This window comes from Uliginosibacterium flavum, from assembly GCF_040566545.1.
Lineage (GTDB): Bacteria > Pseudomonadota > Gammaproteobacteria > Burkholderiales > Rhodocyclaceae > Uliginosibacterium > Uliginosibacterium flavum.
The window spans coordinates 1-57356 of the sequence record NZ_JBEWZI010000004.1; the positions used below are offsets into that span (position 1 = coordinate 1).

General features: G+C 60.7%; 54 protein-coding genes (1 of these 54 running past the window's edge). 34 read left to right on the plus strand and 20 right to left on the minus strand.

Going from position 1 to position 57356, the window contains the following annotated elements; genetic code table 11:
* Positions 1–54: 54 nt before the first annotated feature.
* Positions 55–375 carry a tyrosine-type recombinase/integrase gene (locus ABXR19_RS04940; RefSeq protein ID WP_435594299.1) on the minus strand — a complete coding sequence of 107 codons (321 nt, stop codon included), beginning with the start codon at positions 373–375 and terminating at the stop codon, positions 55–57.
* An 81-nt stretch (positions 376–456) separates the two neighbouring features.
* Here ABXR19_RS04940 and ABXR19_RS04945 point away from each other — a divergent pair, with 81 nt between their 5' ends.
* The 6 genes from ABXR19_RS04945 to holA all read left to right on the plus strand — a co-directional run bounded on the left by ABXR19_RS04945 (position 457) and on the right by holA (position 10217).
* On the plus strand, positions 457–639 hold the full coding sequence (locus tag ABXR19_RS04945; RefSeq protein ID WP_354599990.1) for a hypothetical protein: 183 nt from the start codon (positions 457–459) through the stop codon (positions 637–639).
* 303 nt (positions 640–942) lie between these two features.
* Positions 943–3657, plus strand: coding sequence for a PAS domain-containing protein (locus ABXR19_RS04950; protein WP_354599991.1), 2715 nt, complete (start codon positions 943–945; stop codon positions 3655–3657).
* A gap of 81 nt (positions 3658–3738) precedes the next feature.
* Positions 3739–5637: a PAS domain-containing protein gene (locus tag ABXR19_RS04955; protein ID WP_354599992.1), complete on the plus strand. Its 1899-nt coding sequence runs from the start codon at positions 3739–3741 to the stop codon at positions 5635–5637.
* Between the two features lie 182 nt (positions 5638–5819).
* The gene (leuS, locus tag ABXR19_RS04960) at positions 5820–8534 is read left to right on the plus strand and encodes a leucine--tRNA ligase (RefSeq protein WP_354599993.1); all 2715 of its coding nucleotides are present in this window, start codon (positions 5820–5822) and stop codon (positions 8532–8534) included.
* Between the two features lie 117 nt (positions 8535–8651).
* Positions 8652–9194, plus strand: coding sequence for an LPS-assembly lipoprotein LptE (locus tag ABXR19_RS04965; RefSeq protein WP_354599994.1), 543 nt, complete (start codon positions 8652–8654; stop codon positions 9192–9194).
* A 12-nt stretch (positions 9195–9206) separates the two neighbouring features.
* Positions 9207–10217, plus strand: a complete 1011-nt coding sequence (holA, locus tag ABXR19_RS04970) for a DNA polymerase III subunit delta (RefSeq protein WP_354599995.1) — start codon at positions 9207–9209, stop codon at positions 10215–10217.
* Between the two features lie 253 nt (positions 10218–10470).
* Here the strand turns inward: holA and ABXR19_RS04975 are convergent, their stop codons facing one another.
* Genes ABXR19_RS04975 through tagH form a run of 3 tightly spaced genes read right to left on the minus strand, consistent with a single transcriptional unit; the run spans position 10471 to position 13702 of the window.
* Entirely contained in the window at positions 10471–11121 is a 651-nt protein-coding gene (locus ABXR19_RS04975; RefSeq protein ID WP_354599996.1) for a YMGG-like glycine zipper-containing protein, read from the minus strand.
* Positions 11118–11936 carry a PP2C family protein-serine/threonine phosphatase gene (locus tag ABXR19_RS04980; protein WP_354599997.1) on the minus strand — a complete coding sequence of 273 codons (819 nt, stop codon included), beginning with the start codon at positions 11934–11936 and terminating at the stop codon, positions 11118–11120. The genes ABXR19_RS04975 and ABXR19_RS04980 overlap by 4 nt, the downstream gene beginning before the upstream one ends.
* Complete coding sequence (gene tagH, locus ABXR19_RS04985; RefSeq protein ID WP_354599998.1) at positions 11933–13702, minus strand: type VI secretion system-associated FHA domain protein TagH; 1770 nt, start codon at positions 13700–13702, stop codon at positions 11933–11935. Before tagH ends, ABXR19_RS04980 begins: the two co-directional genes overlap by 4 nt.
* A 174-nt stretch (positions 13703–13876) precedes the next feature.
* On the opposite strand from tagH, the gene ABXR19_RS04990 reads away from it, so the two are divergent.
* From ABXR19_RS04990 to ABXR19_RS05065, 16 genes are all read left to right on the plus strand, one after another.
* Complete coding sequence (locus tag ABXR19_RS04990) at positions 13877–15217, plus strand: tetratricopeptide repeat protein (protein ID WP_354599999.1); 1341 nt, start codon at positions 13877–13879, stop codon at positions 15215–15217.
* A gap of 310 nt (positions 15218–15527) precedes the next feature.
* Entirely contained in the window at positions 15528–17678 is a 2151-nt protein-coding gene (locus tag ABXR19_RS04995) for a type VI secretion system Vgr family protein (protein ID WP_354600000.1), read from the plus strand.
* A gap of 19 nt (positions 17679–17697) precedes the next feature.
* Entirely contained in the window at positions 17698–18186 is a 489-nt protein-coding gene (locus ABXR19_RS05000; protein WP_354600001.1) for a DUF6484 domain-containing protein, read from the plus strand.
* A 10-nt stretch (positions 18187–18196) separates the two neighbouring features.
* Entirely contained in the window at positions 18197–19318 is a 1122-nt protein-coding gene (locus ABXR19_RS05005) for a DUF2169 family type VI secretion system accessory protein (protein WP_354600002.1), read from the plus strand.
* Complete coding sequence (locus ABXR19_RS05010) at positions 19315–20337, plus strand: hypothetical protein (protein ID WP_354600003.1); 1023 nt, start codon at positions 19315–19317, stop codon at positions 20335–20337. Before ABXR19_RS05005 ends, ABXR19_RS05010 begins: the two co-directional genes overlap by 4 nt.
* The gene (locus tag ABXR19_RS05015; RefSeq protein WP_354600004.1) at positions 20337–21470 is read left to right on the plus strand and encodes a PAAR-like domain-containing protein; all 1134 of its coding nucleotides are present in this window, start codon (positions 20337–20339) and stop codon (positions 21468–21470) included. The genes ABXR19_RS05010 and ABXR19_RS05015 overlap by 1 nt, the downstream gene beginning before the upstream one ends.
* 13 nt (positions 21471–21483) lie before the next feature.
* On the plus strand, positions 21484–22371 hold the full coding sequence (locus ABXR19_RS05020) for a hypothetical protein (protein ID WP_354600005.1): 888 nt from the start codon (positions 21484–21486) through the stop codon (positions 22369–22371).
* Entirely contained in the window at positions 22368–23624 is a 1257-nt protein-coding gene (locus tag ABXR19_RS05025; protein WP_354600006.1) for a TIGR02270 family protein, read from the plus strand. Before ABXR19_RS05020 ends, ABXR19_RS05025 begins: the two co-directional genes overlap by 4 nt.
* 170 nt (positions 23625–23794) lie before the next feature.
* Positions 23795–24235, plus strand: coding sequence for a BPSL0067 family protein (locus tag ABXR19_RS05030; RefSeq protein ID WP_354600007.1), 441 nt, complete (start codon positions 23795–23797; stop codon positions 24233–24235).
* Positions 24236–24248: 13 nt separating this feature from the next.
* Complete coding sequence (locus ABXR19_RS05035; RefSeq protein WP_354600008.1) at positions 24249–25019, plus strand: hypothetical protein; 771 nt, start codon at positions 24249–24251, stop codon at positions 25017–25019.
* Between the two features lie 313 nt (positions 25020–25332).
* On the plus strand, positions 25333–27567 hold the full coding sequence (locus tag ABXR19_RS05040; RefSeq protein WP_354600009.1) for a type VI secretion system Vgr family protein: 2235 nt from the start codon (positions 25333–25335) through the stop codon (positions 27565–27567).
* 21 nt (positions 27568–27588) lie between these two features.
* Positions 27589–30246 (plus strand): DUF2169 family type VI secretion system accessory protein, encoded by a 2658-nt coding sequence (locus tag ABXR19_RS05045; protein ID WP_354600010.1) that lies wholly within the window; start codon positions 27589–27591, stop codon positions 30244–30246.
* Positions 30243–31304, plus strand: coding sequence for a pentapeptide repeat-containing protein (locus ABXR19_RS05050; protein ID WP_354600011.1), 1062 nt, complete (start codon positions 30243–30245; stop codon positions 31302–31304). The genes ABXR19_RS05045 and ABXR19_RS05050 overlap by 4 nt, the downstream gene beginning before the upstream one ends.
* 12 nt (positions 31305–31316) lie before the next feature.
* Complete coding sequence (locus tag ABXR19_RS05055; RefSeq protein WP_354600012.1) at positions 31317–31925, plus strand: DUF3540 domain-containing protein; 609 nt, start codon at positions 31317–31319, stop codon at positions 31923–31925.
* 9 nt (positions 31926–31934) lie between these two features.
* Complete coding sequence (locus tag ABXR19_RS05060; protein WP_354600013.1) at positions 31935–32330, plus strand: DUF4150 domain-containing protein; 396 nt, start codon at positions 31935–31937, stop codon at positions 32328–32330.
* Between the two features lie 21 nt (positions 32331–32351).
* Positions 32352–32681 carry a DUF3592 domain-containing protein gene (locus ABXR19_RS05065; protein WP_354600014.1) on the plus strand — a complete coding sequence of 110 codons (330 nt, stop codon included), beginning with the start codon at positions 32352–32354 and terminating at the stop codon, positions 32679–32681.
* Positions 32682–32924: 243 nt separating this feature from the next.
* Here the strand turns inward: ABXR19_RS05065 and ABXR19_RS05070 are convergent, their stop codons facing one another.
* The 3 genes from ABXR19_RS05070 to ABXR19_RS05080 all read right to left on the minus strand — a co-directional run bounded on the left by ABXR19_RS05070 (position 32925) and on the right by ABXR19_RS05080 (position 35700).
* Positions 32925–33872, minus strand: coding sequence for a DMT family transporter (locus ABXR19_RS05070; protein WP_354600015.1), 948 nt, complete (start codon positions 33870–33872; stop codon positions 32925–32927).
* Positions 33873–34024: 152 nt separating this feature from the next.
* On the minus strand, positions 34025–35119 hold the full coding sequence (mnmA, locus tag ABXR19_RS05075; RefSeq protein WP_354600185.1) for a tRNA 2-thiouridine(34) synthase MnmA: 1095 nt from the start codon (positions 35117–35119) through the stop codon (positions 34025–34027).
* Between the two features lie 131 nt (positions 35120–35250).
* A complete protein-coding gene (locus ABXR19_RS05080) occupies positions 35251–35700 on the minus strand; it encodes an NUDIX hydrolase (RefSeq protein WP_354600016.1) in 450 nt (149 codons plus the stop codon).
* A gap of 174 nt (positions 35701–35874) precedes the next feature.
* On the opposite strand from ABXR19_RS05080, the gene ABXR19_RS05085 reads away from it, so the two are divergent.
* The 8 genes from ABXR19_RS05085 (at position 35875) to ABXR19_RS05120 (ending at position 41740) form a co-directional block, all read left to right on the plus strand.
* Positions 35875–36795 carry a branched-chain amino acid transaminase gene (locus ABXR19_RS05085; protein WP_354600017.1) on the plus strand — a complete coding sequence of 307 codons (921 nt, stop codon included), beginning with the start codon at positions 35875–35877 and terminating at the stop codon, positions 36793–36795.
* 178 nt (positions 36796–36973) lie between these two features.
* Positions 36974–37684, plus strand: a complete 711-nt coding sequence (locus ABXR19_RS05090) for an Lcl C-terminal domain-containing protein (protein WP_354600018.1) — start codon at positions 36974–36976, stop codon at positions 37682–37684.
* Positions 37685–37900: 216 nt separating this feature from the next.
* Positions 37901–38098 carry a zinc-finger domain-containing protein gene (locus ABXR19_RS05095; protein WP_354600019.1) on the plus strand — a complete coding sequence of 66 codons (198 nt, stop codon included), beginning with the start codon at positions 37901–37903 and terminating at the stop codon, positions 38096–38098.
* 30 nt (positions 38099–38128) lie between these two features.
* Entirely contained in the window at positions 38129–38647 is a 519-nt protein-coding gene (locus ABXR19_RS05100) for a DUF4410 domain-containing protein (protein WP_354600020.1), read from the plus strand.
* Between the two features lie 202 nt (positions 38648–38849).
* On the plus strand, positions 38850–39848 hold the full coding sequence (gene waaF, locus ABXR19_RS05105; RefSeq protein WP_354600021.1) for a lipopolysaccharide heptosyltransferase II: 999 nt from the start codon (positions 38850–38852) through the stop codon (positions 39846–39848).
* On the plus strand, positions 39845–40285 hold the full coding sequence (locus tag ABXR19_RS05110) for a thioesterase domain-containing protein (RefSeq protein ID WP_354600022.1): 441 nt from the start codon (positions 39845–39847) through the stop codon (positions 40283–40285). The genes waaF and ABXR19_RS05110 overlap by 4 nt, the downstream gene beginning before the upstream one ends.
* A 36-nt stretch (positions 40286–40321) precedes the next feature.
* Positions 40322–40753, plus strand: a complete 432-nt coding sequence (locus tag ABXR19_RS05115; RefSeq protein ID WP_354600023.1) for a YybH family protein — start codon at positions 40322–40324, stop codon at positions 40751–40753.
* Positions 40754–40786: 33 nt separating this feature from the next.
* Complete coding sequence (locus ABXR19_RS05120) at positions 40787–41740, plus strand: hydrolase (RefSeq protein ID WP_354600024.1); 954 nt, start codon at positions 40787–40789, stop codon at positions 41738–41740.
* Here ABXR19_RS05120 and ABXR19_RS05125 read toward each other — a convergent pair.
* The 10 genes from ABXR19_RS05125 to ABXR19_RS05170 form a co-directional block, all read right to left on the minus strand.
* Positions 41731–41940 (minus strand): hypothetical protein, encoded by a 210-nt coding sequence (locus tag ABXR19_RS05125; protein WP_354600025.1) that lies wholly within the window; start codon positions 41938–41940, stop codon positions 41731–41733. The genes ABXR19_RS05120 and ABXR19_RS05125 overlap by 10 nt on opposite strands.
* Before the next feature lie 92 nt (positions 41941–42032).
* On the minus strand, positions 42033–43271 hold the full coding sequence (locus tag ABXR19_RS05130) for a nucleoside recognition domain-containing protein (protein ID WP_354600026.1): 1239 nt from the start codon (positions 43269–43271) through the stop codon (positions 42033–42035).
* A gap of 121 nt (positions 43272–43392) precedes the next feature.
* On the minus strand, positions 43393–43887 hold the full coding sequence (locus ABXR19_RS05135; protein WP_354600027.1) for a YajQ family cyclic di-GMP-binding protein: 495 nt from the start codon (positions 43885–43887) through the stop codon (positions 43393–43395).
* A gap of 120 nt (positions 43888–44007) precedes the next feature.
* Entirely contained in the window at positions 44008–44325 is a 318-nt protein-coding gene (gene ppnP, locus ABXR19_RS05140) for a pyrimidine/purine nucleoside phosphorylase (RefSeq protein WP_354600028.1), read from the minus strand.
* 70 nt (positions 44326–44395) lie between these two features.
* The gene (locus tag ABXR19_RS05145; RefSeq protein WP_354600029.1) at positions 44396–44626 is read right to left on the minus strand and encodes a DUF2788 domain-containing protein; all 231 of its coding nucleotides are present in this window, start codon (positions 44624–44626) and stop codon (positions 44396–44398) included.
* A gap of 130 nt (positions 44627–44756) precedes the next feature.
* A complete protein-coding gene (locus ABXR19_RS05150; protein WP_354600030.1) occupies positions 44757–45878 on the minus strand; it encodes a M14 family metallopeptidase in 1122 nt (373 codons plus the stop codon).
* Between the two features lie 64 nt (positions 45879–45942).
* A complete protein-coding gene (locus ABXR19_RS05155; RefSeq protein ID WP_354600031.1) occupies positions 45943–46389 on the minus strand; it encodes a hypothetical protein in 447 nt (148 codons plus the stop codon).
* Between the two features lie 2 nt (positions 46390–46391).
* Complete coding sequence (yaaA, locus tag ABXR19_RS05160) at positions 46392–47168, minus strand: peroxide stress protein YaaA (RefSeq protein ID WP_354600032.1); 777 nt, start codon at positions 47166–47168, stop codon at positions 46392–46394.
* 31 nt (positions 47169–47199) lie between these two features.
* Positions 47200–47553 carry a hypothetical protein gene (locus ABXR19_RS05165; RefSeq protein ID WP_354600033.1) on the minus strand — a complete coding sequence of 118 codons (354 nt, stop codon included), beginning with the start codon at positions 47551–47553 and terminating at the stop codon, positions 47200–47202.
* Between the two features lie 212 nt (positions 47554–47765).
* Positions 47766–49019 (minus strand): pectate lyase, encoded by a 1254-nt coding sequence (locus ABXR19_RS05170; RefSeq protein WP_354600034.1) that lies wholly within the window; start codon positions 49017–49019, stop codon positions 47766–47768.
* 453 nt (positions 49020–49472) lie between these two features.
* Between ABXR19_RS05170 and bioA the strand changes: the two genes are divergently transcribed.
* Both bioA and ABXR19_RS05180 read left to right on the plus strand, forming a co-directional pair.
* Positions 49473–50783 (plus strand): adenosylmethionine--8-amino-7-oxononanoate transaminase, encoded by a 1311-nt coding sequence (bioA, locus tag ABXR19_RS05175; RefSeq protein WP_354600035.1) that lies wholly within the window; start codon positions 49473–49475, stop codon positions 50781–50783.
* A 5-nt stretch (positions 50784–50788) separates the two neighbouring features.
* Positions 50789–52126: a glycoside hydrolase family 3 N-terminal domain-containing protein gene (locus tag ABXR19_RS05180; RefSeq protein ID WP_354600036.1), complete on the plus strand. Its 1338-nt coding sequence runs from the start codon at positions 50789–50791 to the stop codon at positions 52124–52126.
* 143 nt (positions 52127–52269) lie between these two features.
* Here the strand turns inward: ABXR19_RS05180 and ABXR19_RS05185 are convergent, their stop codons facing one another.
* Positions 52270–53526: an ice-binding family protein gene (locus ABXR19_RS05185; RefSeq protein WP_354600037.1), complete on the minus strand. Its 1257-nt coding sequence runs from the start codon at positions 53524–53526 to the stop codon at positions 52270–52272.
* Positions 53527–54217: 691 nt separating this feature from the next.
* Between ABXR19_RS05185 and ABXR19_RS05190 the strand changes: the two genes are divergently transcribed.
* Complete coding sequence (locus ABXR19_RS05190) at positions 54218–54922, plus strand: DUF2971 domain-containing protein (RefSeq protein ID WP_354600038.1); 705 nt, start codon at positions 54218–54220, stop codon at positions 54920–54922.
* Between the two features lie 259 nt (positions 54923–55181).
* On the opposite strand, the gene ABXR19_RS05195 is transcribed toward ABXR19_RS05190, so the two are convergent.
* Positions 55182–56006 carry an HDOD domain-containing protein gene (locus ABXR19_RS05195; RefSeq protein WP_354600039.1) on the minus strand — a complete coding sequence of 275 codons (825 nt, stop codon included), beginning with the start codon at positions 56004–56006 and terminating at the stop codon, positions 55182–55184.
* Positions 56007–56236: 230 nt separating this feature from the next.
* Positions 56237–56860 carry a DUF2238 domain-containing protein gene (locus tag ABXR19_RS05200; protein WP_354600040.1) on the minus strand — a complete coding sequence of 208 codons (624 nt, stop codon included), beginning with the start codon at positions 56858–56860 and terminating at the stop codon, positions 56237–56239.
* A gap of 128 nt (positions 56861–56988) precedes the next feature.
* Here ABXR19_RS05200 and ABXR19_RS05205 point away from each other — a divergent pair, with 128 nt between their 5' ends.
* Positions 56989–57356, plus strand: partial view of a DNA ligase gene (locus ABXR19_RS05205; RefSeq protein WP_354600041.1) — the start only. The gene runs 481 nt beyond the window's last position; only the first 368 of its 849 coding nucleotides appear in the window; the start codon lies at positions 56989–56991; its stop codon lies beyond the right edge, outside the window.

Below are 57356 nucleotides of genomic sequence, written 5' to 3' on the forward strand. Positions count from 1 at the left end.
CCCTTTTTCGTCGAATTTTCGCCCTCGCGCCGATTTGACCGTGCGCGTGGCTTTTTAACGCCACTTGTTCAGCGTTGTCCTAAATTCAGTTTGCTCCGAGATTTCAAGCGCGTCATCTACCTCTATGCCGAGGTATCGAACGGTACTTTCCAACTTGGAATGCCCAAGCAGCAACTGTATTGCCCGCAGATTTTTCGTACGTTTGTAAATCAGCGTTGCTTTGGTTCGTCGCATGGTGTACGTGCCATAGACCGTCGGATCAAGTCTAACGGCGGCGACCCATTGATGGACAATCCTTGCGTACTGGCGTGTCGAAAGCACTCCTGCTAACACCCTCCATACGAATATGGAGACAACCCGCCGTGAGCTGAACACACTGGCCGCCGCCCTGCCGCATCAGGCAGCCAGACAAGCCACCAAAGACAGCGCGCCAACAGATCCCGAACGTCTGAAAACGTGCTCAAAGAACTCGACAACCTTTTGGGACAGGCAGACACGGCAGCCATTGCGCTGTTCGAAATACACACCGCCACGCTAAAAACTGCGCTCGGGCCGGTCAGCGAAACACTCGGCCAGCAAATCAGCCTGTTTGATTTTGAAGCGGCCAGAAAAACCCTGCACACACGACTATCGCCTTGAATATTAGTCCCAATACCGATCCGCGCCAGATTACGGGTGAAGCAGCACGATTCCACCATCGGGAGGCGAAAATACACACCCACCCAGCACATACCCAGAGAGCCGCGCCTGTATTGCCTCTGCGCCAGTCATGCTCGAAGACCGAATACCGTCGCGGCTTCGCAAGCATGCCCCACTCAGCCCTCAGCACTAAAAACTCCGCTGCCTACCCTCTTGAGCAGCCGCCTACCCCTCAAGCCTTCGCCCCATGCAGACGTTAATTACCGCACGCGCTGCGTTTAGCTGCGCCTTGCACGAGGCCTCATGACCCGACAGAACGGCTTATCACTTCTGCTGGCAACCTTGCTACTCGTCACCCCGGCCTTCGCCCAGACGGAGACCGTCGGCACGACGCTCGGCAACGCTTACGGTTTGCTGCTGCTGGGCTTGCTTGCTCTCAGCGGCATGCTGGCCTGGCGCCTGCGCCAGCAAAGGCAGAGCCATATCGGCCTGTTTGATTCCCTGAACACCGCCGGCCTGGCCCTGCTGAGCCTGGATAGCGAACGCCAGATTACTCATCTTAACGACAATTTTCTTGCCTTGGGCGGTGTGCCACACGGGGCGCAGAGCCTGCACGATCTTCCAGCGGACTGGAGAAACTGGCTCGACAAACACGTACAACAAGCCCTGGAACAAGGCAAATCCCTGGCGGAGGAACGTGTATTCACACCAGACGAAAACCGCCCAGCCATGCTCTTGCGCCTGAGCGCTGCGCGCATGAAGGATGCGCGTGGTCAGGCCGGCGTTTTGTTGTGGTGTGAAAACATATCTGCCAGCAACGAGATCGTAAGCACCGCACTGGAGCGCGAGCACACCTTGCGCACCCGTTCGCAGAGTTTCATCCAGACCCTGATCGACGTGATTCCCCGCCCGGTTTACGTCAAGGATTCCAGCGGCCGCTACATCCTCGCCAATAAATCTTTCTACACCATGTATGGCACCACCCAGACAAACGTAATCGGCCATACCGCAGCAGAACTGTCTATCGACACCACTCAAGCCCAGGCCATCGCGCTGGAGGATGCACGCGTCATGGCTGGTGCCCCCATCTTCAAGGAGGAGTTTTCGGCCAGCTCCAACAAGGCAGGAGAAGACCGATTCACCATCGTCAGCAAGCAAAGCTGCCTGAATCCGGAAGGACAACGGGTACTGGTCGGCACCCACATCGACATCACACCCTGGCGCATTGCCGAGCGTGAATTGCACGCCTCGGTAAAGCGCGAACAGGAACGCAATCACCGCACCCAGCTATTCGTACAGCGCCTGCTCGACGTTTTCCCTAATCCGGTTTACCTGAAAGATGCACAAAGTCGCTACGTGATGATCAACGAAGCCTTTGTGCTGAGCCGTGGCAAAACCCGCGAAGAGTTACTGAATCTGAATGCCTTGCAGGTCGCACAAGCCATCGTCACGGCGCAATCCGGCCTCATACCGGAAGCGGAACAACGTGCCAGCACGTCACAACAGGAAGATCTGGCGGTCCTCGCTGGCACACCCTTGTGCAAGGAGGAAAACAACGTCAAGGATCAGAATGGCGTACTGCATGACCGCATCGTCACCAAAACAGCCTGCGAAGACCCGGACGGCCGAACCCTCATTCTGGTCTCCCTGTTCGACATAACGGACATGCGCAACGCGCAACGCGAGCTAAGCCACGCCCTGCAAGCCGAAACGGCGCATCGTCAGAACACTCAGCATTTCATCCAGCGTCTGATTGACGCACTCCCGCTGCCCGTCTGCGTTCGCGATCAGGACAGCCGCCACCTGCACGTCAATGCAAGCTTCCTGAACGACACCGGCCTCACTCGCGAACAGGTCATCGGCCAGCGCATTACCGATTTCATCAACAACGCCGAGCAGGTCGAAGCCTCCCTGCGCGAAGATCAGGACGTACTGGCAGGTCAAGATATCCTTGAAGAACGCCAGGATCCCGGCCTGAGCGGACAGGAGTTGCGCGATCTGATCATATCCAAACGCAGTTGCCTGGACGTAGACGGTCAGCCGGTCATCGTCGTGGCGCAGATCAATGTCACCGCCCAGCGTGAAGCCGAGCGCCGCGCGCTGAGCCTGATGAACAACGAAAAATCCCTGCGCACCCGTACCCAGGACTTCATCCAGCGCCTGATCGACATCATTCCTCACCCTTTCTTCGTCAAGGATCAGGAAAGCCACTACATCCTTGCCAACGAAGCTCTGGCCAAAGAGTTCCAGCGACCTGCCGCAGAAATTCTGGGCCGTGAAACGCGTGAAATTTATGCCGACCCGGAAAGAGCGCGCGCGATCCTCGAAGAGGACAAATCCGTGCTGGCCGGAGCGGTTATCTATGAAGAACGGCACGAAGCAAGTCCCCCTGGCAGCAATCAATGGACGGACAGAATCGTCTCCAAGCGTTGCTGCCTGGATGTAGATGGGCGCCCGGTCATTGCCGTCTCTCATTTCGACGTAAGCGAATTCCGTAGCGTCCAGCGCAAACTGGAGGCGGCCATGCAACGTGAGTCCATCCAGGTCGAGCGCATGCGCGAATTCCTGCAGCGCGTGATTGACGTGATTCCACAGGAGTTCTACATCAAGGATGCCGACAGCCGCATCCTGATGGTCAACCCGGTTTATTTGCGACGCCGTGGCCTCAACTGCGCGGCCGAAGCCATAAAGCGCACCGCGCCAGAAATTGGCGACGCCTTCCTGACCAACAGCCCGGCGCTACGCGACAATCCCGAAGCGATGGAAGAGGCCAGGCTCGAACTGCGTAAAAGCTGGGAGGTGGCACAAGCCGAGGATCTTGAGGTGCTGGCCGGCAAGACCGTCCTCAAGGAGGTCGCGCGCTGGATGCCTGGCAGCGACACTGCACACACCGTGGTCATTGCCAAAGCCGCGTGCACCGACATCAGCGGGCGTCAGGTGATCGTATGTGCCAGTTATGACATATCGGATCTGCGCGATACCATGCGTCAATTGGAAAAAAATGCCGCGAACAACTGAAGCAAGGCGATCTGGCGCCCTGCCCATCGCCACCCGCCTCTTTGTGCCAGAGTATGAGTCAATGGTCAAACCGGAGCCCCCATGAACAAATGGCAGATGATGGCAAGCGGGCTGATCGCGCTAAGCGCGGCCGCCATCGCATGGCTGCTCGCCCTGTCTGGCGGGCAGGCGGCCCTGCTCACAGCGCTGGCCATCCTGCCCCTGCCCTGGCTGGCCCTGCGGCGCCGGGAACGCGCCCTGCTAGAAAGCCTCGCCTCCGCCCGTCGCGCTCTGAACGGCAGCGCTCAGCCGGCACTTGTGCTGGATGCGCAAGGCCTGGCGCAAGAAGCCAACCCGGCCTTTCTGGCACTTACCCAACTCAGCGCTGAACATCGCCACGAAACCCTGCTCTCGGTCTTGCCCGAGGCCTGGCAAGAGTTCATTCGCGACCTGCATCAAAAAGCCCTCGCAGGCACTTGCAGCAGCGCCGAAGCGCTGCTGCCGCAAGGCACACAATCCGCCCTGCTGCGCGCCTACGCTCTTCCATTGATCAACCCGGACGGCGAGCATCAAGTGTTGCTAATGTGGGACAACCTGAGCGGCAACAATCAGACCCTGGATCAACTCCTCGCCCGCGAACAAGCCTTGCTGACCCGCAGCCAGGCCTTCATCCAGACGCTGATGGACGTGATCCCGCAGCCGGTCTACCTCAAGCGTGTGGACAGCACGCAAAGCATCTACATCCAGGTCAACACCGCCTTCTGCTCGCTGCACAACCGCCCCCGCAGCGAACTGGTCGGCACCAGCACCTATGAACTGTTCGCGGACCAGGCCTTTGCCTCGGCGGTCCATCAGGAAGAACTGCGCGTGCTGGCGGGCATACCGGTGTTCCGCGAAGAACAGACTATTGATCCGCAAACCGGCAAGGATCGCTTCACCGTCATCAGCAAGCAGATCTGCAAAGATGCCAACGGCGACACTGTCATCATCGGCACCAATTTCGACATCACCCCCTGGCGCATGGCCGAGCGCAATCTCAAACAGGCCTTGCAACGCGAGGTGGGCCGCCGCGAGCGCGAGCAATCCTTCATCCAGCGCATCATCGATGTGATCCCCTACCCGGTGCACGTCAAGGATTCGCACAGCCACTATCTGATGATCAACGAAGCGTTCGTGCAAGATCGCGGACGCTCGCGCGAAGAACTGCTCGGCAAGGATCCGGCCCAGGTCGTCAAGTTGATGGTCGGCGACAATCTGGCGGCAGAAGACACCGAGCGCTCGCGGGCCCTGCTCTCGCTGAAGGAAGACCGCGAAATCCTTGCTGGCGGCACCTTGCGAAAGGAAGAACACAACTTCCACAGCGTCACCGGGGCGGAACGATTCCGCACCATTTTCAAGAGCGGCTGTCTGGACACCGAAGGCCAGCCGGCCATCGTCACGGCTTTCTTCGACATCACCCAATGGCGCATTGCAGAACGCAATCTGAACGAAGCACTGGAACGCGAAAAAGCCCTGCTTGAGCGCACCCACGCGTTCATTCAGCGCCTGATTGATCTGATCCCCGATGAGTTCTACGTCAAGGATGCTGACAGCCGATATCTGCTCGTCAACCAGGCCTTCCTGCGGCGTCGTTACCTGCGTTCTGCCGATCAGGTCGTCGGCCGCAGCATGGAAGAAATTGCCGTCGCCATGAGCGAAGCCAACCCGGCTTATAAAGACCAGCCTGATCTGCTGGCCGGCGCCATCAGCGACCATCTGGATCGCATCAAAGAGTCGCACAGGGAAGACCTTGCCGTGCTCGCCGGTCAGAACCTGCTCAAGGAAGATCACCACATCATGCCGCACACCGGCGAAGAGCGTTTCTTCCACGTCGCCAAGACCTCCTGCGAAGACCCGGAAGGACGTACGGTCATCGTCTGTATCAACTTCAACCTCACGGCCCAGCGGCTTGCCGAACGCAAAGTAGAGGAACTCAAAGCCAGAATCGGCAAAGACGTCTGAAAAACAACCTGTCCGAAACCCGCTCCTGCATTAGATCTACAGACAAGCAGCCTGAAGAAGTCCGCCCCGTGGGGCTTTTCAGGCATGTCATGCGACAAGCCTGAATTCACGGCCTGCCAGCCCCGTCAGCCTGCTAAAATGCGCGATTCGAAAAACCCCGAACCGAGCCCGAGATGTCGTCCATGCAGGAAAAGTACGATCACACCGCCACCGAAAAGACCGCCCATCAGTACTGGGAACGCACCGCCGCCTTCAAGGCCGTCGAAGATGCGAGCAAACCCAAGTACTACTGCCTGTCGATGTTCCCGTATCCGTCGGGCAAGCTGCACATGGGCCACGTGCGCAACTACACCATCGGCGACGTACTCACCCGCTTCCACAAGATGCGCGGCTACAACGTGATGCAGCCCATGGGCTGGGACGCCTTCGGCCTGCCCGCCGAGAACGCGGCCATCGCCAACAAAGTGCCGCCGGCCCAATGGACCGACGAAAACATCGCCTACATGAAGCTACAACTCAAGTCGCTGGGCTTTGCCATCGACTGGAGTCGTGAACTGGCCACCTGCAAGCCCGATTACTACAAATGGAACCAGTGGCTGTTCCTGCGCATGCTCGAAAAGGGCATTGCCTACAAGAAGACCCAGACCGTGAACTGGGATCCGGTCGACCAGACCGTGCTGGCCAACGAACAGGTCATCGACGGTCGCGGCTGGCGCACCGGTGCGGTGGTCGAGAAGCGCGAGATCCCCGGTTATTACCTGGCCATCACGCAATACGCCGACGAGCTGCTCAACGATCTGGACACGCTGGACCAATGGCCCGAACGCGTGCGCCTGATGCAGGCCAACTGGATCGGCAAGAGCACCGGCGTGCGCTTCGCCTTCCCGCACCAGATCAAGGATGACGCCGGCGCGCTGATCGACGACGGCAAGCTGTGGGTCTTCACCACCCGCGCCGACACCATCATGGGCGTGACCTTCTGCGCCGTGGCTGCCGAGCACCCGCTGGCCACCCACGCCGCCCAGAACAATCCCGAACTCGCCGCCTTCATCGAGAAGTGCAAGCACGGTTCGGTGATGGAAGCCGACATGGCGACCATGGAGAAGGAAGGCCTGCCGACGGGCCTCTTCGTCACCCATCCGCTCACCGGTGAGCAGATTGAAGTCTGGGTCGGCAACTACGTGCTGATGAGCTACGGCGACGGTGCCGTAATGGCCGTGCCGGCGCATGACGAGCGCGACTTTGGTTTCGCTAAGAAGTACAACTTGCCGATCAAGCCGGTTGTAATGCCCGGCGGCCTGTCGTTGAAAACGGACGCAACTCCAGTTCAACCCGGTGAAGATGCTTCGGCAATTAGACCGCTTGAGCATCTCTGGGCCCATAGCTGGAATGTCGGTTTTGGCATGCATGGCGAGCTAATCAACTCGGGCAAATACAACGGACTGAACTACGAACAAGCTATTGACGCCATTGCCGCCGACCTGGCCGCCAAGGGCCTCGGTGAGAAAAAAGTCCAATGGCGCCTGCGCGACTGGGGCGTGTCGCGCCAGCGCTACTGGGGCTGCCCGATTCCGATCATCCACTGCGACGATTGCGGTTCTGTCCCCGTCCCGGACGATCAGTTGCCGGTGGTGCTGCCCACCGACTGCGTACCCGATGGCTCCGGCAACCCGCTGCACAAGCGCCCGGATTTCCTGAACGTTGCTTGCCCGTGTTGCGGTAAACCCGCGCGCCGCGAGACGGACACCATGGACACCTTCGTGGATTCGTCCTGGTATTACGCCCGCTTCGCCACCCCGGGCAACGACCAGGCTATGGTCGATGAACGCGTCAATTACTGGCTGCCGGTTGATCAATACATCGGCGGCATCGAACACGCCATCCTCCACCTGCTGTATTCGCGCTTCTGGACCAAGGTCATGGGCGATCTGGGCTTGGTGAGCTACCGCGAGCCCTTCAAGCGTCTGCTCACGCAAGGCATGGTGCTCAATCACCTGTTCTCGCGCCGCTCCGACAAGACCGGCATCGAATGGTTTGCGCCCGAAGAAGTCGTGCTGCAAAAGGACGAAGCCGGCCGCGTCACCGGCGCCACCGCACTGCGCGATGGCAATCCGGTCGACTACGGTGGCTTCGGCACCATGTCGAAATCCAAGCGCAACGGCGTCGATCCGCAATCCATGATGGAGCAATACGGTGCCGACACCGCGCGCTTCTTCATGATGTTCGCCGCCCCGCCGGAGCAGACGCTGGAATGGTCGGACGCCGGCATCGAAGGCAGCTACCGCTTCCTCAAGCGCATCTGGGCTTTCGGCCACGTCTTCGCCACCACGATCCAGCCGCAGCTCCCCGGACAGCGCAAGCTGGGCAACGCCAAGCTGCCCGAGAACCTCGCCAGCCTGCGCCGTGAAATCCACCTGCTCCTGAAGCAGGCCAACTACGATCTGGGCAAGCAGCAGTTCAACACCGTCGCTTCGAGCACGATGAAAATGCTCAACGCGCTGGAAAAAGCCCCGCGTCTCATTGACCAAAACGGAGGCATCGCTGCTGAAGTGATCGAAGAAGGCTTGGGCATCCTGCTGCGCGTGCTCTCGCCGCTGACCCCGCACATCACCCACACGCTGTGGGCCGAACTGGGCTACGCCAAAAGCGCAGATGAATCCATCCTTGACGCTGCCTGGCCGGAACCGCTGGACGCCGCACTGGTACAGGACGAAATCGAACTCGTGCTACAGATTCTGGGCAAGACACGCGGCTCGGTGAAGGTGCCGGCCGGCGCCGACAACGCCGCCATCGAAGCCCTGGCAGTGGTCTCGGAAATCGCGCAGAAGTTCATGGAAGGCAAGCCCGCGAAGAAAGTCATCGTGGTGCCGGGCCGGCTTGTTAATATTGTTGTCTAAATTCAGGACTGAGTGCTGAGGACTGAGGACTGAGTAAACATTGCCGCTGGCGACGCCAGCGCTGATTTCACTCAGTACTCAACACTCGTTGCTCAGCACTTTTCCCGAAGGAAAAAAATGCGCCGAATCCTTGTTGCCATCCTGTTGCTCGCTACGCTGTCTGCCTGCGGCTTCCATCTACGCGGGCCGCAAGCCTTGCCATTTGCCACGATCTATCTGGAGATGAACCAGTATTCGGATCTGGCCGCCGCCATCAAACGCCAGATCGCCACCAGCGGCAGCACCAAGGTGGTCAGCAAGATTGAAGACGCTCAGGTACGCATGGTGGTCGTGCGCGACACGAAGGAAAAACACATCCTCTCGCTATCCTCCACCGGCACGGTGCGTGAATACGAACTGCGCCAGCGCTTTGCCTTCCGCGTGCTCGACAAACAAGGCAAGGAAGTCACTCCGCTCAACGAGATTTTCATCTTCCGCACGGTCAGCTTCGCGACCGGTCAGGAACTCGCCAAGGAACAGGAAGAAGCCCTTCTGTATCGCGACATGGAAGGCGATCTGGTGCAACAGCTGCTGCGCCGCCTGGCTAGTACAAAACAGGCTGCGGAGCCCGCTGCAGCAACATCCGCTCCGGCTGCGCCGAAACCTGCCGCACAGCAGTAAGACACCAGCTGCATGAACCTGCGCCCCGAGCAACTCCCCTCACACCTGCAACGCGAGCTGGCTTCGCTCTACGTACTGCACGGTGACGAGCCGCTGCTGGTGATTGAGGCCGCCGACAGCATTCGCGCGGCTGCCAAGGCGCAAGGGGTGACGGAGCGCGAGGTATTGGTCACGCATCAGTATTTCAAGTGGGACGAATTCGGTCTGGCCGCCGGCAATCTGTCGCTCTTTGGTGATCGCCGCCTGATCGATCTGCGCATCCCGAATGGCAAGCCCGGCAAGATCGGGGGTGAATCACTGGTGCGCTGCGCCCGCGAACTCCCTCTACCCGGTGGCGACATCACCCTGATCACCCTGCCCCTGCTCGACTGGGCCATGCGCAAGACGGTATGGTTCGCCGCCCTGTCGGAAGCCGGCACGATGATCGAATGCAACGCGCCGGAACTGGCCCAACTGCCCCAATGGATCAGCGGCCGCCTCGCCCGCCAGCAGCAGAACGCCCCGCGCGAAGCGCTGGACTTCATCGCTGGCCACGTCGAAGGCAATCTGCTCGCAGCCCATCAGGAAATCCAGAAGCTCGGCCTGCTGTATGAGCCCGGCGCACTGAGCCTGGCGCAGGTTGAAGACGCCGTACTGCATGTCGCGCGCTACGACACCGAGAAACTGCGTACCGCGCTGCTAGAAGGCGATGCACCACGCTGCGCGCGCCTGCTCGAAGGTCTCAAGGGCGAAGGCGCCGCCGCGCCCTTCGTGCTGTGGGCCATGGCCAACGAAATCCGCACCCTCGCCAATGTGCGCGCGGTGATCGATGGCGGGCAAAGCGTGGATGGAGCCCTCAAGGCCGAGCGCGTCTTCGGCCCGCGTCAGGCGCTGATCAAACGTGCTGTGCAACGCCTCAAAGGTGGCGGCCTGCGCGCCGCCCTGATGCACGCCGCACGCATCGACCGCCTGGCCAAAGGCCTGGACAAAGGCGATGTGTGGGATGAATTCCTGCAGCTCGCGCTGCGCGTGCGGGCGCGCTGAGCTGCCTGCGGCAGAGGACTGAGCAATGAGTACTGAGTGGGGCAGTCTTGCAGAGCGGCGCCTGCTGGACTTCTTCGGGCAGGGGCTGCAAAGATCAAGGCTGCGCGCGGCTTTACAGAGCATCATCAAAAAGTTCCCACGCAGAACGTGGGAACGATCAAGCCAGGAAACAATCAACGACTTGCGACTTGCGACTTGCGACTTGCGACTTGCGACTTGCGACTTGCAACTTGCAACTTGCAACTTGCGAAGCTCAAACCTCGACCCGGTCGCGGTTCTTTACTTCAATGGTGTAGCGCTGCACCGTCGCCGGCACGCGCGGATCGGCCGTATAGGTACGCTTGACCTGACCTTTACCGGAAACTTCAGAGGTCTGCCGCTGGGCGACTTGCGAGGCGCTGCCGCGACCCGGCGCGGAGGCCACGGTCATATCCACGGTCTCGCCACGTTCAGCCGCCACCTTGCGGGCATAGGCATCAAGCTTGGCGACGGCTGCACGGCCATCGGGCGTATCCACCTGATTGAGCGGAATATCTACCGACACGGACTTGAAAGCCTGAACCTGATCGGTCTTGCGGGTTTCCCGATCCGTAACGTGCACGGTCTGAGTTTCAACCGGTGTGGCACGGGCCCCCGGCACCTGGCTGACGGCCTCGTTGCTGGCTTGTTGCGCCTCCTGCACCTCGGCATTACGCGCGCGCAGGTAGCCAATCGCGCCGCCGACAACCGCGCCGGCCGCACAGGCAGTCGCCATGTCGTTCTTGGTGAGTTTGGCCAGTACGGCACCACCGGCACAGCCAATCGCACCGCCAAACACGGCGCCTTGCGTTTTGGCATCCATGGTTTCGCAACCGGTTACGGTCATTGTGCAGGCCAAGCCCAGCGCAAATAAACGGATTTTCATGATGTGGACTCCTCAGGAGGTTCGGCCTGCTCGCTACGCGGGCCCAGGATCACAGTGGTCGCTGATTCAGCGGAATTCACCACGACTCCCACTGCAGTGTAGTTGTCGTTATCCGTGCCAGCATCCCGTTCGACGATGGCCGCCATGCTTTCCAGCCAGGCGTCAGCGCTGCTCGCTTCGGCCAGGATGCGCTGCATATTGGCCTCATCCACATATTCCCACCAGCCATCGGAACAGAGCATGAACACGTCACCGGCATCGGTCGGCACCGGATCGCCCGACACGCTGATCACCAGTTCGCCGGCATTGCCAATGGCCGAGGTGAGCAGGCTGCGCTGTGGATGGGTCCGGATCAGGTCCGTGCTGCCGTAGCCAGCGTCAATCATGCTTTGCACCAGGCTGTGATCACGCGTCTGATAGGCAAGTTGCCCATTGCGGAAGAGATAGGCACGCGAATCACCGGCATGCCCCCACACAGCCTGGCCCTGCTCACGGTCGATCAGCAGCAGCACACAGGTGGCGTGCATGTCAGTGCCGGCCGGCTGGTGCTCCTTGGCCTTCATCAACTCGGCGTGTGCCGTTTCAAGCAGACTCACCGCAACTTCGCTGCTCACCACCGGATTGGCTGCAAAACGCTCCAGCACGGTCTTGACGACCAGACGCGAGGCCACATCGCCGCCGCCATGGCCGCCAGCGCCATCGGAGACAACCCAGCAGCAGCCCGCATCAGAGGTCCAGTAGCCGCAGGAATCCTCGTTGCGCTTGCGCCCACCCGTGCGTGACAGGTGGGCAGTATGAACGTCAAGTTTACTCATTGGGACGCCCGGTCGTTGGACAAACGGTCGATCTGTTCTTCATAGGCGCGCAGGAATTCGCGGCCAAAAAGGGAATGGAAATCATCTTCGGCCTCGCGCAGGATGCCCGCATAGCGTTGCTCGTAGGAATCCCACAGTTTGGCCTTGCGATTGGCCGGCAGCACACTATCGAGGAAGCTCTTGTCGGACAGGCGCGCCTCCAGTTCAGCAGGCCTGAAACGCCCCAGAATACCCGCCAGCGCCCCCCGCATGCCGGCAATGAAGCCGATCTGGTGCGCCCGCAGATCATCGTACGCGTCGCGCATGGCCTCAACCGGCGGCAAAAAGCCCTTACTGCCCGCAGGCTGCAAGAGCTGATGCAAGGCGAAATTCACATCGGGCGAAAACTTCAGCGGATTGTTGTTCTTGCTGACGATCATCGTCATTTCGGCACGAACTTCGCGCTTGGTTGCAGCACGAGCCACCAGCAAATCCACTGTACCCTGCACCGATTCGCGCAACATCACGCCGATGTGCTCGGCCAGTTCCGGGGTCAAGCCACCGGGCGGATTCAGATTGGGCACCCCAAGGCCGCGCACGAAGGCAGCCAGCAATTCAGCACTACTCCCCGAACCTGCAGACACTGGAGCTGCGGAAACGGGCGCCGCTGGGGCCGGTACAGCCACCCTGGCTGCAGCCTGAGGCTGTGCGGGCCTTGCCACGGGGGCTGGCTGCACAGGCAATACCGGAGCGGCTATCGGCGCGGCGGGCGCTTTCGCAACAGGCGGATTATCCGGCGTCCCCACCACAATCTGGGTAGGCAGGTTGAAGTCGAACTCATCCTCGGCCGCAACCGCCTTCGGTGGCACGAAGGCATCGTTGAGCATGGAAGAATCGTTGCGCCCCGTCGGCATCGCAGCTGCGGTGTCAGTGCCCATCAGCAAAGCCAGCGGGTCCTGACTATCCGCCGCTGTCGGCACCTGATGCTGCGGGTCCGCCAGCATCGAATTGGCAAACGGATCCGCAGCCGTTTTCGCCTCCAGTCCAAACAGGGAATCCACCGAAGTGGCCCCGGCCGGCTGACCGATATTCACACCAAGACCCAAGCCCAGCGGATCATCGCTGCTGGCTTGTGCATTGGCCGGCTGACGCGGCGCAGCGGCCGGCGTACCGAAAGCGGCGAACGGATCAAGGTTTTGCGACGCAGCGACAGGCGCTTTTTCTGCCGGCGTAGCAGCCACGGAAAAAATCGCAAAAGGATCATCACCCGCCTTGCGTTGCACGGGAGCGGGCGGCGACACAGAATTTGACGGAGCAGGCACAACCGCAGCCGGAGCGGGCATCGCAGAGGGCGCTGGCGGAATCCCCAGCAAGGCGGCTAAGGGATCCGGATTACTTGCGGCGGGCGCAGCCCCTCCCAGCAAACCCAGCGGATCGTCTGCAGCAGCAGGCGCCGCCGAAAAAACCGGCGCAGGACGCACGGTTTCAACGTGCAAAATCCACTCCGCCATCTCGATGCGATCACCATCATGCAAAGAGGCAACATTACCCTTACCAAGCGGACGGCCATTCACGCTGGTCGGGTTACCGCCTTGATCAACAAGGAAATACTCACCCGACAGACACTTTACCTGTGCCTGCACACGCGAAATATGCTTATGCGGATCGGGCAAAACCAGAGAATTGACATCCTCCCGGCCAATGCTGCCGATACCTTCGCCAAACACCGCCGACAAGGGCGAGGCGGGTGGCACCCCGTTCTGACTCACTACGAAAACACGCAGCACATGACCCCCTGAAAATCCCGCAGAACAACCCGCTGTGGCGGGCATTCCACCACACAAGGGCCTGCACTTCAATCGCCGATGCGGGCATATCCGACGACCGCGCTCTGCAGGGCTTGGCAGCAGGCCTATGAATGCGGGATGATCCGGCCTTTCCGCCCCCAGGAATGCTGCAGCATGGCCGCCAACACCGACAACTCTGCCGACGCTCCGGAAGTCACCATCACCCAGGCACTCGTCTACGCCATTCAGCTCCAGCAACATAACGAACTGGACTCTGCCGAAGAGATTTACAGGCGGATTCTGGAGGCGGTTCCGGAACAAGGTGACGCACTGCATTTTCTCGGCGTACTGCAATCCCAGCGCGGCAAGCGCGACGCCGCCATCACCCTGATCCGCCGCGCCTGCGAACTGATCCCGAACCACGCAGACTGCTATATCAATCTGGGCAACGTACTGGCCGATAGCGGCCGCCTGCCCGAAGCCGCCACCGCTTATCACCATGCCCTGGCACTTGCCCCTGAACGCGGCGATGTATTCAACAACCTGGGCGTCGTATTCAAACTCCTTGGCCGCTGGGAAGAAGCCGAAACCAGCTATCTGCGCGCAATCGAACTGGAACCGGATGCCACTGGCGCCTATAACAATCTGGGCCTGCTCCACGCCTCACGCGGACACATCAAGGAAGCGGTGCATTACTACTGCCTGTCGATTGACAAAAAGCCAGACAACCCGGACAGCCGTCGCTTGCTGGGCGTTGCCTATTATTCATTGGGCAGAGTCAGCGAAGCCGCCGAGGTTTTCGAAGAATGGATGAAGCTTGAGCCCGACAGCCCGGTCGCACGCCATCTGCACGCAGCCTGCTCCGGTGACAGCGTGCCGGATCGCGCCGCCGATGATTACGTGGAACAAACTTTTGACCGCTTTGCTGACAGCTTCGACTCGCAACTGCAAGGCAACCTGTCCTATCGAGCCCCCGAACTGGTGGTCGACGCGCTGGAGCGTGCCCGGCCCGGCAGCACAGCAAACCTCGACATCCTTGATGCCGGCTGCGGCACCGGACTCTGCGGCCCTCTGCTGCGCCCGTATGCGCGGCAATTGAGCGGCGTAGACTTGTCCGGCGGAATGCTGATCAAAGCCGATGCCCGGCAATGCTACGACGCTCTGACGAAAGGGGAGCTGACAGCCTTCATCGCCGCTCAAAGCCGGAAATTCGATCTCATCATTTCGGCCGATACCCTGGTGTATTTCGGCCCACTCGAAGCAGTGTTCGCCGCCTCGCGCCAAGCCTTGCGCGCCAAGGGACTCTTGATCTTCACGGTGGAGCAACTGCCGCCGGAGCGTGACGAAACAGGCTTTGCCATCAACCCGCACGGACGCTACGCCCACGGCCACCACTACCTCGAAACAACCCTGATCAAAACAGGGTTTGAATTACGCAGCATTGACGCAGCCGACTTGCGCACCGAAGGCGGCAAGCCGGTCAAAGGCTGGGTGGTCACCGCCCAAGTTCAGTAAGCCGGGGCAAGCAGCTCCGTCCGGATTACTAATCCTGGCAATCAAGCCCATCGGAGAGCCACACCAGACCTTGGTTTGCGGCACACATGTCCGAAGAGTGGCGCCCACCAAGGCTTTTCAGCGCCCAACTCGTGAAAAGTCGTTTCAGATATATGAAGCGAAGCTTCGCCCATGTCCGTCGGTCATGCACAGCTAAGGCGACGGTCATTCAAAAGGACTCAACTGACCAACGCAAGCCTCCGGCATATCCCCGCACATTACAATCGCGCCAGCAGTCGTGCCGCTATCCACAGCATCAGGATCTCCACTCATGGCCCAAGCATTCATGCAGTTCGAACTACTTTCCCCTGTCGGTCCGGAAGTCCTGCGTCTGAGTTCTCTGTCTGCGCGTGAAACGCTCGGCCAGATCAGCGAGTTTCACCTTTTCGGTCTCAGCGACACACCCGATATCGACATCGACGCCTTGCTGGGCAAGCAGGGCAGCATACGAATCACCCTGCCCGACGGAGGCGAGCGTTTCTTCACGGGTTACTTCACCCGCTTTGCACACGCTGGCACACACGGACGCTTCCAGAGCTACGAAGCAGTACTTCGACCCTGGCCCTGGTTCCTGACCCGCACGACCGATTGCCGCATCTTTCAGAACAAGACCGTACCGGAGATCATCAAGGAAGTATTCGCAGATCATTCCGTGGCCGAACTCCGCGACGCCCTGAGCAGCAGCTACGCCCAGCGCGAATACTGCGTGCAGTACCGCGAAACCGATTTCGACTTCATCGCCCGCTTGATGGAAGAGGAAGGGATCTACTTCTTCTTCGAGTATGCAAAGGACAAGAATGTACTGGTTCTGGCCGACGCATACAGCGCCCACAACCCGGTGCCCGGCGATGCAAATTTCGAGTTCGTGGATAACGACCGTGCCCGCCGTGAAGCCTCCGACCACATCACCGACTGGCACTTTGCACGTGCGGTACAGCCCGGCAAGACACGCAGCATCGATTACGATTTCAAGCGTCCAAAGGTCAAACTGGATGCCAAGTCCAGTCACCCTCGTAGTCATGCCCAGGCCGAGCATGAAATCTTCGACTACCCCGGTGAGTTCGTCGTGCAATCCGACGGCGATCACCTTGCCCGCACCCGGCTGGACGAGATCCAGTCGCAGCACGAAGTCGCTCATGCCCGCACCAATGCCCGCTCCATCGGCTGCGGCATGCTCTTCAAACTCAGCGGCCACGTCCGCCGTGATCAGAACCGCGAATACCTCGTCACTGCCTGCTACACCCATCTGCAGGCAGAAGGACTTGAAACCAGTGACGGCGCTGAAGGCAGCAGCTACACGAGTGAAATCACCACGCTGGCCAGCGCGCAGGATTTCCGGCCGCCGCGCCTCACCCCGCGCCCCTTCGTACGCGGCATCCAGACCGCCGTTGTCGTCGGCCCCGCCGGTGACGAGATCTACACCGACAAGTACAGCCGCATCAAAGTCCAGTTCCACTGGGATCGCCTCGGCAAGAACGACGAGAACAGCTCCTGCTGGATGCGCGTCGCCCAGCCTTGGGCGGGCAAAAACTGGGGCTTCATCAGCATTCCGCGCATAGGTCAGGAAGTCGTCGTCGAATTCCTCGAAGGCGATCCGGATCGGCCGCTGATTACCGGCAGTGTCTATAACGGCGACCAGATGCCGCCCTACGACTTGCCTGCCAACATGACCCAGTCGGGCATCAAATCTCGCTCATCCAAAGGCGGCACTCCCGAGAACTTCAACGAGATCCGCTTCGAAGACAAGAAGGGCTCGGAACAGGTCTTCATCCACGCCGAGAAAAATCAGGACATCGAGGTCGAAAACGACGAGACCCACTGGGTCGGTCACGACCGCAAAAAGACCGTCGATCACGATGAAAATGTCGAGGTCAAAAACAATCGTACCGAACAGGTCGGCGTCAATGAAGACATCACCATCGGCAACAACCGCACGGAAAAGGTTGGCGTCAATGAAACGATCACTATCGGCGTCAACCGCACTGAACAAGTCGGATCCAACCAGAGCGTGACCATCGGCGCCACTGACACCCTGACTGTCGCCACCCAACGCACCCATACCGTCGGCATCAACGAAACCATCACCGTCGGCGCGGCGCAGGAGGTCACCATCGGCGCAGCCCGCGTGCTAACCGTCGGCGCCAATCAAACCACCAATATTGGCAACAACCTGTCGCTGGATGTGGGCAGCAATCGCAGCAGCAACATCGGCCAGAACGATCAACTGGATGTCGGCAAGAATCTGGTCATCAACGCGGGCGACTCCATCACCATCAAGACCGGTAGCGCCAGCATCACGATGAAGAAAGACGGCACCATCACCATCAAGGGCAAGGACATCACCCTGCAAGGCAGTGGCAAGGTCAATGTCAAAGCCTCCAGCGACGTCATCATCAAAGGCAGCAAAGTGCTGCAAAACTGAAGCGCGAAAGAGAAAATCCATGAGCCGCCGCCACCCACCCGAAATCATCGCCAGCCTTGCCAGCACCGCTGTTCCACAGCAACGCATTGATGGCATTCGCATCGCCACCCTGGTCGCCCTTGCCGCCGACGGCCTCACCCCGCTGATCAGCTATCCCGGCCAGCCCGGCAGCCAGGCACTGCCCGCCCGCAGCACAGTTGACCTGCAGGCTCGCCACATCGGCGCCAGCCTTGTCGTAATGTTCGACGAAGGCCGCCCGGATCGCCCCATCGTCATGGGCGTGATCCGCGAGCCCGTAAATATCCTGGCCGGCGCAGGCAATCAGGTCGAAATCGACGCCGACGGCGAACGCATGCTCGTCTCTGCCAAGGAACAGATCGTCCTGCGCTGCGGCAAAGCCAGTATCACCCTCACTAAAGCGGGCAAGGTACTGATCCAGGGCGCCTACGTCTCCAGTCGCTCCACCGGCGTGAATCGCGTCAAGGGCGGTTCCGTGCAGCTCAACTGATCGACCGCACATGGAACTCATCAACGCCACCCGCCTGCAGGTGGCCTACACCATGGGCATGGAGCCCAGCGGCCGCGAGCTGCTGGTCATCGCCATCAAGGGCACTTTCCCCTTGCCCAGCAAAGCGGGCGAATCCGCGCGCCTGCACGACGAACAACAGCCCTTGTTTATGGCCGACGTGTTTCATGGCGAGCCGGGTCTGTCCGCGCCGCGCTACGAAATCGACTTCGCACCGCGCAAACAGGCCTGCGACATCCTCCTGAATGCCAGCGCCTACGCACCTTACGGCCGCCCCGTCGGCAGCGTGCCGGTGGGCGTTCGCATCGGCAACTGGCAGAAAGCCTTCAACGTAGTCGGCGCCCGTCACTGGCAGGCCGGCGTATCCAGCATCTCGGCCTCCGCACCGCAGGCCTTCACCCAACAAGCCATTCACTACGGCACCGCCTTCGGTGGCGGCGATCTGCGCCACGAAGACCCGGCCAGACACGCCGCCTTCATGCTCAATCCGGTCGGCTGTGGCTTCCATCAGCACCTGCAGCGCGAATGGATAGATGGCGCCCCGCTGCCCAACACCGAAGAGATTGGCCGCGCCATTACTCACCCGCAAGGCGATTACGCCCCGATGGCCTTTGGCCCCATCGGTCGCCAATGGGCCCAGCGCGCGCCTTACGCCGGCACCTACGATGACGCTTGGTTGGAAGAGCACTTTCCCTTCCTGCCGCCGGATTTCGACGAACGCTACTACCAGGCCGCACCGCTCGATCAGCAACTGCCTTTCCCTATCGGCGGACAGGAAGTCACCCTGCTCAACCTGACCCCGGATGGCCAACGCAGTTTCACCCTGCCCGGCTTCGAAGCCCCCGTGTGGATCTTCCCCAAGGCCGGCGGCAAAGAGGAATACCGCGCCACGCTGGATACCGTTGTCCTCGAACCGGACGAAGAGCGTTACACCCTCACCTGGCGCCTGTGCCGGCCGCTGAAGAAAAGCATGTTCGAGATTGGCCAGATCCTCGTCGGCCGTCAGGGCGAAGACTGGTGGAAGCAGCGCGAAGAAATCGCCTTCTACGTCTCGCCCGATCTGATCGAAATCCTCGACGCCCACGAACGCGAACTGGCCGGAGGCAAACCATGAACGCCCCGCTCGCCATTCGCCGCTGCGGCCTCGTCACCAGCGTCGGGCTGTCCGCCGCATCCAGTTGCGCCGCCATGCGCGCCAAGCTCGGCAACCCCACCGAAACCCGCTTCATGGATAGCGGCGGCACGTGGATCATGGGCCATCAGGTCGCCCTCGAATCGCCCTGGCGCGGCATGGTCAAGCTCAGCCGCATGGCGGTGATGAGCATCAATGAAGCCCTCGCGGGCATTCCGCGCGAACGCAGGAGCGAAATCCCGCTACTGCTCTGCGTTGCCGAACGCGAACGCCCCGGCCGCCTCGCCGGGCTTGAAGACCAGTTGCTCGCGCAGATCGAAAGTGAGCTGGGCACCCGCTTCGCGCCGCAATCCGCCGTCGTTCCACACGGCCGTGTCGCCGTGGCCGCTGCCCTGCATCAGGCCCGCCAGCTCATCAACGCCCGGCAAGCCGCGCAGGTCCTCATCGTCGCCGCCGACAGCCTGCTCAACGCTGCCACGCTGTCCGCTTATGACACGCAAGAACGCCTGCTCAACGAACGCAACTCCAATGGCTTCATGCCCGGCGAAGCTGCTGGCGCGATCCTCGTCGGCCCCGCCGGCAGCGGCCCGGAGCTGCGCTGCTGCGGCATCGGTTTCGACATTGAGCCCGCCCACATCGCCAGCGAAGAGCCCCTGCGCGGCGACGGTCTGGCCCGTGCCTGCAAGGCAGCCCTCGCCGACGCAGGCTCCGCCATGCACGATCTGAATTACCGCATCGCGGATCTCTCCGGCGAGCACTATTACTTCAAGGAAGCCGCGCTAGCCCTGTCGCGAACCATGCGCACGCTCAAGGAGGAGTTCGACCTGTGGCACCCGGCCGAAGCCATTGGCGAGATCGGTGCCGCCAGCGGCATCGCCGTGCTGGCCCTGGCTGACGCCGCCAGCCGCAAGGGCTACGCCCCCGGTGCTGGCGTGATCGCACATTTCAGCAGTGATGCCGGCCAGCGCGCCGCAATCGTCCTGCAATACAGGGAGGCGTGATGGCCAATCAGATCTACGCCAACAACATGGAAGTCTCCTGCAAGGCCGCAGCAGGCAAGTCCATCGCCGCCTTCCCGGACGTATGCTTCACCCCGCCCATGACCCCCGCCACTCCGCCCGGCGTGCCCATTCCCTATCCGAATACCGGCATGGCCTCGGACACCACCAAGGGCTCACGCAACGTCAAGATCAGCGGCAAGGAAGTGATGCTCAAGAACAAGAGCTACTTCTCGAAAAGTATGGGTGACGAAGCCGGCTGCGCGCCCAAAAAAGGCGTGATCACCGCCAAGAACATGGGCAAGGTGTATTTCAACGCCTGGTCGATGAATGTAAAGGTCGAGGGCGAAAACGTGGTGCGGATGGGAGATATCACCACACATAACCATGCTGGTGACGTGCCTGGCAATGCGCCGCCGTGGCCTTATGTCGATGAAATTGCCATGAGTGCAGTCGGTGGAGCCTGTGGCGGAGAAAACGGCGATATTGCCAAGGAGAAAAAAGCCTGCGCCGATTACAAACCCCACAAGAAGGACGGTAAGGACGTCTGTGCCGAAGCTGGTCTATCCGATGCGTTCAGTCGCAAGAAAGACCTCATTGCTGCCCGGACAAAATCAGCCAGCTCAAATCCTTGCGCAGCTGCCAGACGCTGCCAGTTACTACCCTACGATGCAGAACCTAGAGACGGCATCAATGGCTGCTGCCCCTCACAAACAGGGGATCACATCATCCCCAAAAGTTCATTTTTCAAAACCTCCGTCGCAAACGGCGCCAAGGTGGATGGCTGGAAAGACTATGAGATAAAGAAGGCTCCCTGTATGTGTCTGGAAGGCGGCAGCTGCTCCGGCAGCCACGGCCTCAGGCACGCACATCACAAAGCATTCAGCACGGTTCCGGCTGGCACGCATAGAGCCTTTGAGGATGAACTCAAACACTGCGCCAAAGGTGCTGCTGCAGTAGCGCCACAATGTGACCAAAAGTGTGTTGAGGCCCAACTGAAAGAGGGTCACAAGGGGATGGGGGATCAATCGAAGCCCATCAAACACTCACCAACGGGGAAAAACTATACCGACAACAAGGCGGCGCTAGAGCAAGAAATCAGCGCGTCACTGCCTGCAGGAAAACCCCCTCGTTAACACCGGAGAAAAAATGAAAAGTGAGTTTGTTGGTGCTAGAACTTTAATTCGTGGTGCAGCCCGCTACGGAGACTTGGTGTACATCCTCAGCAAAGGAAAGGAACTGCTGGAAAGGGATATCGCTCACACAAGCATTATCGCTGTTGACCAAGCTGAATGGGCGGGCGGAATGAATACCGTCTGGGACTCTAATGCAATAGCTGTCGCCAATACGCCTTCTGAAAAATTGGTGGTTATTGGTGAGGATGGGGATGTTTTCACTTATGTCGGAGGAAACTCCACAGAAGAAAGCATTCTCCCTCCCCCTACCCTAATTCGGAACGCTCGCGCTATTGAGGGCAAGGTGTTCGCCTGCGGCATGAAGCGCCAGGTTTACGAGCGTGTTGATGAGGCGCTCTGGCATGACATCAGTGCTCCCCTCCCGACGGAGGGCGAAGAGGTCGGTTTCGAGGCCATTGACGGATTTTTCCGCAACGAGATTTATGCGGCAGGGTGGAATGGTGAAATCTGGCAATTCGATGGCACGCGCTGGCATGACCGTGGCAGTTTGACCAACCGGATTTTAACTTCCGTTTGCTGCGCTCAAAACGGAGTGGTTTACATCGCGGGCCAATCAGGCTTGCTGATCCGTGGTCGGAACGACGCTTGGGAAGTTGTGCATTGGGACGAAGACACAAATGTCGATATCTGGGACCTGTGTTGGTTCCAGGACAAACTGTACGTTTCGACCATGTCTGGCCTATTTACGCTCGAAGGCAAGGCGCTCGTCACGGTCGACTTTGGCGGCACGGCGGAACCAGAAACTTTTTATAGCCTGACTACAGCCGAAGGCGTTCTTTGGTCTATCGGCGAAAGCGACGTTGCATCGTTCGATGGACAGTCCTGGCAAGTTTATGAATGAAAGAAGTCCACGTGACTGAAATCATCCTCGCCCAACACACCGAAGACGCCGCCCTGATCTACCTGCAGCGGCGCGCGGCGGTGCATGCGCCGCATTTCGCCCTGCTCTACCTGCAGCGCCTCGACGAGCGCCTCGCCGCGCATCTGGACGGGCTGTGCGTGGCGGCGCAGGAAGGCCGGCCCTGGCTGCGCGAGGAGGATGGCGATCTGCCCGGTGCGCTGTTTGCCGAGACGGTGGTGGCGCTCACGGAGCAGCCCTCACGGCTCGATGCCCTGCTGAGTCGTACTGCCCTGCTGCCGGATGAATTTCAGGACGAGCTGATCGCGGCGCTGGGCTGGGTAGACGCGAATTGCCTGAAAGGCACGGTCCAGCACCTGCTGGCCTCCGAGAATCCCTTTCGGCGCCGTATCGGGCTGGTGGCCTGCACGCAGCATCGGGTGAATCCGGGTTCTATCCTGCACGGCGCCTTCAACGCCGAAGACCCGGCTCTGCGCGCCTGCGCGGCGCACACGGCAGCGAAGCTGGGGATGGTCGAAATGAGAGAGCATTGCCGCACCCTGCTGAGCGATGCAGATCCACGGGTGAGCTTTCAGGCCGCCTGGGGTGGTGTGCTGCTGGGCGAGCGCAGCGATTGTCTGGCCCGCCTCGGCGCCTGGGCTGCGCAGCCCGGCCCGCAGCAGACAGATGCGCTGCGTCTGTGGCTGCTCGCAGCCGCACCGACGGATGCCCACAATCTGCTCGCCAGACTGAGGAAAGCGCCGGAGCACATACGCACGCTGATCACCGGCAGCGGCGTCGTCGGCGATCCGCACTACCTGCCCTGGTTGTTGCAACAGACGGAAAACCCGGCGCTCGCCCGCCTGGCCGGTGAAGCCTTCACCCTGATCACCGGCCTCGATCTGAGCGAAGCCGATCTGGAGTCGGAGGCACCACCCGGCGCAGCAAGCGGCCCGGACGATGATCCTGAAAGCGACGACCTGTCGGACGATCCGGACGAGAACCTGCCCTGGCCGGATGCCGCCAAGCTGCAGGCCTGGTGGCAGGCCAACGCCGCCGATTTCCCGGCCGGCCAGCCCTTCTTCATGGGCCAGCCGCGCGACACCGGCATTGCCCTGACGACGCTGCGCGGCGGCTATCAGCGCCAGCGCCGCCTCGCCGCGCTGATTCTCGCCCTGCACAGCCCGGACGCTGTGCTCTTCAACATTGCCGCCCCGGCCAGGCGGCAGAAACAGCTGCTGCAGTGGCTGAGCTAAGCCGACCCGGAGAGCCGCATGCAGCGAACCTCTGCGGGCAGGCATGCTGCGGATCCAATCAGGAAGGGACTCTTCGGGCAAGCATACTGCAGAACAAATCCGCATGCGCCTACGCAAGCAGCAACTACAATTTCCGTGACGCAGCCAAATTTTCCGCCTTGGGGATACACATGCCGCACGTCTCAAAAAACTACCTGAACCATCCGGATGCACCGATCGGGCAATGGGCTTGCGCGCCCTCCTCCAGCCTGGGCCCCTACGCAAGCGCCCCACCCAGCGACAGCACTTCAGGCCCGGCCAACTATTGCGGCCAGTGTGTCTCTTACGTCAAAACAGTCAGTCCCACCCTGCCAGCCCGTACGGCAGACTGGAAAAAAGGCGCCGCCGTGAAGGACAACAAGAGCATCGTGGCCGGCACCGTCATCGCGACATTCAATGACGAGGGCAAATATCTGGGCCACGCCGCCATCTACGTCGATCAGGGCGCAGCCGGCATCACGGCGTATGACCAATGGGTCACCGGAAGACCCAAACCCATTGGTTCCAGAATACTGAAATGGGGTGCGCCGAAAATCGTGAATAACGCGGACAGCTACTATGTCGTGGATTAGAGCAGCGTCTGCCTTGAGCCTGGTGAGCATCGCGTGCGGGCTGGCTGCGTCCGATGCATGGGCGGCAAGTTCGCCTCCCCTGTTTGACAAACCCCTGCAGGAACGGCATCGCCCCTTGCCGCGCGATCCGCTCAACCCGCAATTCAAGCCTGAGCTGAGTTGCTATGTGTACCCGGGCCTGATGATCAAGCAGACCGATATGGGCGAGATCGGCGCCGCGCGCATCGGCTTGATCCGACTCGCCCCCAAGGCCAAAGCGCCACCCTGCGTACGCAAGCCGGCCAAGGGCGAGATCGATCTGGTCGAAGGGCACGAAAGTGCCGGAAATTTCAGGGGCATCAAAGGCCCCTTCGTCCTGGTCGACGCACCCGAAAGCATTCAGGGCGGACTCGCCTTGAGTTTCTTCGATTTCGACGGCAGAAAACTCTTTGAAGATCTGCTGCAGGGCAATGGCCTGCAACAGGTCGAACTGTTGAAGACCGACCCCACGCAGCTGCGACTCCGCTACCGGCGCCTGTTCCCGGCGGAATGCTCGCTGTACACCGACCCGGCCGGCTGCTGGCAGAGCATCCGCCAAGCCACCGGCCTGAACGAAAAATCTCCGCCCGATTGCCGGGCCGACTACGAAAGCATGGCAAAAGCTGAAGCGCCAGAACGCGTACAGAGTGTGTTTAAAAATCCAAGCGTGATCGACTACGACGCCGAGCTGATCGTCGCTCTCAAAGGCCCGCAGCAGCGAGCTGCGCCGGTTTCAGCAGCAGTCCGTTGCTGGCCAGCCGAATGAGGTTTGATCCTGCCTGAAGAGCCGCAGCTGACGGCTCTCTACAGGCAGGCATGCTGCAAACACAATCCAGGAGCGGCTCTTCAGGCATGCACTGACACCGAACTGCATGCGACCGGACAAACCCGAAACTCCCCGCCCTGCAGCCTGTTCGCCCCAAAAGACGTGGCCCCGAAATACCATCCCTGAAAAATGGATTTTGTGCCCGAATGGGCGAATGGAAAAACACGGGGTGGGCTCGTTCGGTGCCACCCGGATTTCGACTATCCTTTGGAATCTGGGTGCAATCTCCCGCAGCCGCGCAAAGGATCAAGTCATGGCCGAATCGATGCAGTTCGAATTGAGCACCCCGCTAGGCCCGAACATCCTGCGCCTGCACTCGCTGCAAGCACGTGAATCACTGGGACGGATCAGCGAATTCCATGTCGAGTGTCTCAGCGAGAAAGCCGATATTGATCTGGACGCGCTGCTGGGGAAAATCGCCAGCGTGCGCATCACCCTGCCCGATCAGAACGAACGCTTCCTGACCGGGTACGTCACCCGCTTTTCACACACTGGAACAGAAGGCCGCTATCAAGCCTATCAGGCGCACATCCAGCCCTGGCCTTGGTTTCTGACGCGCACGGCAGATTGCCGCATCTTCCAGAACAAGAGTGCGCCGGAGATCATCAAGGATATTTTTGCAGACCATTCGGTCGCCGAATTCCGCGACTCGCTCAGTGGCGACTATGCCAAACGCGAATACTGTGTGCAGTACCGCGAGACGGATTTCGATTTCATCTGCCGCCTGATGGAAGACGAAGGCATCTACTTTTTCTTCGAGTATCAGAAGGACAAGAATGTGCTGGTGCTGGCCGACTCCTACAGCGCCCACAGCCCGGTGCCGGGCGACGCCAGCTTCGAATTCGTGGACAACCAGCGCGCGCAAAAAGAAGCCTCCGATCACATCACCGACTGGCGTTTCGAGCGCGTGGTGCAGCCGGGAAAGACGCGCCTCGTCGATTACGACTTCAAACGTCCCAAAGTGAAGCTGGATGCGGCCGCCAACCTGCCACGCGGGCATGATCAAGCGGATCACGAAGTCTTCGATTACCCGGGTGGTTTTGAAGTACAAGCCGACGGCGATCATCTGGCGCGGGCGCGCATCGATGAACTGCATTCACAACACGAACTGGCCCACGCGCGCACCAATGCACGAGCTATCGGCAGTGGCATGCTCTTCAAGCTCAGTGGCCATGTACGCCGTGACCAGAATCGCGAATATCTGGTCACCGCCAGTTTCATCCACCTGCAGGCCGAGGGCCTCGAAGCCCAGCAAGGCACGCAGGGCAGCGTATACCAGTGCGAGATCACGGCGCTGTCGAGCCAACAGGAATTCCGCCCGCAGCGCCTCACCCCACGCCCGGTTGTGCGCGGCCCGCAGACGGCGGTGGTGGTCGGCCCGGCTGGCGACGAGATATACACAGACCAATACGGCCGTGTGAAGGTGCAGTTCCATTGGGACCGCCTCGGCAAGGTCGATGAAAACAGCTCGTGCTGGATGCGCGTGTCGTCTCCTTGGGCGGGCAAAAACTGGGGCTTCGTGGCAATTCCGCGCATCACCCAGGAGGTGGTAGTCGAATTCCTCGAAGGCGACCCGGACCGGCCGCTGATCACGGGCAGTGTCTATAACGGCGAGCAGATGCCGCCCTACGACTTGCCTGCCAACATGACCCAGTCGGGCATCAAATCCCGCTCATCCAAAGGCGGCACCCCCGACAACTTCAACGAAATCCGCTTCGAGGACAAGAAGGGTGAAGAACAGGTCTTCATCCACGCCGAGAAAAATCAGGATATCGAAGTTGAGAACGACGAAACCCATTGGGTCGGACACGACCGCAAGAAGACCGTCGACAATGATGAAAACGTCGAGGTCAAAAACAACCGCACCGAGAAGGTCGGCGTCAATGAAGACATCACCGTCGGCGCAAACCGCACGGAGTCGGTCGGTGCCAATGAAGACATCACGATTGGCGCGAACCGCACGGAATCAGTCGGGGCCAACGAGGACATCACGATTGGTGCCAACCGTACGGAAACCGTAGGCGCCAGCGAGAGCATCACGGTCGGTGCTAGCCAGTCGATCACGGTTGGTGCCAGCCGTACAGACTCGGTCGGGGCCAGTGTCACACAAACCATCGGTGCCGGACTGACCCAGACCGTGGGTGGCCCGTGGAACATGACCGCAGCCGGGCCGGTGACCATCACCGCCCCAGCCGGGCTGACCATCATCTCGCCCGGTGGCAACCGCACCATCGACAACATGTTCGACAAGATCGGCGGCTTTCTGACGCAAAAATTCGGTTCACAAAGTACTGTCACCGGCATGACCTATGCGGCCACAGCCATCGCCATTGCGCAGACCGGCTCGAAGGTTGAAACCACCGGCACCTCGCACGGCATTACCGCGCTGAACTACGAAGTTAAGGGCGTCAACATGGCTTATGTGGTGCTCAAGTGCGAAAAAGCGTCTTTCGAGATCAAGACTGCCGATGCCCACATCATTGCCTGACGCATTCTTCGGAATCGCCCCATGAAGACGATCAAGCCCGGCGCGCTCGCCCTGCTGACGCGCACCATCGAGTTCAAGGGGCACTTCCGCTTCGTCGTCACGCCCATGCTCTTCGTATCGCTGCAAGGGCCACTGCGCCTGCGTGGTGAAGCGGCGTTATGGCAATTTGCAGCGGATGAACTGGGCGCCGATGCAGCACTGGACGCCTGCATGCCCAAGGTACGCGGCGAATATCTGGTGCACGGCCGCGCCAGCCCACCCGGCGGCCCGGCACCGGCCTGCGCGGTGCGCGTGCGCTTTGCCGGCCTGGAGAAAACCCTGTGCGTTTTCGGCGAACGCCACTGGCAAGGCCAGCAAGCCTCTGCCCCGCAAGCCATTCACGATCAGCCCCTGGCTTGGCCATTGGCTTATGGCGGCGAAGGATTCGCCCTCAACCCGGCCGGCTCGGGCCATATCAAACCTGCAGACAAGGCCGCGCTCTGGCGCCTGCCGCAGATGGAATACCCGGACGATCCGTCCATTCGCCCCGGCACGTCGATCCGCCCGGCCGGCTTTGGCGCACGCGATGTAACACATCCCGAGCGCGCCGCGATGATCGGCACTTACGATGACAACTGGTTCAAGACCGATTACCCTGGTCTGGCCCGCGATCTGGACTGGCGTCATTTCAACGTCAGCGCGCCGGACCAATGGCTGAATCTGCCGCTGCCAGCCGACGCGCCCTGGGAGTTCGAGAACCTGCACCCGACGCAAGCCGTACTGCGTGGCCAGCTGCCCGGCATCCTGCCACGCTGCTTCATCACCCGCCTGATCGATGATGTGCCGCGCTGCGAAGAAATCCCGGTGCAGCTCGATACCGTGCTGTTCTTTCCGCACCGCGAATGCGCCATTCTGATCGGGCGCGGGCATGTCGAAGTCGCCGACGAGAATGCCGAGGACATCAAACTGCTGCTCGCCGCAGCTGACTGGCAAAGCGAAGCGCGCCCGCTGGAGCACTACGCCGAAGCGATCCAGAAACGTCTCGATCCGGAAAACGGGCACTTCTTCCTGCTCAAGGAAGATGATTTGTTACCGGACGGCATGAACGAGCGCTATAGCGTTGAGCAGTTCGTCGGCAGCCCGCCTGCCGATCCGCGCCCCCTGCTCAGCGAAAACCTGCGTCGCCGCCAGACCAGTGAAATCGAGCAGGCGCGGGCCATGGTTGCCAGCTATGGCATCAATCCGGATGAAGGCCACGCCCCGAGCCTGCCCGCCACACCCGATCTGCTGCCGCAGAAACTCGAAGAACTTCCGGCCTTTCTGGCCCAGATGCAGACGCGCGCCGAAGCCGGCAAGGCCGAACTGGCCGCCCTCGAAGTCAAGTCAGACAAGGCGCGCCGGGCGCTGTTTGCCAGCCTCGGCATGGATTACAGCGTCATCGAACGCGAATACTCGGCCAAGCCCAAGGGACCGCCAATCTTCAAGGCTCAGGCTGAATTCGACACCCTCGAAAAAGTGCGCGCCACCCTCGCCGCGCAGAACGGTCCGGTTGCAGAAATCGATCAGTATCTGCAAGACCCGGCCTATCGCCAACGCATGCAGAAAGCCGAGCAGCAGTCGCGCGAGGCCTATCGCCAGAGCGCTCATCTGCAGGACGCCGCCGATGCCATGCCTGGCGAACGCGCCGCCTGGGTGCGTCAGCGCGCCGAGCAGCACCTGCAGGCAGGCAACTCTTTCGTCGGCCTTGATCTGACCGGCGCCAATCTGGCCGGCATGGCGCTCGCAGGCGTTGATTTCACGGGTGCCCAGCTTGAAGGCATCGACTTCAGCGGCTGCGATCTGAGTGGCGCCTGTTTCGACAAGGCGGTGCTGGCCCGCGCCAAGCTCACCGGCGCGAACCTTACGGGCGCCAGCCTGCGCGAAACCAATCTGGGTGAAGCCAACCTGACCGATACCAACTTCACCAATGCCATGCTGGAAAGCGCCATCCTGCAAGGCGCCATCTTTGCCCGCGCCTGCTTTGCCGGTGCCAATCTGCAGAAGGCCAATCTGATCGGTGGCGCGAAATTCAGCGAAGGCGACCTGTCCGGCGCCGATGCCAGCGATCTGGTGCTGCTGGACGCCGACCTGAGCGGCCTGCTGTGTCGCAATACCTGTCTGGATCGCGCCGCCTTCGTGCGCTGCACTCTGAGCGGCGCGGACTTCTCCGGTGCCAGCCTGGAGCGCGCCTCCTTCATCGAGGTCAAGGCCGAGGGCGCCCGCCTTGTCGGTGCGCGCATCATCAAGACGGTTTTCGTCGGCGTGAACAATCTGGATGGTTGTGATTTTTCCGGTGCGCAGATCCACACCTGCAATTTCCGCCCCTCCAGCCTGCGCGGCGCGCGCTTCGAGGGCGCGCAAATCCGTGAAGCCGACTTCTCGCAGACCGATCTGCAGGGAGCCTCCTTCGCGGCGGCCAGCGCCACCGACTGCCGCTTCGTCAAGGCCGATCTGCACCGCGCCGATCTCTCCGGCGCCAAGCTGATGAACAGCAGCTTCGCCAGCGCCCGCATCGAAGGCGCCGACCTGCGCGAGAGCAACCTGTATGCCGCTGACCTGGCCCGCGCCGCCGCCGATGGCGATACCCTGCTCGACGGCGCAATAACCACCAAGGTGCGCACCTATCCACGCCGGCGCACGCCAGAAGCAGGTGCAGCATGACGCGCGAGGAACTCGTCAAGCTGATCCGCTCCGGCCACGAGGCCAGCGCACTCGGCTTGCAGAATCTTGATCTGCACGCAGCCATTCTGACGGGTGGGGTTTTCCATGCCTGTGATTTCTCCGGCGCCAATCTGAGCACGGCAGATCTGCGCCAGTCGAGCTTCTTCGACTGCCACTTCGATAACGCCGAGCTGAGCAATGCACAGCTGGGCGACTGCTTTTTCGCCCGCTGCAGCTTCAAGCGCAGCCACCTGACGGACGCCTCGGCCCACAACACCAATTTCGCCGAGTGCCAGTTCGCGGACGCCGACCTGAGCCGCGCCAATCTGGGCCTGGTGGTGTTTGCCAAGTCGAAACTGGCGCGCGTGAAATTCTGCGGCACGCAAACCGACCGCATGAATTTCCTTGAATGCGAAATGCAGGCGCCGGATTTCAGCGCCACCCTGCTCGACCGCGTGGTGCTGCTCAAGGCCGATCTGCGCGCTGCAAATTTCGCCGAAGTGCGGCTCAAGAACGTGGTGCTGCTGCAGTGCCTGCTGGCCGGTCAGAATTTCGTCGGCGCCGACCTGACTTTGAGCCAGCTGATCGGTGCCGATGTCAGCGGCTGTGATTTCAGCGGCGCATCGCTGCGTCAATGCAACTTTCAGGGCGGCAAGGCGGCCGGCGCGAAGTTCACCGGAGCCGATGCGCGCAATTCCATTTTCATGGGCTGCGAACTCACTGGCGCGGACTTTCAGAATGCCCAGCTGACTCAGGCGATCTTCGTCGAAGCCCAGATCAGCCAGGCCCGCTTCACAAACGCCGACATGCGCCAGAGCCTGCTGCTGCGCGCCAATGCTCAGCACGCCAGCTTTGCCGGCGCGCGGCTGGATGAAGCCGATTTTTCACATGCCGACTTGCGCGAAGCCGATCTGCGCGGTGCTTCGCTGCATCGCACGCGTCTGCATGGCGTACAGGATCAGGGGGCGGCCTTTACCGACCGCAAACGTGCGCTGGAAAGCGATGCCGAATTACTGGCCGCCGAGCAATGGCAGCCACGCCACATCAAAGCCGTCTAAGGAGAATGAAACATGGGTGACTCTGCCAACGCACTGATCAAACAGATCCTGAACCGGCCGGTGAATGCCATCGGCCGCGTCATCACATTCGATGAAACAGGCTTTTGCATTGCACTGGACAGCGGAGAGTGCGTGGCCAAACGCGCGGCCAGCTGCCTGCTCGCGCCCGAGCCCGGCGACAGCGTGCTGGTCTGCGGGCCGCATGCAGCGGCGCTCTACATCATTGCCGTGCTGGAACGCAGCAATGACGTGCCTTCCCGGCTGCTGCTCGGCAAGGATGCGGAAATCAGCGCCAGCGGACGCCTCAGCCTCGCCAGCGACGAACTGCTGGTACGCGCCCGCAGCGCCACGACCCTGATCGATCAGCTCAGCAGCTTCGGCCGCGAGCTGAGCGCATCCATCGGCAAGATCAAGCTGGTCGGCAATCTGTTTGAATCCTTCCTTGATCGCGTCAGCCAGTTCACCGGCCATAGTCTGCGCACGGTTGAAGGCGTCGATCAGGTGCGCAGCAGCGTCATTGATTACCGCGCCGAGCAGTCGCTGAACCTGCAAGGCTCGGAAGTCATCGCCACGGCCAAAGAGCTGATCAAGGTCGACGGCAAGCAGATCCATATCGGCTAAGGACACATCATGTTCGCCAACACGCAAATGATGGGCATGGACACGGGCTTCCCGGATGTGTGCCTGACGCCCACGCCAGCCGGCCCGGTACCGATTCCCTATCCGAATATCGCGATGGGCCCGACAGCGATTCCGAATTGCCCGACCATCCTGTTCATGGGCGCGCCCGCGCACAACATGGCCACCACCATCCCGATGACCAACGGCGACAACGCCGGCGTAGCCATGGGCGTGGCCTCCGGCACGGTGATGGGCCCGTCGCGCCACCTCACCGCCGCCTTCATGACGCTGCTGATGGGCATGCCCGCCACGCGCCTGACCAGCATGTCATTGCAGAACAGCACCAACTGCCCCGGCTGCCGCATCGTACCCAGCCAGGTCAAAGTATTGCTGCTCGGCCCCTGAACACGCCCACACTACGCCACCATGAAAATCATGATCCTCTTGCTCGCCGGCCTCGCCGCACTCGCCATCGTCATCGCACTGTTCCTGTTCTCCAGCAGCAAGGATATCGCCGAGACCGGCACGCCAGCCACCGCGCGCATCCTGTCGATTCACGACACCGGTGGGCGCCTCAACAGCAATCCAGCCATCGAATTCCAGCTCGAAGTCCAGCCCGAAAATGGCCCGGCCTACACGGCCACGGCGAATGCGATTGTGTCGACGGTATATCTGCCGCGCTTCCAGCCCGGCGCCAGCATCGCGGTGAGGATTGATCCGGCAGATCCGAGCAAGGTCGCGGTTGTGATGCCCTGAAAGCGGGGCGGACGAGCGCAGCGAACTCTAGAACAGCCCCCGCCCCGTCATTCCGGACTTGATCCGGAATCCAGTGCCTTTCGCCGCCAGCCTTCTGGATTCCGGGTCAAGCCCGGAATGACGAATTTAACGTAGTTTCATCAACTCAGAAGCACACCACCAGCACAAACACCCGCCCGAAGATCCGCACAGGGCGGCCATCTTCAGCCACCCTACCCGCTCAGCGCCGCCTGACGGTCGTCTTCAGGCAGGCCTCTGCAGATCCTTGTCCGGTGCGGCTTCGCGGGTCACCAGCCAGATCCCGCCGCACACCAGCAGCAAGGCCAGCAGGTTCTTCCATTCGAGGATTGTTTCGTCAAGGAACAGCGCGGAAAGCCCGGCGCCAAAGATCGGCACGAGGAAGTTGAACACGGTCACCATGCCAACGCGGTTGTACTTGAGCAGAATGGTCCACAAGGCGAAGGCCACCGAAGACAGCAACACCATGTAGGCCATCAGGGCCACCGCCATGGGCGAGAAAGCTTCGAGCTGGCCGCCCGCCAGCCAGCCGCCAGCGAGCAAAGCCACGCCACCGATGGAGAGCTGATAACCGGTGAGCACCACCGAATCGATATTCTGCGAGATCTTCTTGCCGTAGATCGACGCCGCCGAGAGGATGAAGGCGGCCAGCACGACGCTGCCCTCGCCTAACAGGCTGAAGGAAAAATCCAGCAGGCTGCGGTTGAAATTCACCACCAGCACGCCGGCAAAGCCGATCAGGCAACCGGTGATGCGCGGCGCGCTGAGCTTGTCGTTGTGATAGATGAAGTGCGCCAGGAGCACCGAAAAGAAGGTGCCCGTGGCGTTCATGATCGAGCCCTTCACCCCGGTCGTATAAGCCAGACCGAGATAGAAGAAGACGTATTGCAGCGAAGTCTGGGTCAGGCCCAACAAGCTGACCTGCCCCAGCTGCCGCGCGGAGGCCAGCCGCAAGGAACGACCCGTAAGCTGCGCGAACACCAGCAACAACAGGCCTGCAAACACGAAGCGCCAGCCCGCGAAGAGCAGCTTGCCGGGAATGTCGTTGGCCGCGATATGCAACAGCGCGTAGCCGTTCTTGATCGCCGGATAGGCGCTACCCCACAGCAGGCAGCTGAGAGTGGCGAGGGCGAAGACGACGGAACGGCGGGTGAAAAAACTGGCAGTGGTCATTCGAATTTTTACCAAAATCAAATCAAGAAGCCGACGCTGCCGAAGAAAACGTAGCGAGCGGTTCGAGGTCGCGAGGAGCAACGCAGCCGTACTGATGTACGGCGAGTAGCACGGTCGCGAGATCGGACCGCGCTTAGCTTTATTCGGTGGCGTCACAAAATAATGCCACCGCCCAGACAAACGCGGCTCTCGTAGACCACCACCGACTGCCCCGGCGTCACCGCCCACTGCGGCGCGGCGAAGGCGATTTCGGCGCGCTCGGTGCTCAGCGCATCGATCTCGCAAGGCTGATCCGATGTGCGATAGCGCGGTTTGGCGGCATAGACCCAATTGGTACGCGGCGCGCGTTCGCTGATCCAGTTCAGGTTGCCCGCAATCAGGCGTTCGCGCAGCAGCGCCGGGTGGGCGTGGCCCTGCACGGCATACAGCACATTGGCCTGCATGTCCTTGGCAGCGACGTACCAGGCGTCGTGATCGCCGGCCACGTCATTACCCTTGATGCCGCCGATGTGCAGGCCCTTGCGCTGGCCGATGGTGTGATACATCAGGCCCTGATGCTCGCCAATCAGGCGGTTGTCGTCCAGCGAGCGAATTTCGCCCGGCTTGGTCGGCAGGTAACGCATCAGGAATTCGCGGAAGGGGCGTTCGCCGATGAAGCAGATGCCGGTGGAATCCTTCTTGTCGTGCACGTGCAGGCCGGCGCGCTCGGCGATCTCGCGCACATCGCGCTTGTAGATGTCGCCCAGCGGGAAAATGGCTTTCGACAGCTGCGATTGATTGAGGCGATACAGGAAGTAGCTCTGATCCTTGGTGCCGTCATCGGCCTTGAGGAGCTGGAATTCGGTGCGCCCGTCGCTCGTCCATTCACGCACGCCGGCATAGTGGCCGGTGGCGATCTTGTCGGCACCCAGCTCGACGGCATGATCCAGAAAGGCTTTGAACTTGATCTCGCTATTGCACAGGATGTCCGGATTCGGCGTGCGGCCGGCTTCGTATTCACTGAGGAACTCGGCGAAGACGCGATCCTTGTATTCCTTGCTGAAATTCACCACTTCCAGATCGATGTTCAGCACGTCGCAGACCGAGGCCACGTCGACAAGATCCTGCCGCGTCGAGCAGTACTCGTCGTCGTCGTCGTCTTCCCAGTTCTTCATGAACAGGCCGGTGACTTCATAGCCCTGCTGCTTCAAAAGCAGCGCGGCGACCGCAGAATCCACGCCGCCGGACATGCCGACGACCACCTTCATTCCTTGACCATCAATCTTCATCGCTCAATCCTTTCGCGAAGTGCCGAGTTCTGAGTTCTGAGTCAAAACAAGCGCAGGCGCAGCCAGCGGAAATGTTCACTCAGCACTCAATCCTCAGAACTCAGCACTTGTTAACCGTAATGCCGGATCACGGTCAGCGGAAAACGCTGCCCAGCCAGATAATCCTGTACACATTGCATCACCAACGGGCTGCGCCAGCGCTCGGGCTGGGAGGCCAGCTCCTCGGGCGTCAGCCACACCGCGCGGATGATGCCTTCGTCCAGCGCACGCCCCGCCTCTTCACTCAACACGCTGCAGTCAAACGCAAAACGCAGATAGGTAATGTCGCCGCTCGGGCGCGGCCACTGGTAGATACCAACCAGCGCATCCACCGCCACATGATGCGCGGTCTCTTCAAGCGCTTCACGGGCGCAGGCCTCCACCAGCGACTCGCCTTCGTCCAGATGGCCTGCCGGCTGGTTCAGGCGAATGCCGTCCACCGTATGTTCTTCAACAAAAAGAAAGCGGCCGTCGCGCTCGACGAGGGCGGCTACCGTTACGTGGGGTTTCCAGATCGACATGAAGGGACGCCATGCAACAAAGGCGTAATTGTAGCCCGTGTAGCGCCAGGCGCTTATCGCAAGTCGTAAGTCGCAAGTCGCTAAAAACCGGGCACGAGGCGCGACTGGCGACTCGCGACTCGCGACTTGCGCTAAAATCCAGCGCTTCACACAACGGTTTACGGAGTATTTGCAATGTCGATGGCTGATCGCGATGGATTCATCTGGATGGATGGCAAGTTGGTTCCCTGGCGCGAGGCCACCACCCATGTGCTGACCCACTCCCTGCACTACGGCGTATCCGTCTTCGAAGGCGTGCGTGCCTACAACACGGATCGCGGCACTGCGATTTTCCGTCTCAAGGAGCACACCGACCGCCTGTTCACCTCGGCTCACATCTACATGATGAAGATGCCCTACGACAAGGAAACGATCAACGAAGCCCAGAAGGAAGTCGTGCGCGCCAACAAGCTCGAATCCTGCTATCTGCGTCCGATCGCCTTCTACGGCTCCGAAAAAATGGGCATCTCCACACGTGGCGCCACCGTCCACGTGGCGATTGCCGCCTGGCCTTGGGGCGCTTATCTGGGCGCCGAAGGTCTGGAAAAAGGCATCCGCGTCAAGACATCCTCCTTCGCCCGCCACCATGTGAATGTGACCATGGCCCGCGCCAAGGTTGCCAGCACCTATGCCAACTCCATCCTCGCCAACCTCGAAGCCACGCAAGACGGCTACGACGAAGCCCTGCTGCTGGACACCGAAGGCTTCGTCGCTGAAGGCGCCGGCGAAAACCTCTTCATCGTCAAGAATGGCGTAATCTACGAACCGGAAATCGCATCGGCGCTCACCGGCATCACCCGCGACACCGTGCACACACTGGCGCGCGATCTGGGCTATGAAGTGAAGACGCGCCGCATGACGCGCGACGACATCTACATCGCCGACGAAGCCTTCTTCACCGGCACCGCCGCCGAAGTCACCCCCGTGCGCGAGCTGGACAACCGCGCCATCGGCGAAGGCACCCGCGGCCCGATCACCGCCGCCATCCAGGCGCGTTTCTTCGACCTGGTGAATGGCCGCCTGCCTGAGCACGACGCTTGGTTGCATTACGTGTAATGTAGGGCGGATGCAGCGCCGGAACCGGGGGCCCCGGACGCCGGCCTGCGACAAGCCTGTAGGGCGTCAATAAGCGCAGCGCATTGCGCCGGATGTTGCTTGCCGGCAATACTTTATACGACGCCCTGCTTACAGAATGCTTGTACGGTACAACATGCCATAGAAGAAAGCCCTCTTTATGTACCCCACAACATTCAAAAGCTTATTCGTCGCTTTATTTCTGCTGGTTGTTAGCCAGCAAGCCTACTCGACATGTTCTTTTTACCAAAAGCTGGTGGATAACAATGACGGCACTATCACAGACCCAAGAACTGGACTGATCTGGCAAAAGTGTGCATTTGGTCAAATGTGGAATGAGAAAAATTGCGAGGGCGAAGCCCATTCCGTAATTTTTGAATTAGCAATGTTTGCCGCAAAATTCGAAAGGTATGCTGAAAAAGAGGATTGGCGCATTCCTTCGACATCAGAAATGGAGTCCTTGACAGCCCCTCAGGGAACCTGTGAAGACGAGATGGAAAGACAAGCGTCCATCGATAAAAAATTTCCGACAACTGAAGTCAGAAGCACGAGCGGCAATCGCCTTTATTGGACTTCAACACGCCACATATTCAACGAAGAACCAGCTGCTTCAGCTTTTAAAAATCTTAAATTTTACTATCTTGTTAATATTGTCGACAGAACAAAATTACCTACGCCATTAGGCTGGCATTTATTAAGATTTGTCCGCGCGGGCAACGGCACTCTCCCTGTAGATTTTGAAAACGAGTACGCTGAAAATTTTAAGAGCAAGGAAACAGAAAATCTGTGCTTGATGGGTTCATTGGGTTTTATTCCTAAATCTCGCTGGCAAGAAGTCAGGCCGATGTTAGAAAAAAATTGCTTGGAATAGCCAAGAAAAACGCAACCCGGAATAGATCGGAAAAGCGAAGCGCCTTCCGACGTTTGAGCGGCACAAATGAAAACAGCCGTGTAGGGCGGGTCAATGACCCGCGCGGACAAATCGTCCGTCCTGGCCTGATGCTACGATGACCGCGCGGGTTACGGCTTTCGCCTAACAGCCCTCCACTACCCCAAGCACCCAGCATTCCCGAACAAGGAGAACCCCATGGCCGAAAACACCAACAAAGACCAGCCCATCGCCGTCGAGGCGAAGGATCTGCCGCTGCATTGCCCGCAAAATGATGCCCCGCTGTGGGCACGCCATCCGCGCGTGTTCCTTGACGTGGCACATACCGGCGAAGCCAAGTGCCCCTACTGCGGCGCGCATTACGTGCTGCACGGCGAAGCACCGAAAGCGCATTGAACCCTTTTCATCTCAGCCGGAGGCTTCACCATGTTTCGCAAGCTTTACTCAGCTCTTCTGATTGCTGCAGCACTCACCTTGACCGCGTGTGGCGGCAACCCGATCAAATCAGCCTTGATCGTGTCACCAGAAACACCCGAAGCATGGCAAGTCCGACAGGTACGTATCGGTGAAATCAAAGTCACCTCGACCGACCAGAGCGCCGAGTCCCTTGCAGCCAACGCAGAATGGGCACGCAAGACAAAGCTTGAGTTGCAGGAAATGTTTATCAGCAAGAATGTCCGAATCAGTGACGACGCGCCCATCGTGATCGACACACAGATCAAGCTGAATTACGGCAACTTTGCCCTGCGCCATTTCGTCGGCTGGGGCGCCGGAAAAGGCGAGGCGGAAGTCATCCTGGAACTCAAGGACAAGACCGGAAAAACCATTCTGGGGACGCGCACCCTGTTAAACAAAATCGCAGGCGCCTTCGAGACAGACGTCAAGCCCGCCATGGAACGAACCATCACTTCTGCAGTGAAAGATTTCGGGACACGCCTGAAATAACTCAATGAATTTAACGGGCCGCATCGCGGTAATGCAGTTTAGTTAAGGATCAACAACCTCTTCTACGTCGTTCCCGCGAAGGCGGGAATCCAGTGACTTTGCGAACGCCGCTGGGTTCCCGCCTTCGCGGGAACGACGGAAGTTTGATTTCAGGCCTAGCTAAACGGTATTGCCGCATAGCGGCCATTTTCACCTCCACGCCATGCGCATCCTGATCATCGCCCCCTCATGGATCGGCGACACCGTCGCAGCCCAGACCCTGTTTATGCGTTTGCGCGCCTATCACCCGGACGCGGTGATCGACGCCTTGGCGCCGCCCTGGGTGGCGGCCGTGCTGCATGCCATGCCGGAAATCAATGGCGAGGTGCTGGACAATCCTTTCGCTCACGGCCAGTTGCGCCTGAAGGAGCGTTGGGCGTTGGCGCGGCAACTCGCCAAGCGCGGCTATGACGCCGCCTACGTGCTGCCGAATTCGCTGAAATCCGCGCTGATCCCGGCCTTCGCCGGCATTTCGAAACGCGTCGGCTTCACCGGCGAATCGCGCTATGGCCTGATCAATGTGCGCCACACGCTGGACACCGCCGCTACGCCGCTACAAGTGGAACGTTACGCGATCCTGGCTGAAGAGCCGCGCGCAGCCTTGCCCCGGCCCTACCCCCTGCCACAACTGAGCGTGGATGCGGCTGCGCAAGCAGCCACCCTGCAGAGCCTTGCCCTGAGTGGCTCTCCAGCCCCCGTTATTTTCTGCCCCGGCGCCGAGTTCGGCCCGGCCAAGCGTTGGCCGGAGAAGCATTTCGCCGCTTTAGCCCGCCAGCTTGGCGCACAAGGCATCCCGGTATGGCTGCTTGGCTCGAAGAAAGATGCGGCCGTCGGCGAGGAAATCGTGCGTCAGTCTGAAGGTGCCGCGCGCAATCTGTGCGGCGTGACCAATCTGGCCCAGGCCGTGCAGCTGATCGCGCTAGCGCGCCATGTCGTGACCAACGATTCCGGTCTGATGCACGTGGCCGCCGCACTGGGCACGCCGCTCACCGCCCTGTTCGGCTCCAGCAGCCCAGGCTACACACCGCCGCTGTCGGAGCAAGCTCAGGTCATCTCGCTGAATCTGGCCTGCAGCCCCTGCTTCAAACGCGAATGCCCGCTGGGGCACCTGGATTGTTTGAACAAGATTGCGCCAGAGCGCGTTGCTGGAACCATCCAATGAACGCCACCGAACTCCAGACCTACCTCCACAGCCACATCCCGCTCTCCGCAGCGATGCAGGTCGAGGTCGTGCACGCCACGCCCGACATGATCGAACTGCGCGCGCCGCTGGCACCGAACATCAATCATCGCGGCACGGCCTTCGGCGGCAGCATTTCGACGCTCGCCACACTGGCCTGCTGGAGCCTGCTGCGGGTGCGCACCGACGGCATGCAGCCGGCGCCACATCTGGTCGTGCGGCGCAACAGCATTGAATACGTGGCGCCGATCATTGGCGAGATCCGCGCCATCGTGCGGTTCCCCACGGATGCGGACTGGGCTGGCATTCAGGCAGCCTACGCCAGCAAGGGCCGTGCACGCGTGAAGCTGGATGCCGAGGTGCTGGCCGGCGACGTGGTCGCGGCACGCTTCACGGGCGAGTTCGTGGCGATGGCCTGAGCCATCCAGCGGCTTTCCGGAGTAAACTCGCGCCCCATGAGCACAGCCACATACGCCACCCCCGACGACGCCGAACAGGCTTTTTACGATGCCTTCGTGCGCAGCGATCTGGACGCGCTGATGTCCGTCTGGTCCGAGGACGAAGAAACCATCTGCATCCATCCGGGCGGCTCACGCTTCAACGGCATCGGGGCGATCCGTGAATCCTGGAAGCAGCTGTTCGAGATCGGCATGAAGTTCCAGATCCGCACCAGCAACCTGATCAAAACCCACTCGGCGCTGGTCGCCGTGCATAGCCTGCTGCAACACGTCAGCGTAGAGGGTGACGACACCATTGCCCCGCCGCTGATCACCACCAACGTGTATACGCGCGGCCCGCGCGGCTGGCAGCTGCTGGTGCATCACACCTCTCCGGCGCCGGATACCAATGGTCTGATGATGCAGGAATCTCCGCGCACGGTGCACTAGACTGGGGTTTCCCCGCATACAAGGGTCTTCAGGATGCAATACGTCCCGCCCACCTGGCTCAAAGGTGGCCATGCCCAGACGATCTGGCCACTGGCGATCAAAGGTGAACGCCCTGCCATGCGCCGCAAACGCTGGAAGACGCCGGACGATGATTTCATCGACGTGGACTTCCTCCCGAACCACGCTGATCAGCCCTTGGTCATCCTGTTTCACGGCCTGGAAGGGTCCAGCCACAGCCATTACGCACACTCCCTGATGCGCGAAGTCGCCGCACGCGGCTGGAATGGGGCGGTGGTGCATTTCCGCGGCTGCTCGGGCGAGCCAAATCTGCATCCGCGCGCCTATCACTCTGGCGATGCGAATGAAGTCGACTGGATCCTGCGTCGCTTCGCCAAGAAATATCCGGACGTGCCGCGCTACGCGGCGGGTGTTTCGCTGGGTGGCAACGCCCTGTTGTGCTGGCTGGGAACGCGCCGCGAGGAAGCTCAAGGGCTGATCGCACGGGCGGCGGCGATCTCTGCACCGCTGGATCTGACCGAATCCGGCAATCAGTTGGCGCGCGGCTTCAACAAGGTTTATACGAAGTATTTCCTGCACACCATGCATCAACGCGCGGCCGAAAAAGCGGCGCGCTTCCCGGGGCGTTTCGACGCGAAGAAAGCCAGCAAAGCGAAGACCCTGGCGCAGTTTGATGATGCCTATACGGCACCGCTGCATGGCTTCAAGGGAGTGGAAGATTACTGGCGACGGGCCTCGGCCAAGCCGCTGCTGATGTACATCACGGTACCAACATTGGTGTTGAATGCGCTGAACGATCCGTTTTTGCCCAGCGCCGCACTACCCAAGGCGAAACACGCCTCGGCCTTCGTGCGCTTGGAGCAACCCGCCGAAGGCGGCCACGTCGGCTTCGTGACCGGCAAATTCCCGGGCACGCTGGACTGGATGCCCAAGCGCGTGCTGCACTACTTCGACAGCTTTCAGGCGTAAGTATCGATCCGTCCGCTACGCGGCGCGGCCTGGACTTGCTGGGTCTGCTGTTGCTGTTGCTGGGCTTGCACTTGCTGAGCCTGTTGCGCATCCAGCAACTGCTTCACCTGATCCGCCTGCTGTTCATTGGCTTTTTTCAGCACACCAACCTGAGTTTGAGTTTGGGCACTGGCGGCCGAGGTACTTGAACCGACTTCCATGATGAGTCTCCTTCCCGCTGCAAACACAGCGGCGCAAGTTCAGCCTAGACCAACTTCCCCGCTCCTGGCAGGGTGTGACAATCTTTAGCGTTTCAGCCCGGCGGGAAGAACAGGTAGGCAATCGCAATCGCAGCCATCACACCGACCGCATCGGCCACCAGACAGCAGGGAATCGTGTAGCGCGTGTTGCGCACGCCCACCGCACCGAAATACACGGCGACAATATAAAAAGTGGTATCGGCCGCGCCCTGGAACATGCAGGCCAGACGCCCGATGAAGCTGTCGGCGCCATAGGTTTTCATCGCGTCGATCATCATGCCGCGCGCGCCGCTGCCCGACAGTGGCTTCATCAGCGCGGTGGGCAGCGCCGGCACCACGTCGGCCGGCACGCCGAACCAGCCCAGTGCCGTCGCCACGCCCTTCATCAGCAGATCCATGCCGCCACTGGCACGGAATACCGCAATGCCGACGAGGATCGCCACCAGATACGGCAAAACCATGATCGCCGTATTGAAGCCCTCTTTCGCACCTTCGATGAAGGCTTCGAAAGCCGACACGCGCCGCCACACGGCCAACGACAGGAAGGCGATGATGATGCCGAAGAGCACAAAGCCACTGACGAAGGCGCTCGCCGCCGACATCTCGGCCGCCGTGAGGCGCGCGAAATACCACAGGGTGCCGGACACCGCGGCGCACAAGCCCAACAGCCAGGCCAGCACCACCGGATGGCGCAGCTGGATTTTCTGGAAGCAGCTCACCACCAGCAGACCGGCCAGGGTGCTGAAGAAAGTCGCCAGCAGAATCGGCAGAAACACGTCAGCCGGATTGGCCGCACCGAGCTGCGCGCGGTAGGTCATGATGCTGACCGGAATCAGGGTCAGGCCACTGGCGTTGAGCACCAGAAACAGGATCTGCGCATCCGACGCGGTGTCCTTATCCGGATTCAGTTCCTGCATCGCCTGCATGGCTTTCAGGCCCATCGGCGTGGCCGCGTTGTCCAGCCCGAGCATGTTGGCGCCGATGTTCATCAGCATCGCGCCGGCCGCCGGATGGCCGGCCGGAATGCCCGGAAACAGGCGGCGGAACAGCGGATCGACGAGGCGCGCCAGCATCGCCACCGCACCGGCCTTCTCGCCCACCTTCATGATGCCCAGCCAGAAAGTCAGCACACCGGTCAGGCCCAGCGCGATCTCGAAGGCCGTCTTCGACATGCCGAATGATTCCTGCAGCACGCGCGAGAAGATCGCCGCATCGCCGAAGGCCAGCCACTGTACGACGCAGGCCAGGAAGGCCGCAAAAAAGAAGAACAGCCAGACGACATTCAGGATCATGCCTGAAGAGCCGCCCACAGCGGCCTTCTCAGGGCATACACACTGAAGAGCCCTACCCTGCGGACCTCTGCAGCAAGGCTACTCGCAGAGCAAGGCGCAGTGCGGCTCTCCAGCACGGTCATCAATCGCGGAAATTCCCGGTCTTGATCGGAAAATCGGTGATCGACTTGCGAATCAGCGCGATGCATTCCTGCAGGTCGTCGCGCTTGGCGCCGGTCACGCGGACCTCGTCGCCCTGGATTGTGGCCTGCACCTTGAGCTTGGCATCCTTGATGTGCTTGACGATCTTCTTGGCCATCTCGGTTTCGATGCCGGACTTGATCTTCAGCTCCTGCTTCACCTTGTTGCCTGAGATCGTCACGATCTTCTCGGCCTCCAGACGCTTGGAACTCTCGACTTCCTTCTTCTCCATCGCGGGGAAAAGAATGTCCTTGATCTGGTCAATCTGGAAATCCGAGTCGCCATGCAGCGTGATCAGCTTGTCCTTCTCGTTCAGCTCGATCTTGGCACTGGTGCCCTTGAAATCGTAACGGTTGTCGATCTGGCGCGAAGCGACGTCGATGGCGTTCTTCAACGCAACCATGTCGGCTTCGGAAGTGAAGTCAAATGAAGGCATGTTGTTGATCTCCGATCAACAGTGCCAAGTGCTGTGTGCTGAGTGCTGAGTCAAAAACGGCGCTGGCGCAGCCAGCGGAAATTTCACTCAGTACTCAATCCTCAGCACTCAGAACTGAATTTAAGCAAAGTGACAAATGTAGTGATAGGGCTCGCTCACTTCGATTTCGAAGCTGGAGTTGGCCGGCACGTCGAAGCTCTGGCCTTCGCCGTAGCTTTTCCACTCGGTTTCGCCCTTGAGCAGCACGCGGCAATTGCCGGCCACGGTTTCCATGATTTCGGCGGCGCCGGTGTTGAAGGTCAGCTTGGCGGGCATGATCACGCCTACGGATTTCTTGGTGCCGTCGGCCAGCACGATGCTGTGGCTGACGCACTTGCCGTCGAAGTAAACATTGGCTTTGGTGACGACCGAGACGGCGTCGAACTGGTTCTGGCTCATGACGAGGATTCCGGAAAAGAAAAAGGCCCCGGATTATAGCCGGAGCCCTTTGATTCACCGAAACCCGCAATCAATGTGCCGCAGACAACACCTTGATGATCAGCTCCTTCGAGACGAAGCCGAACATGCCCAGGCCCAGGCCCATGAACATCCACAACATGCCGTACTTGCCGGCCTTCGATTCGCGCGCCAGATTCCAGATGATGAACACCATGTAGGCGACCAGGCCGGAGAGGAAAAATTTGAGACTCAACTCACCGAATTCGGGTTCGGTAAGGCCAAAAATCAGTACATCGTTCATGGGGGCGGGTTTCCTGCGGCGTGTAATAAAAAAGGCGTCCGGCTGCCGCTCGCCGGAATCAGGCCCGAATGCTAAAGGCTGAACATGAAAATAAAAACCTTGTACCAGACAAGGGCTTGCCAAAAACGGCTCAAGCCAGTGCCTGCAGATGCGCCAGCACCGGCAGCAGGAAGGCCTCACCCAGACGCTGGCTGCGCGCGCCGTTCCAGCCGGTGCGTGGATCCGGCGCGTTGGCGTTGTCCTTGAAAGGCATTTCCAGGGTCAGCGATACGCAGCCGAACGTCGCTGCCGCCCACTTCGAGCCCAGCGTCATCATCTCGTCGGTGAAACGGTCATCCGCATAACCCTGCTCGGTCTGGAAGTCCGGGCTGGCGCGCTTGAGGTTGTCGAGGAAGGCTGCCTGCAGGGCCAGATTCGTTTCACCATAGCCCGGCAGCATGTGACCGCCATCGATGAACACATAAGGCAGGGTTTCGTCGCCGTGGATATCGAGGAACAAATCAGCACCGGTCTGCTTCATCGCCACCTGCGCATGCAACACCTCGGGGCTGCGCTCCAGCGTCGGCGCATGCCATTCACGATTCAGATTCACGCCGGCCGCATTGCTGCGCAGATGGCCCAGCGCGCTGCCGTCGGGATTGAGGTTCGGGATCAGGTGGAAACTCGCCAGCTTGAGGAGTTCGCGCGCCACCGGATCGGCCGCATCCAGCAAGCGCGTGACAAAGCCCTCCATGAACCATTCCGCCATACTCTCGCCCGGATGCTGGCGCGCCTGCACCCAGATCTGGCGCGGCCCCTCGCCAATATGCAGCACATCCAGATCGCGCCCCTGCAGGCTGCTGCCGATGCATTCCACGCGCACCATCGGAGAGCTTGCGCAGCGTCCCAGAAAATCCAGCCGGCGCTCCTGCGAATACGGCTCGAAATAGGCCAGCCAGACGGTGTCCGATTCCGGCGTGAATTCGATCACCATCTGCTCGCCGTCGTAACTGGTCTGCGGAATGCGGAACCAGTCGGCGCGATCGTAACTCGCCGCGCAACGATAGCCGTGCCAGCCCTCCGCGTAGCTGCAGGCGCCCGCATTTTCGATCACTAGGCGCAGCGGCACACCGCGCACGCCGTGCAGGCGAAAGTGGAACCACTGCAGGAATTCGCCGCCGGCATCCGGGCGGATGGCGAGGCGGATATTTTGCGGATCGGAGGCGTCGCGGACTTCGATATTGCCGCTGTCGAACTGGGAGCTGATGTGCATGTTATGAGTAAGGAATAAAGAGTATGGAGCTGCCAGCGTCACACACGCTCCGGCGAAAAACTGATCATGGCCAAGGATATTGTTCGGGGTGCTGTGTCACGCGCCAGGCAAAACAACCGGCCAGCGCGGGCGGAATGCCAGGGATATCGCGCAACAGCTCACGCCGCAGTTGCGGGCCTTCATCCGTGGGCGCCGAACCGCCCCAAAACCCCGCGTAACGCCCGCCTCTGGCCGGATCGCCAGCGTAGAACAAGGCCACATCATCGGTCTTGCCCGTGTCGACATACAGCACAAACCAGCCGCGCATGCGCAAGGACGACAGCACGCGCTGCGGCCCCGGATCGAAATGTGCCTTGAAATGCGGCCACAGCAGCAGGGTCACATCACGCGACACCACTGGCGCCAGCGCCTCGCGCCGTGCCGCATCAAGGCTGCGATCACCGCCAGAACAAGGATCAGCCTGCACCGCCGCGCTGAACAGCAGCACATACAGCGCGAACAGTCCGCGCATGCTCACGCAGCCTCGCGCCGGAACACCCAGCGATCCGCCTCCGAGGCGGCTGGCGTGAAGGCATAGCCTTCTGCATCGAAAGCCTTGAGGGCTTCCGGATCAGTGATGCCATTGACTATGGCATAGCGACTCATCAACCCACGCGCGCGTTTGGCGTAGAAGCTGACGATCTTGTAAGCCGCACCCTTGCGCTCTTCGAACACCGGCGTGATCACGCGCGCGGCAAGCGTCTTCGGGCGCACGGATTTGAAATACTCCTCCGAGGCCAGATTCACCAGCACCGGCTTTTTGCCGAGCTGCGCCAGGTCGGCATTCAGGGCGTTGGTGATCGTATCGCCCCAGAAAGCGTACAAATCCTTGCCGGCCGGATTGGCGAGTCTGGTGCCCATTTCCAGCCGATACGCTTGCATCAGATCCAGCGGGCGCAGCACGCCGTAGAGACCCGACAACATGCGGAAATGGGCCTGCGCAAACGCTATCTGTGCAGGCGTGAAACTGTACGCATCCAGCCCGTCGTAAACATCGCCATTGAAGGCAAACATTGCCTGACGCGCGTTCTGCGGCGTGAAAGGGCGCGCCCATTCGGCATAGCGCGTCACGTTCAGCACGGCCAGGGCGTCGGAGATATCCATCAGCTTCGACACTTCCAGCGGGCTCTTGCCACGCAGGATTTCGATCAAGGCGGCGCCCTGCTCCAGAAAGGCCGGGTCGGTGAATTCAGCGGTCGGCAAGGGACTCTGATAATCCAGCGATTTGGCGGGGGAAACGACGATCAACATCTGCGTGCCTCAGTTAGAAAAATCAAAAAATCTATTTGTTCGAAACATGATTTTCATACCGACTCCATTTGTCCACAAGCGCTGCAAGCTGCGAAGCAAGGTTCGTAGTATCACCCTCAGGAGACACCGCATCCGCTTCAAGTTCCAGCAAGGCTTGAACGATTTCAGATGCCTGTTGCTGTGAGGCGGACACTCTGTAGAACAACTTATCTAAGTCACCCGGATGTAAGGCTGGTATCTCGACATGATCCAGACAAAAGCTATCGATCACCCCGGCCAACGGCGATTGAACACTCTCAAGGATGCGCCGAGTTGCCTGCAACTGCAGAAAGCTGAACGCATCAGGCGCAGTGGTTATCCGTTTGTACTCGCTCGCTGAAATCATGATGTTCCATCAAGTTAATGCGAGCCCAATGATAACCCGTCCCTCATCTGACCCCGAAGACAGCCAGCTTTACGCCAGCCACCCTGATCACCATCACGCTCGGTAAAGAGCTCTGCCTCATTGCCCAGAACGTTAGCCCCATCAACGGCCGTTACCCCAAACAAAAACGCCCGGGCTGGCCCGGGCGTTCTGGTCTGTCAGGCCACGCCTGATCAGTAAGTCCAGCTCTCCTGCACGCGCTTCACCGGTGCCGGATCGACACCGTTGCCCGGGGCGATGCCGGTCTTCTTGCTGCCGCCGGTCTTGTCGATGGCGGTGATGTCGGTGGCACTCACGTCGCAGCTGGCAGTACTCCATTCCGGCCCGATGTTGCTCGACGAGCCTGAGCCCTTTTCCACGCCCTTAAAGGCCGAGCACACTTCGATCTCGCCGTTCCAGCGCAGCAGCATCACGTTGCGCAGGATCGCCTTGTCAGCCGGCGAGCCATTCGAGTAACTACTATTCACGCCTGCGATGGTCTGGTGGTTGTGGATGCGCGAGTTTTCAATGATCACCGTGCGCGGGCCCTTGTTGCCCGTACAGTCGCCACAGGAGCGATAGAACTTGCCGCCCTTGCTCTGCCAGTTGTCTGCCACAAAGCGGGTGATGTGCAGGGTGCCCTGACCGTTGTGCTGGAAGGTCTTGTCGGTGCCGAGGAAGGCGCCGCCGCAATCGACCCGCATGGTCGTGCCCGTGCCGCCCTTCGCCGTGGCAGCATCCTCACCGATGTCTTCCCACCAGACGTTGTAGACCGAACAATTGCCGTTGCAATGCACGCCGTCAGAGGCAAGATTGCCGATCACGACATTGCGCAACGAAGCGCCTTCTTCCAGCAGGAACACCGGCGGCTGACCTTCCGCCTGACCCGCGTTGGAGAGCTGGAAGCGCTTGCCACCGCCGTCATAGGTCGTGCCGGCCGGCACAACATGGGTCTCGGTGAGCGGCACGGTGCTGGCAGCCCCGACGTTCACGTAAGCCGGGCAACCAGGCCAAGCCGGCACAGTGACCGTGGCGCTGGCGCTTCCGCCTGAAGAGCTGGAGCTCGACGAGGAGGAGCTGCTGGAACTGGATGAAGAGCTGGAGCTGCTGGAGGAAGAACTCGATGAGCTGGAACTGCTGCTGGAGGAGCTCGACGAGCTGGAAGAGCTTGAGCTGCTGCTGGGGCTGCTGGAGATAGAACACTCGTTGGTCCCGCCGGCAACCTTGGTACCTGCGCCAAAAGTAGCCTCGCTGCAAACGAAGCTGCCGGAGAGGACTTTGTAGGTAAATTTATCCGAACGCCCATAGGCAACCTTGGTGCTGGCAGCGACCGTACAGGTCTTGCCCTCGGTACAGATCGTGGTGTAGCCGGCCGGCCGGTTGGCCGCCCAGGCGGCTGAGCTCAAGCCCAGCGCCAGTACGGCAAGTGCAATGCGTTTTGCGTTCATTCGTTTTGTCTCCTGAATTATTGAGGACTGATGGCCCGCGTTTTTGCTGCGGGCCCGACATTGCCGCTGCATTTTTCCCGTAATCGGGATGACGCAGACGAAATGCAGCGGCAATACTGGTCGCGCATTCGTCATGCGTCAAGGGACAGGAGCCGAAAGGATCACAGGCGCAGAATCTCGCGCCGAGGCTGGATTTTCCTGCATCTGCAAGCAGCCCGGAGAGCCGCCTCCAGCGGCACTCTTCAGGCATGCACTGCCAGCAGAAAGGCTACACAAGCATCTCGCGACATGTCACCTACAAAGCCTTGCCCAGCGCGGCTCTGCAAGCAGCCACCCAGGAAAGGCGAACACTGCACTGCAACATGCGAGGCGGCTCACAATCTGGCGACAACTACCGTCCCAACGCCATGGGCAGGTAGACTGCGCGCTTCACGGCCCTCACACCGCAAAACCATGTCCCTGCTCCAGCGCTCCCTCGCCTCCGTCTGGCATCCCTGCACGCAGATGAAGCAGCACGAAACCCTGCCGCTGATCGCCATCACGCGCGGCGAAGGGCCTTGGCTCATCGCCGAGGACGGTAGCCGCTATCTCGACGCGGTCAGTTCCTGGTGGGTCAATCTGTTCGGCCACTGCAACGCGCACATCAACCAGCGCCTGCGTGAGCAGATGGAGAAGCTGGAACACGTCATCCTCGCCGGCTTCACCCACGAACCGGTGGTGCGCCTGTCCGAAGAGCTCGCCGCGCTGACCGGCCACAATCTGGGCCACGCCTTTTACGCCTCGGACGGCGCTTCAGCCACCGAAATCGCCCTGAAGATGAGCGTGCATTACTGGCGCAACACGGGCCGCCCCGCCAAGACGCGCTTCGTCAGTCTGGCCGGCAGCTATCACGGCGAGACAGTGGGCGCGCTGGCCGTCACCGACATCGCCCTCTTCCGCGAAGCCTACGCACCGCTGGTGCGCGCTGCCGCGACGGTCGCCTCGCCCGATGCGCGCGCTGCCGAGCCGGGCGAATCGGCCAAGGACGTGGCGATCCGTGCGGCCGCCGCACTCGAAGCCTTCCTTGCCGAGCATCACGCCGAGACCGCCGCACTGATCGTCGAGCCGCTGGTGCAATGTGCCACCGGCATGGCCATGTACGACCCCGAATACCTGCGCCGCGCCCGCACACTCTGCGACAAATATGAAGTCCATCTGATCGCCGACGAAATCGCCGTCGGCTGCGGGCGCACGGGCAAATTTTTCGCCGTTGAGCATACCGGGATTTGGCCGGACTTCCTGTGCCTGTCCAAAGGCATCTCCGGCGGCTACCTGCCGCTCTCGCTGGTGCTCAGCACCGAGACGATCTATCAGGCCTTCTATGCCGACGAGGTCGCGCGCGGCTTCCTGCATTCGCATTCCTACACCGGCAACGCGCTGGCCTGCACGGCGGCGCTCGCCACCCTGGAAATCTTCCGCGATGAGAACGTGCTGGAGGCCAACCTCCAGCGCACCGCCTGGCTGGCCCGTGCTGCAGAGCCCATCGCCGCGCACCCCGCAGTGGAGCATGTCCGCCAGGCGGGGATGATCCTGGCTTTCGACGTAGAGTGCCCGGAGAGCGGCTTTGCGCGCCGCTTCTACGCCCATGCCCTTGCAGAAGGCCTGCTGCTGCGGCCCATCGGCAATACGGTGTACTGGATGCCACCTTACGTGCTGGATGAAGCGCAATGCCAATGGCTGGGCGAGCGCACGCTGGTGGCGTTGAACAAGACCCTGTCGGGCTGAGCAATATGCAAACGTCCCGCTGGCTCCGTCGCACCCTGCTTGGTTTGAGCCTTGCACTGCACGCCCTGCTCGCCTTCACCAGCCTGATCTGGGCCACGCACCTGCGCGACCCGCACCTGCTACCGATTCGCGCTTGGGAATCCTGGCTGCTCGCCGGCATTGCGCTGGCCGGGCTCGCGCTCTACGTGTGGCTGGGCCGGCGCCAGCGCTCGCAGGCGCTCTTCGCGGCAGCATGGCTGATCATCGGCGGCCTCGCGATCCGGGGCGAAGTCAGCTTCCGCGCTGACCGCGCTGGCGTACTCACGGCCAGCGGCGCCGAGGCCACGCGCTTCGCCGCGCTCGGCCGCCATCTGGTGATCGGCTACGACCAGCCCGATGACATTCGCGAACTGGCCCGGCGCGGGTTCATCGCCGGCATCTTCATCACGCGGCGCAATGTCGCAGGCAAGAGTTTCGAGCAACTGCGCGCCGAAATCGCTGGCTTACAGGCCCTGCGCAGCGAAGCAGGCTTGCCACCGCTGCTCGTCAGTAGCGATCAGGAAGGCGGCCCGGTCTCGCGCCTGTCGCCACCGCTGCCACATCAGCCCGCGCTGGCCACGCTGCTGGAGCCGAATCTGACGGATATCGAACGCCGCGCCGAGGCCTACGGCGCCGCTCAAGGCGAGGCACTGGCAAGCCTGGGCGTGAATCTGAATTTCTCGCCCGTACTGGATCTCAAACCCGCGCAGGCCAGCGGCGCGCTGGATTTCCATACCCGCATCGCCAGCCGCGCCATCTCGGCCGACCCGGCCACTGTCACGCGTGTCGCGCTGGCCTACAGCCGGGGCCTGCTGGCGCACGGCGTGCTGCCCACGGCCAAGCACTTTCCCGGCATCGGCAGTGTCAGCGCCGACACCCATCACTTCAGCGCCGGCCTCGACACCCCGCGCAGCGAACTCGAAGCGCGCGACTGGCAACCCTTCCGCGCCCTGCTTGCCCAGACCCCGGCCCTGCTGATGGTTGGCCACGTCAGCGTCAGCAGCATCGACCCCGACTTGCCCGCCAGCCTCTCGCCCAAAGTCATCACCGGCGTGCTGCGTCAGGATTGGCGCCACGACGGCCTGCTCATCACCGATGACATGACCATGGGCGCGGTTTACAACCGTGGGCTGTGCGATTCATCGATCCACGCGCTTGGCGCCGGCATGGACCTGCTGCTCGTTTCCTATGACTGGGAACATGTCTTCCCGCTTCTGCGCTGTTTGAGCGAAGCGGGTCAGGCGGAAAAGCTGGAAGCACTGGCTGCCAGCGATGCGCGAATAGCAAAGGCTGAGTCAGCCTGGCGCGCATTCCGGAAAAATTAGTCCGTGCAGGAGCAGTCGCGTTGTAGCACAGGTACTACGCCCTGAGGCATCTCAAGCCAAGCCTCCGACAAGCCAAAAAAAAGATGGCCCCACGGCCAAGACTCCTGTCCCGGCCATGGGGCCATCTTTGTCTTGTCTCCGTCTTACTGAGCAGGCGGCGTAATCGCGTTCTGATTCAGATTAACCGCCGTCTGGGCAAGAAGCCGGCTGTTGGCCGAGGCCTGATTGCCGAAATTGATCGCCGTCTGGCCCAGCACGACGCCTTCAAAGTGCGCGTTCGCCCCCACCGTTACCGCACCCGAGGTCTGCCAGAAGACGTTTTTGGCCTTGGCGCCGACCAGAATGATCTGCTTGCTGGCAGCCAGATCCAGCGTTCCGGAGATCTGGAAAATCCACACATCGTTCGCAGTGCCGGATAGCGTCAGATTCGTGGGAATCGTCACATTGCTTCCCCAGGTGTAGACACCCGGAGCCAGGGTCAGACCGGTCAGCGTGCCAGCCCCGACATTCAGGAACGGGCCGACACCAGCGGTTCGTCCAGCGGCATCGGTGTAGGCAGTCGCCATGTCATTTGCGGCGGTATTCACGTTGGCTGGCGTAGGCGGAGCGTAATCAAAGGCATACACCTTGCCGCTGACCTGGGCCGAAGTCGAAAACGCACTGCCGGCCGGCAGGGTCAGCGCAAATCCGGTAATCGCACTTGAGGTCACGCCGGGGCCAACGCCGATATCACCGGTAATCACCGAGGCTGGAACCGTAGCGATCCCCGTATCGGCGAAAATCGCATAGTTCCCCGCCAGACCCAGATTGATCGGCGCCTGCCCTGTGCTCAGCGTCGCTGCGGTCGTGAAGCTCCAGACAATCGGACTGGCCATGGCCGTTCCGCCCGCGCTCTTGGCAGCCATGCTGACCGTCGCGGTGTAGCTGGTATTGGCTGCAAGGGCCGAGGCCGTTGGCGTAAACACAGCAGCCGTCCGGGCCACATTCATGGCGACGGTGCCGGGTTCGTTAACGCCCGTTAGCGTTTTCTTGAGCGTGAAAGTCAGCAGCGTGCCGGCCGGCGACGAGTTGATCGTCGTCGCGTCCATCGCCTGACTGAAATTTGCTGTCACCAAAGTGCCCGTCACCACATTTCCGGCGCTGTTGGAGCTGGTCGAGATGTTCGTAGCATTGTTAGCCGGGCTCGCCGAAGCCACCGTCGGGTCAGAGCCTGACGCCCCAGCCGTGCCGGCCGCACCTGGCACCGCAGTAGCGCCCGCAGCAACACTGCCGTTACCACCATTGCCGCCACCATTATTGTTATCGTCGCCACTACCGCCGCAGCCCAGCAAGCCTGCGGACAGCAGCACAGCGAGGACCCAGCCGCAAATTGTTGTAGTTCCACGTTTATGCTTATTCATTCTTGTCTCCTGGAAAACCCATCAAGTCACGAGCCGGGACTGTAGGTCTTCCCATCGACGCACACTGTGCGCCAGCGAACGCTGGATCCGTCCAGACCGTGCATGTACTGACGCGGGGGCTTGAATACGCTGGGGAGGATGCGTGAATGGGACGGATGAAAACGGCCTGATGATGTGCGTGCGAATTGATAAAGCAACGCAAAACCCGTCATTCCGGACTTGATCCGGAATCCAGTGCCCTTCGCCACCCGTCTTCTGGATTCTGGATCGAGTCCGGAATGACGCGATGGATGAGCTGTCGGGGCACAAAGCTGTCGGCGCTCGGCCACGCAAGGAGTCCCGATACGTTAAAAATTCGACATTCAAACCGCATGAAACGCTGCTTCATGCGCTGCAATTTGCCTAGCTCATTGACGCCCTACGAGTCGTGCCGGATCATGCGAATTGCGCCGTACGCGGTGCTCCCTACAACGAGTTAAGCCTCTGAAACTTACCTATGCGTTCACTGAATCGTCTCCACGACCGACAGAGCTTCTTTAAGTACATGTCGGCAGACACTGCACGCATCGTCTTAACAAATCGGTCGCTTCGTTGGAGTTCTCCGGTCTTATTCAACGACCCCTTCGACGTCCCACGAGAACTGTCGTTTGGAATCACGGCAGATGAGTTTGTTCAGGCTTCAGGACGACGCATGGCGCACCTGATTTGCCACCCACCCGAGGACACAACCCAATTCGTACCCAAGTTGCACCTGATCCTCGAAACAATTAAGAGCGGAATTTCTGCAGAACTGAAAGCCGAACTTCTAGCGGGAATTACAGAGATTGCTGAGTCACATCATCCGAGCGGAGCAAGCATGGACGAATTGCGGGATGTCTGGAGAGGCGTATTACCCGATCATCGAATCCTCTGCCTGACCGAGAGCGCCACCCATACCGCAATGTGGCATCACTACGCGAACAACTATCGTGGAGTAGTACTCGAGTTCAGATGTATCGATGAACTCGATAGCGTCTGGTTGGCGGCCAAGCCGGTGACGTATCCTGCGCAAAAACCCGCGATTTACACCGCAGATGGATGGGCTGAACTCATGAACTTGCAAAACGAAGAAGCAATCCGAACCATTCTTCATGCCGCTACGTACACGAAATCTCCAGATTGGAGCTATGAATCCGAGTGGCGAATTGCTTCCTTCAAGCGTCCGACCGACACGGGCCACTTCAGTGACTATAAATTCGATAGACGAGAACTCGGCGCCGTGTACTTCGGCCCGATGATCTCGCCTGAAGATCGCTTGTCGCTTTGTCTCGCGGCTAGGGCCTTCCCTGAAGCAAAGTTGTGGGATGTAGAAATTGGAATGAGCCGTGAGTTCAGCCTCCGCGCCGTGAACGCCTAACGACTACAATCCAGCACCCTGACCATCAGCAATGCCCGCGCATGACTCAGCCCAAGCAAAAGTTGTCATCGCTTCAGCACACCCCGCTGAAGACCCGCTCGCAGGAATCATCTCCAGCATGCCACCCCGAAAACCCTTACCAAGCCTGCCTCACAAGACATACCTGTTGAAGACCCAATCTGCGCGCGGCTTTCAGGCCATTCAATAGGTCAAACGAAAACCCTGGCGCACCGGAAGGAAGGCCACCGGCAGGTCTGTCTTACATCAGCGCCTCAACCGACTCCGGCAGATCCACGCAGGCTTCGATACGCTTCTCGGCGTCGGCGCGGCTGAAGGAGAGTTTGGCGAGCACGGCGGGATCGAGCAGGACGCTGATTTTCTCGGGCTCTTCGCCTTTGAGCAGTTCGTGCGTGACCGCTTCGGAGAGGTTCACGATGGCGGCCAGCGGGCCGGCCTCCGCATTGAGCGGCTGCACATACCAGCGCAGGGCGTTCTGGATTTCTGGCGGGAAGTTCCAACGCAGGGCCAGCTCGGCGCCGACCTCGCAATGATCGAGGCCGAGCAACGAGCGCTCCAGCTCAATGAATTCAAGGCCTGAGGGCGTATCCGGCGCGCTCAGTTGTTGCGCTTTCGCCGGGGATGCCAGATGAATCAGGAGCAGGCCGATGCGGTGCATCAGGCCGGCTGTGTAGGCGAACTCGCGATTCACACCCTGATGCTTGCCCATCTGCCGCGCGACGCCGGCGCAAATCATGGCCTGGCGCCAGAAGACCTGCATGTCCAGCCCTTCCACCTTGGCAAAGGCTTTCGAGATGCCCGAGGCGATGACGAGCGAGCGCAAGGCGGTGAGGCCGATCAGGGTGACGGCCTGATCAATCGCTCCAATTTTCTTGCTGACGCCAAACGCGCTGGAGTTGGCCATGGCCAGTACGCGTGCGGACAGGGATTGATCCTGCTTGACCTGGGCAACGAGCGAGCCAATGTCGATGTCTTCCTTGCACAGGGAGGCGATCAGATCCTGCACCACGCGCGGCATGCTGGGGATGCGTGGCAGATCTGCAAACAGTTTTTCTAGGGGGTTCATGGCGGCATTCGCGGGGTCGCGGCGGGGGTTCAAAGCCCCTGGCCGATACGTTGAAAAGAGTTTCAAAGGCTGGCAAAAAAAGCTCACAAAACCAGTTTGCCGGTACAGAACTATTTACGGCATGTTTTGCCCGGAACTTGACTGGTTCAGAGGCAAAATTGCGCTGAAAATTTCATCTCCGGAAGCATTCACCGCCCTCACTTCAACGCATCCGTGGCAAGCCTGAATCGTCAATTTATGCGCGGCAGCCCAGCCATCTGCCGATCGTGCCAGCGCGCCAGAAACAGCATCGCGCTGCTTGCACCGATAAGCGCCAGGAACATGTCCCACTGCGTATCCCACTGATCGCCCTGAGTGCCCAGAAACTCATCAGCCCCCTGCCCCAAGGCCAGCGCCGCCCACCACTCAATCAGCTCATAAACAGCGCTGACGGCCATGGCGACACAGATACACAGGAAGGCGGCCATGCGCCGGCCTTTGATGTAGCCACCACGCAGCAGCACTTCACGCGCGGCGAGCGCCGGTACGAAACCCTGCATGAGGTGACCAAGCCGGTCGTAGGGATTGCGCGCCAGCTCGAACAGATCCTGCAACCAGAAACCCAAGGGCACGCGGGCGTAGGTGTAGGCGCCGCCCAGAATCAGCACGAGGGCATGCAAGGCGATCAGGACGTAAAGCAGGTCAGTGAGCGGGAAGCGTTTGTAAGTTGCGCCCAGCACCACCAACACGATGGCTGCGGGCAAGACTTCCATGACCCAGGTGACGCGGTCAAAGGGGGCGATGCCGGACCACAGCAGTGCGGCGAGCACGGCAAGCAAGAGAATCAACGGCAAGGTTGGAGAGCGGCGGGGCATGGGCGGCACGGGCCAAGGAGTGAAGAGGCCTCAGTGTAGCCCCGGATCAGGCCATAGGCCTTCAGGGCAGCAGACGACCGGGGGCCGCGCGGGTTAGCCTGCGCACAGATCCTTGATGGAAATATGCCATGCGCGCCCTGCTCTGCGGCCTTTGCGCCGTACTTGTCCTGATCCTGAATCTTGTCCCCGCCACGGCCCGCGCCGAGGCGCCGGCAATCCTGTTGGCGGAGGTATATCGGCCGCAGATCGACCCGGCAGCCTACTGGATCAGCGAGAAATTCGACGGTGTGCGCGGAGTGTGGGATGGTCAGACGCTGCGCTTTCGCAGCGGCAATATCGTGCATGCGCCCGCCTGGTTCATCGCCGCGCTGCCACCCACGCCACTGGATGGCGAGCTGTGGGCCGGGCGTGGCAATTTCGAACGCCTCTCCGGCATCGTGCGCAAGGAGGAGCCGGTGGATGCGGAATGGCGCGAAGTGCGTTACATGATTTTCGA

Excerpts from the sequence above, each read along its gene's own strand:
- ABXR19_RS04950 (WP_354599991.1), top strand. The coding sequence starts at position 943 with ATGACCCGACAGAACGGCTTATCACTTCTGCTGGCAACCTTGCTACTC.
- ABXR19_RS04955 (WP_354599992.1), top strand. The coding sequence starts at position 3,739 with ATGAACAAATGGCAGATGATGGCAAGCGGGCTGATCGCGCTAAGCGCG.
- leuS (WP_354599993.1), top strand. The coding sequence starts at position 5,820 with ATGCAGGAAAAGTACGATCACACCGCCACCGAAAAGACCGCCCATCAG.
- ABXR19_RS04965 (WP_354599994.1), top strand. The coding sequence starts at position 8,652 with ATGCGCCGAATCCTTGTTGCCATCCTGTTGCTCGCTACGCTGTCTGCC.
- holA (WP_354599995.1), top strand. The coding sequence starts at position 9,207 with ATGAACCTGCGCCCCGAGCAACTCCCCTCACACCTGCAACGCGAGCTG.
- ABXR19_RS04975 (WP_354599996.1), bottom strand. The coding sequence starts at position 11,121 with ATGAAAATCCGTTTATTTGCGCTGGGCTTGGCCTGCACAATGACCGTA.
- ABXR19_RS04980 (WP_354599997.1), bottom strand. The coding sequence starts at position 11,936 with ATGAGTAAACTTGACGTTCATACTGCCCACCTGTCACGCACGGGTGGG.
- ABXR19_RS04990 (WP_354599999.1), top strand. The coding sequence starts at position 13,877 with ATGGCCGCCAACACCGACAACTCTGCCGACGCTCCGGAAGTCACCATC.
- ABXR19_RS04995 (WP_354600000.1), top strand. The coding sequence starts at position 15,528 with ATGGCCCAAGCATTCATGCAGTTCGAACTACTTTCCCCTGTCGGTCCG.
- ABXR19_RS05000 (WP_354600001.1), top strand. The coding sequence starts at position 17,698 with ATGAGCCGCCGCCACCCACCCGAAATCATCGCCAGCCTTGCCAGCACC.
- ABXR19_RS05005 (WP_354600002.1), top strand. The coding sequence starts at position 18,197 with ATGGAACTCATCAACGCCACCCGCCTGCAGGTGGCCTACACCATGGGC.
- ABXR19_RS05010 (WP_354600003.1), top strand. The coding sequence starts at position 19,315 with ATGAACGCCCCGCTCGCCATTCGCCGCTGCGGCCTCGTCACCAGCGTC.
- ABXR19_RS05015 (WP_354600004.1), top strand. The coding sequence starts at position 20,337 with ATGGCCAATCAGATCTACGCCAACAACATGGAAGTCTCCTGCAAGGCC.
- ABXR19_RS05020 (WP_354600005.1), top strand. The coding sequence starts at position 21,484 with ATGAAAAGTGAGTTTGTTGGTGCTAGAACTTTAATTCGTGGTGCAGCC.
- ABXR19_RS05025 (WP_354600006.1), top strand. The coding sequence starts at position 22,368 with ATGAAAGAAGTCCACGTGACTGAAATCATCCTCGCCCAACACACCGAA.
- ABXR19_RS05030 (WP_354600007.1), top strand. The coding sequence starts at position 23,795 with ATGCCGCACGTCTCAAAAAACTACCTGAACCATCCGGATGCACCGATC.
- ABXR19_RS05040 (WP_354600009.1), top strand. The coding sequence starts at position 25,333 with ATGGCCGAATCGATGCAGTTCGAATTGAGCACCCCGCTAGGCCCGAAC.
- ABXR19_RS05045 (WP_354600010.1), top strand. The coding sequence starts at position 27,589 with ATGAAGACGATCAAGCCCGGCGCGCTCGCCCTGCTGACGCGCACCATC.
- ABXR19_RS05050 (WP_354600011.1), top strand. The coding sequence starts at position 30,243 with ATGACGCGCGAGGAACTCGTCAAGCTGATCCGCTCCGGCCACGAGGCC.
- ABXR19_RS05055 (WP_354600012.1), top strand. The coding sequence starts at position 31,317 with ATGGGTGACTCTGCCAACGCACTGATCAAACAGATCCTGAACCGGCCG.
- ABXR19_RS05060 (WP_354600013.1), top strand. The coding sequence starts at position 31,935 with ATGTTCGCCAACACGCAAATGATGGGCATGGACACGGGCTTCCCGGAT.
- ABXR19_RS05065 (WP_354600014.1), top strand. The coding sequence starts at position 32,352 with ATGAAAATCATGATCCTCTTGCTCGCCGGCCTCGCCGCACTCGCCATC.
- ABXR19_RS05070 (WP_354600015.1), bottom strand. The coding sequence starts at position 33,872 with ATGACCACTGCCAGTTTTTTCACCCGCCGTTCCGTCGTCTTCGCCCTC.
- mnmA (WP_354600185.1), bottom strand. The coding sequence starts at position 35,119 with ATGAAGGTGGTCGTCGGCATGTCCGGCGGCGTGGATTCTGCGGTCGCC.
- ABXR19_RS05080 (WP_354600016.1), bottom strand. The coding sequence starts at position 35,700 with ATGTCGATCTGGAAACCCCACGTAACGGTAGCCGCCCTCGTCGAGCGC.
- ABXR19_RS05085 (WP_354600017.1), top strand. The coding sequence starts at position 35,875 with ATGTCGATGGCTGATCGCGATGGATTCATCTGGATGGATGGCAAGTTG.
- ABXR19_RS05090 (WP_354600018.1), top strand. The coding sequence starts at position 36,974 with ATGTACCCCACAACATTCAAAAGCTTATTCGTCGCTTTATTTCTGCTG.
- ABXR19_RS05095 (WP_354600019.1), top strand. The coding sequence starts at position 37,901 with ATGGCCGAAAACACCAACAAAGACCAGCCCATCGCCGTCGAGGCGAAG.
- ABXR19_RS05100 (WP_354600020.1), top strand. The coding sequence starts at position 38,129 with ATGTTTCGCAAGCTTTACTCAGCTCTTCTGATTGCTGCAGCACTCACC.
- waaF (WP_354600021.1), top strand. The coding sequence starts at position 38,850 with ATGCGCATCCTGATCATCGCCCCCTCATGGATCGGCGACACCGTCGCA.
- ABXR19_RS05110 (WP_354600022.1), top strand. The coding sequence starts at position 39,845 with ATGAACGCCACCGAACTCCAGACCTACCTCCACAGCCACATCCCGCTC.
- ABXR19_RS05115 (WP_354600023.1), top strand. The coding sequence starts at position 40,322 with ATGAGCACAGCCACATACGCCACCCCCGACGACGCCGAACAGGCTTTT.
- ABXR19_RS05120 (WP_354600024.1), top strand. The coding sequence starts at position 40,787 with ATGCAATACGTCCCGCCCACCTGGCTCAAAGGTGGCCATGCCCAGACG.
- ABXR19_RS05125 (WP_354600025.1), bottom strand. The coding sequence starts at position 41,940 with ATGGAAGTCGGTTCAAGTACCTCGGCCGCCAGTGCCCAAACTCAAACT.
- ABXR19_RS05130 (WP_354600026.1), bottom strand. The coding sequence starts at position 43,271 with ATGATCCTGAATGTCGTCTGGCTGTTCTTCTTTTTTGCGGCCTTCCTG.
- ABXR19_RS05135 (WP_354600027.1), bottom strand. The coding sequence starts at position 43,887 with ATGCCTTCATTTGACTTCACTTCCGAAGCCGACATGGTTGCGTTGAAG.
- ppnP (WP_354600028.1), bottom strand. The coding sequence starts at position 44,325 with ATGAGCCAGAACCAGTTCGACGCCGTCTCGGTCGTCACCAAAGCCAAT.
- ABXR19_RS05145 (WP_354600029.1), bottom strand. The coding sequence starts at position 44,626 with ATGAACGATGTACTGATTTTTGGCCTTACCGAACCCGAATTCGGTGAG.
- ABXR19_RS05150 (WP_354600030.1), bottom strand. The coding sequence starts at position 45,878 with ATGCACATCAGCTCCCAGTTCGACAGCGGCAATATCGAAGTCCGCGAC.
- ABXR19_RS05155 (WP_354600031.1), bottom strand. The coding sequence starts at position 46,389 with ATGCGCGGACTGTTCGCGCTGTATGTGCTGCTGTTCAGCGCGGCGGTG.
- yaaA (WP_354600032.1), bottom strand. The coding sequence starts at position 47,168 with ATGTTGATCGTCGTTTCCCCCGCCAAATCGCTGGATTATCAGAGTCCC.
- ABXR19_RS05165 (WP_354600033.1), bottom strand. The coding sequence starts at position 47,553 with ATGATTTCAGCGAGCGAGTACAAACGGATAACCACTGCGCCTGATGCG.
- ABXR19_RS05170 (WP_354600034.1), bottom strand. The coding sequence starts at position 49,019 with ATGAACGCAAAACGCATTGCACTTGCCGTACTGGCGCTGGGCTTGAGC.
- bioA (WP_354600035.1), top strand. The coding sequence starts at position 49,473 with ATGTCCCTGCTCCAGCGCTCCCTCGCCTCCGTCTGGCATCCCTGCACG.
- ABXR19_RS05180 (WP_354600036.1), top strand. The coding sequence starts at position 50,789 with ATGCAAACGTCCCGCTGGCTCCGTCGCACCCTGCTTGGTTTGAGCCTT.
- ABXR19_RS05185 (WP_354600037.1), bottom strand. The coding sequence starts at position 53,526 with ATGAATAAGCATAAACGTGGAACTACAACAATTTGCGGCTGGGTCCTC.
- ABXR19_RS05190 (WP_354600038.1), top strand. The coding sequence starts at position 54,218 with ATGGCGCACCTGATTTGCCACCCACCCGAGGACACAACCCAATTCGTA.
- ABXR19_RS05195 (WP_354600039.1), bottom strand. The coding sequence starts at position 56,006 with ATGAACCCCCTAGAAAAACTGTTTGCAGATCTGCCACGCATCCCCAGC.
- ABXR19_RS05200 (WP_354600040.1), bottom strand. The coding sequence starts at position 56,860 with ATGCCCCGCCGCTCTCCAACCTTGCCGTTGATTCTCTTGCTTGCCGTG.